Below are 53,009 nucleotides of genomic sequence, written 5' to 3'. Positions count from 1 at the left end.
GGCGGCACCCCGCGGGGTGCCGCCGTCGTCGTGCGTGCCGCGGGTGGCGGCTCAGCGCTCGCGCTCGAACGTCGCCGACTCCTTGCGGTCGACCAGCGACTCCTTGCGCAGCGGGGACTCCTTGCGGTCGACCACCGACTCCTTGCGGGTCAGCACCGACTCCTTGCGGTCGACGGTGGACTCCTTGCGCTCCACGACCTCCTTGCGGGCCGAGGACTCCGTGAGCGCGACCGCCGCGGGGGCGGCCGAGGCGGCGGCGGCCGTCAGCACTCCACCACCGGCGAGGACGGCGGACGCGGCGGCGGCGGCTGCGGCACGGCGGGCGAGCAGGCGCAGGCGGGGCTGCGCGGCGGAGTTCCGGGCGGAGTGCGTGGCGGGCATGGGTCCTCCAGGGGTTCGGCACCGTCGGTGCCAGGTGCACGGGTGGGCCTCATCGGGTGGACGGTCGACGTCCCCCGAGGACCGTCACTGTGAGCATAGCGGCAGTTGCTCTTCGTGCAGCCCGTGGTGGGCGATCCGTCAGGACGCGAGGTCCTCCGCGAGCGCGAGCAGCGTCCGCACCGCCACGCCCGTGCCCCCGCGGTGCGTGTACCCGTGCGGCTCGGAAGTCAGGAAGGCCGGCCCGGCGATGTCCAGGTGGGCCCACGGCACGGGGGAGCCGTCGGCGCGCTCACCGACGAACTCGCGCAGGAACAGCCCCGCCACCAGCATCCCGCCGGCACGGTCGCCGATGTTGGCGAGGTCGGCGACCTGCGAGTCCAGGCTCGCGCGCAGCTCCTGAGGCAGCGGCATGGGCCAGAACTGCTCCCCGGCGCGCTCGGCCGCCGCCAGGACCTCGTCCCGGAAGGTGTCGTCGTTGCCCATGACCGCGGAGACCCGGTTGCCCAGCGCGACCACCTGCGCACCCGTCAGGGTGGCCACGTCCACGACGCGGTCGGGCTGCTCGGCCGTCGCCGCCACGAGCGCGTCACCGAGCACCAGGCGCCCCTCGGCGTCGGTGTTGAGGACCTCGACGGTGGTGCCGCCGTGCATGGTCAGCACGTCCGAGGGGCGGATCGCGGTGCCCGAGGGCATGTTCTCGGCGACCGCGAGCCAGCCGGTCACGCGGACGGGCAGGTCGAGGTCGGCGACCGCCTTGACGGCCGCGAGGACCGCCGCAGCGCCCGACATGTCGCTCTTCATCGTCTCCATGCCTGCCGGCGGCTTCAGCGACAGGCCGCCGGAGTCGAACGTGATGCCCTTGCCGACGAGCGCCAGGTGCACCTTCGCGCCCTTCGGGGCGTGCTCCACGACGACCAGGCGCGGCGGGCGCGAGGAACCCTGCCCCACGCCGAGGATGCCGCCGTACCCGCCCTCGGCGAGCTCGGTCTCGGTGAGCACCCGCACCGACAGCCCGGTGCCCCGGGCCAGGTCCCGGGCGGCGTCGGCCAGGTCGGCCGGAGCGAGGTCGCCCGGGGCCGTGTTCACCAGGTCGCGCGCCACGGCCACGGCCTCGCCCACGACCCGCGCCCGCTCCAGCGCCGCGCGCAGCGCCTTGTCCCGCGGCTTGGCCACCAGCAGCACCACCTGCTCCACGGGTCCACGCGCGGCGGCCTTGTAGCGGGTGAAGGCGTAGGCGCCCAGGGCCGCCCCCTCGGCGATCGCGCCCGCCGTCGCGGTGTCGGGCGCGGGCAGAGCCAGCGCCACGCGCCGCCGCCCGGCCAGCGCCCGCACGGCCGCACCGGCGGCGCGCCGAAGGGCTTCGGGGTCGGCGGCCTGCTCACCCACGCCGACGACCGCCACGAGCGGGGCCTGCACGCCCTCGACCTGCGGCAGCAGGTGGACGCTGCCGGCCGCGCCGTCGGCGCCGAGGTCGGCCAGGGCCCGCGTCAGCGCCGAGCGCGTGGCCCGGGGCAGGTCCTCGCCGCCCAGCAGGACCGGCGCGCCCGCGCCGGAACCCCCGCCGGACCCCGCGGCCGGGGCGGCCCCCAGCACGACGGCGTCGGCGGGGACGCTCTTGACGGACTTGCTGCTCAGCTCCAGGCGGACCACCGGTCCAGCCTACCCAGCGGTGCGCTCGCCCTCCGGCTGCCCCGGCGCCGCCTGCCCGTCGGCGACCGGTACGGACTCGTGCTCCGGTTCCGGTTCCGGTTCCGGCTCGGGGACCGGGGCGGCCGCGGCGTCCGCGGACGCCAGCACCTGAGCGGCACGCAGCACGCCCAGCGCGGCCAGGGCACCCGTACCCGCGCCCCGCCCGGCGCCCAGGTCCAGCACCGGGGTCAGCTTCAGCCGCTCCAGCGCCAGGTGCTGCGCGGGCTCGGCGGTGCGCGCACCCGCCAGCCACCACTTCTCCGCCCCCGGCACGCCGCGGGCGGCGACCAGCGCCGCGGCCGCTCCCACGACCCCGTCCAGCACGACGGGGGTGCGGCGGGCGGCCGCGCGCAGCAGGAACCCGACGGCCGCGGCGGTGTCGGGGCTGCCGACCGTCTGCAGCAGCACCCCGGGGCGGGTCGCCACCGGCCGCGCGCGACGCACCGCGTCGCGCACCGCCGCCGTCTTGCGCATCCACGCGTCGTCGTCGACGCCGCTGCCGCGGCCCACCACGTCCACGGCGCTCTTGCGCAGGCACGCGGCGACCAGGGTGGCGGCGACCGTCGTGGCGCCCACGCCCACGTCCCCCAGGAGCAGCAGCTGCACGCCCTCGTCGGCCGCCTCGTCGGCGATCGCGGCGCCGGCCCGCACGGCCGCCGCCGTCTCCTCCGCGCTCATGGCGTCCTCGCGCGCCACGTCGCCGCTGCCGGCGCGCACCGCCCGGGCCGTCACCGCGGCGGGCAGGCCGCCGGCGCCCCGGTCGCCGTCGGGCCCGGCCGAGCGCACCCCCACCGCGTGCACGGCCAGCTCCACCGCGGCGGCGGCGGCCAGCGCCGCCGCCGGGTGGGTGCCCGCCACCAGGTCGCGCACCGCGTCCGCGGTGCCGTCCGGCGCCAGGACGGAGACCCCCCGCGCCGCCACGCCGTGGTCGCCGGCCAGCACGACCAGGCGCGCGCGCTCCAGCGGCCCGGCCACGTCGGTGTCGCGCGTGCCCGCCAGCCAGGTGGCCAGCTCGCGCAGCCGGCCGGGGGCCAGCAGCGCGGAACGCGCCCCGCCCGCCCCGGCGAGGGCTGCGGGAGCGGCGGGTGCGTGCGGGGACCGCAGCCCCTCGGCGACCTCGCGCAGGTTCAGCGGCCGCGGGCCGTCGGTCATCGGGAGCTCCTCGGGGACGGTGGTGCGGGCGGCGCCCGGCGGCGCGCGCGGGCCGCCCCGATGCTCCCACCCGCCCGTGCCGCCGCGGGCCGGGGACCGCCCGGACGGGCCCGGGAGGCTTGCCCGGGGGTGCGCCCCCGCCTACCGTCGAGGGCGGCGGGTCGACGGCGACCGCGGGACGGCGGGTGGTGGACGGGTGGGCGGCAGGGCTGCGGCGCACGACGGGCTCCTGGCGGCCCGGGAGGACTGGCTGGCGTCCTGCAGCGCCGGGGGCGCGGGCACCCCGCTGCCCGGGGCGCGCGGGGTGGTCTCGGCGTCGTGGTGGCGCAGCCGCAGCACCGGCCTCGACCCCGACAGCGTGCTCGCCCCCGTGGCCCTGCAGGGCTCCGAGCTGCGCGAGCGCCGCGCCGCGCACCCGCTGGCCGCCGTCCTGCCCACCGCGCGGCGGCTGCTCCTGGCCGAGCCGCTCGGCGTGCCGGTGCTCATGGCCGTCGGGGACGCCGACGGCACCCTGCTGTGGGTCGAGGGCGACCCGGTGCTGCGCCGCACGGCGGAGGCGATGAGCTTCCTGCCGGGCGCCCGCTGGAGCGAGGACGCCGCGGGCACCAATGCCCCCGGCACCGCCCTGGCGCTGGAGCGAGCGGTGCGGGTGCGTTCGGGGGAGCACTACGCGACCGCCGCGACCCGGTGGAGCTGCTCGGCCGCGCCGGTGCACGACCCGGTCACCGGGCGGGTGCTGGGGGTGCTGGACCTCACCGGTGGTGACGACCTGGGCCGTGAGCGGGCGCTGGTGCTGGTGCGCGCCGCCGTGGGCGCCGTGGAGGCGGAGCTGCGGGTGGCGGCCCTGCGGCGCGGCCTGGGCGGGGCGGGCGGTGCCCCGGTGCCCGCGCACCTGAGGCTGCTGGGGGCCGGGGAGGCCGTGCTGCGCGTGGACGGGCGCGAGCGGAGCCTGTCGCTGCGGCACGCCGAGCTGCTCCTGCTGCTGCTGACCGGGCCGCCGGACGGCTGGAGCGCCGGCAGCCTGGCCGGCGCCCTCGACTCCCGGACCCTGGCGACGGTCTCCGTGCGCGCCGAGGTGCACCGGCTGCGCGCCGTGCTCGCCGGGTGCGGCCGGGGTGCGCTGGGCCTGTCGCCCTCGCCGTACCGGCTGACCGGCGAGCTCTCCTGCGACGTCCTGCAGGTGCGGGCCGCGCTGCGCGAGGGCCGCACCTGCGACGCGGTGGACGCCTGGGCCGGCGACCTGCTGCCCGGCTCCGACGCGCCCGGCGTGCGGGAGCTGCGCGAGGAACTGCTGGTGGCGCTGCGCACGGCCGTGCTCGAGGGCGAGGACGACGAGGCGCTGCTGCGCTTCTCGCGCGGCGCCGGCCGCGACGACGCCCAGGTCGCCGCCGAGCTGCTGCGCCGCCTGGCGCCGGGCGACCCCGCCCGCGGGGAGGTGGTCGCACGCGCCGGTCGCCTCGCCGGCTGAACCCGGCGCTGAACCCGGCCTCCAGCGGGCCTCCAGCGGGCCTCCAGCGGGCCTCCAGCGGGCCTCCAGCGGGTCTGCCGACGGGTCCGCGGCGGGTCCGCGGCGGGTCCGCGGCGGGTCCGCACGAGCCTGCAACGGGTCTGCAACGCCCCGGTCCCTACCGTTCCCGCACCGGGCGACGAGGTGGTCGCCCGCGTCCACCACCGCGGAGGTCCTCCCATGACCGTGTACGAAGCCCCGGGCCGCACCGGCAGCGTGGTCAGCTACGCCGGGCGCTACGACCACTTCATCGGCGGCGAGCACGTGCCCCCCGCCTCGGGGGAGTACTTCGAGAACCCCACGCCCGTCACGGGCGAGGTGTTCACCGAGGTCGCCCGCGGCACCGCCGACGACGTCGAACGCGCACTGGACGCCGCGCACGCCGCCGCCCCCGCGTGGGGCCGCACGTCCGTGGCCGAGCGGGCGCTGGTGCTCAACCGCATCGCCGACCGCGTCGAGCAGAACCTCGAGAAGCTCGCCGTGGCCGAGACGTGGGACAACGGCAAGCCGGTGCGCGAGTGCCTGGCCGCCGACCTGCCGCTGGTGGTGGACCACCTGCGGTACTTCGCCGGAGCGGTGCGCGCCCAGGAGGGCGGCATCTCCCAGATCGACGACGACACCGTCGCGTACCACTTCCACGAGCCGCTGGGCGTGGTCGGGCAGATCATCCCGTGGAACTTCCCGCTGCTCATGGCGGTCTGGAAGCTCGCCCCGGCGCTCGCGGCGGGCAACGCCGTCGTCCTGAAGCCCGCGGAGCAGACGCCCGCGTCGATCATGCTGCTGATGGACCTCATCGGCGACCTGCTGCCGCCGGGTGTGGTGAACGTCGTCAACGGGTTCGGCGCCGAGGCCGGCAAGCCGCTGGCGAGCTCCCCGCGCATCCGCAAGATCGCCTTCACCGGCGAGACGACGACCGGCCGGCTGATCATGCAGTACGCCAGCCAGAACCTCATCCCGGTGACGTTGGAGCTGGGCGGCAAGAGCCCGAACATCTTCTTCGAGGACGTCGCCCGCGCGGAGGACGACTTCTACGACAAGGCCCTCGAGGGGTTCACGATGTTCGCCCTGAACCAGGGCGAGGTGTGCACGTGCCCCTCGCGCGCGCTCATCCAGTCGAGCATCTACGACGAGTTCCTGCCCGCTGCCGTCGAGCGCACGAGGGCCGTCAGGCAGGGCAACCCGCTGGACACCGAGACGATGATCGGCGCTCAGGCGAGCAACGACCAGCTCGAGAAGATCCTTTCCTACATCGACATCGGGCAGAAGGAGGGCGCGCGGCTGGTCACCGGCGGGGAGCGCGCCGACCTGGGCGGTGAGCTGTCGGGCGGGTACTACGTCACCCCGACGATCTTCGAGGGCGACAACTCCATGCGGATCTTCCAGGAGGAGATCTTCGGGCCCGTCGTGTCGGTGGCTCGCTTCGACGGCCCCGACGACGCGCTGAAGATCGCCAACGACACCCTCTACGGCCTCGGTGCCGGGGTGTGGTCGCGCGACATCCACCTCGCGTACCGGATGGGTCGCGGCATCCAGGCCGGCCGGGTGTGGACGAACAACTACCACGCCTACCCCGCGCACGCCGCCTTCGGCGGCTACAAGAGCTCCGGCATCGGCCGGGAGAACCACCGCATGATGCTCGACCACTACCAGCAGACCAAGAACCTCCTGGTCAGCTACGCCACGTCCAAGCTCGGCTTCTTCTGACGGGCGGCGACGACGTGAGCGGTGCGCCGGCCCGCGAGCCGGTGGGCCTGACCCCGGAGGCGGCGCAGCAGCTGCGGCGCCTCCGGGCACGGCACGGGGAGCTCATGTTCCACCAGTCGGGCGGCTGCTGCGACGGGAGCGCCCCGATGTGCTTCGCGGCCGGGGACTTCACCACCTCCGACGCCGACGAGCACCTGGGGGACGTGGTGGTCCCCGCGCAGGGGGAGTCGGAGGGGTTCTCCGTGCCGGTGTGGATGTCGAAGGAGCAGCACGCCCGGTGGGCGCACACGCACCTGACGATCGACCTCGTGCCCGGTCGGGGGGCGGGGTTCTCGCTGGAGGCCCCCGACGGGGTGCGGTTCCTGGTGCGCTCGCGGCTGGCGGACGGCGCCACCCCGGGCTCGTCCGGCCCGGTGCCGCCGGCCGCGCCGTGAGCCACCGGTAGCGTCCGCGGCGTGACCGCAGCTCCGGACGCCCACCTCGCCGTCCCCGCTCCCCAGCCGGTGCGCTTCGCGCTGGTCGGCTACGGCGGTGGCGGGCGGTTCTTCCACGCGCCCGTCGTCGCGGGCGCGGCCGGGTGCGAACTGGTGGCCGTGGTCACCTCGAACCCCGAGCGCGCCGCGCTGGCCCGCGCCGAGCACGGGGTGCGCACCGTCGCCGCCCTGGAGGAGCTGGTGGACCTCGGGGTGGAGGCGGTGGCGATCTCCACCCCCGCCGCCACGCACACCGACCTCACCGAGCGGGCGCTGCGGCTCGGGCTGGCCACCGTGTGCGACAAGCCCTTCGCGCTGGACGCGGCTGCGGCCGCGCGCACGGTCGACCTCGCGCAGGAGCTGGGGGTGCTGCTCAGCCCCTACCAGAACCGCCGCTGGGACTCGGACCTGCTGACGTTGCGCCGGGTCCTCGCCGACGGCGAACTTGGGCGGGTCCTGCGCTTCGAGTCGGCGTTCGAGCGCTGGACGGCGGGCGACCCGCCGGCGGCCGGCGGCGGACTGCTGCGCGACTTCGGTGCGCACCTGGTCGACCAGGCCCTGCTCCTGTTCGGTCCGGTGGAGACCGTGGCCGCGCAGACGCGCGGCGGCGAGGGGGCCGAGGACGACTGGCGGGTGCAGCTGGCCCACGCCGGCGGGGTGCGCAGCGAGCTGTCCGGGTCGTGGCACCAGGCGCTGCCGGCGCCGCGCTTCCGTGTGACCGGCACCCGCGGCAGCTTCGTCGTCGAGGAGCCCGTGGACGGGCAGGAGGCCGCGCTGCTCGCCGGGCGCACCCCGGCCGGGGAGGGGGCTGCGTGGGGTGCCGAGCCGCCCTCGCGCTGGGGGCACCTGGCGATCGGTGGCGGCCCGGTGCGGCGGGTGCCCGCCGAGCACGGCCGCTGGCCGGACTTCTACGCCTCCTTCGCCCGGGCGGTGCGGGGCCTGGGGCCGGTGCCGGTGGACCCTCGCGACGCGGTGGCCACCACGGCCGTCGTGGACGCGGCCCGCCGCGCGGCCGCGCTCGGCCGCACCGTCGACGTGGGCTGACGAGGACCACCCGCGCGGCAGGAATTCTCACCATGTGAGACGAGAATCTCGTCAGCTGGATGCTGATGGTGCGGTGAGGCATGGTTCCGGAGCACCCGGAGAGGCGACGGCGACCCCGGTTCCCACCCGGGTGCCCGCGCCGGGCGCAGGAGGACCCCTGACCGTGGCGCGACCGCGACCAGCCCCCGTCCCGAAGGTGCCCCATGGGTCCGTCCGACCTGAACCCCACGATGCAGCGATCCCCGTCCGCCCCGCAGGGTGCGCCCGTCAACCCGGTCCGCCGGGTCGCCGCCGCCAGCCTCATCGGCACGACGATCGAGTTCTACGACTTCTACGTCTACGCGACCGCTGCCGTCCTCGTCTTCGGGCCGCTGTTCTTCCCCTCCGAGAACGAGACCGCGCAGACGCTCGCCTCCCTGGCCACCTTCGCCATCGCCTTCGTCGCCCGGCCCATCGGCTCGATCGTCTTCGGGCACTTCGGCGACCGCATCGGCCGCAAGACGACCCTCGTGGCCGCGCTGCTCGTCATGGGCATCTCCACGGTCCTCATCGGCGTGCTGCCCACCCACGCGAGCGTCGGCAACCTCGCCCCGGCGCTGCTGTGCCTGCTGCGCTTCGGCCAGGGCTTCGGCCTCGGCGGGGAGTGGGGCGGCGCGGCGCTGCTCGCCACCGAGAACGCGCCCCCGAACCGCCGCGCGCTGTACGGCATGTTCCCGCAGCTGGGCGCCCCGCTGGGCTTCATCGTCGCCAACACCCTCTTCATCGTGCTGGCCACGACGATGAGCGACGAGACGTTCATGTCCTGGGGCTGGCGCGTGCCGTTCCTGCTCTCGGCCGCCCTGGTGCTGCTCGGCCTGTGGATCCGCCTCAGCCTGGCCGAGACCCCCGTCTTCGCCAAGGCGCTCGCCGAGAACCGGCAGGTGCGGGTGCCCGTGGCCGAGACCTTCCGCACCAGCTGGAAGCTGCTCGTGCTGGGCGCCTTCTCGGTCATGCTGACCTACACGCTCTTCTACCTGACCACGACCTGGTCGCTGGCCTACGGCACCTCCCCGGCGCTGGGCTACGAGCGGCAGGACTTCCTGCTCATGCTGTGCGTCGCCGTCCTGTTCATGGCCGCGGCGACCCCGCTGTCCGGGGTGCTCTCGGACCGCTTCGGGCGCCGCCCAGTGCTGGCCACCGCGATGGTCGGCGGCGCCGTCGTCGGCCTGCTCACCGGCCCGCTGCTGGGCTCCGGCAGCACCGCCCTGGTCATGGTGTGGCTGTGCGCCGGGCTGTTCTTCATGGGCCTGGTCTTCGGGCCCATCGGCGCCTACCTGCCCGAGCTGTTCCCCACGAACGTGCGCTACACGGGCGCCTCGCTCGCCTTCAACGCCGGCAGCATCCTCGGCGCCTCGCTCGCCCCGTACACCGCGGTGCGTCTCGCCGAGGCGCACGGCGTCGGCTGGGTGGGCGCCTACCTCGCCGGCACCGCCGTCGTGAGCCTGGTCGCGCTCGCCCTGCTGCGCGAGACCCGCACCGCCGACATCGACGACTGAGCCCCACCCGCCGCGCCGCCCGGCCCGGTCCCCGCGACGGGGGCCGGGCCGGTCCGCGTTACCCTGCCCGTGGTCGCGGCCGGGGGGCGGCGGACGGAGAACCGAGGGGGAACGTGGTGGCTGGCGGCTCGGGAGCTGCGTACCGGGCGCTGTACCGGACCGTCCTGACGAGGATCGACCCCGAGGTGGCCCACCACTGGGCGTTCACGGGCATGCGCACGGCCAGCCGGTTGCCCCCCGCGGTGCCGCTGCTGCGCCGGGCGTTCGTCGAGACCGACCCGCGGCTGCGCACCCGCGTCCTGGGCATGGACCTGGCCGGACCGCTGGGCCTGGCCGCCGGGTTCGACAAGGACGGCACCGGCGTCGAGGCGCTGGCCCACTTCGGCTTCTCCTTCGTCGAGGTCGGCACCGTCACGGCCCTGCCCCAGCCGGGCAACCCCAAGCCCCGCCTGCACCGCCTCGTCGAGGACCGCGCCGTCGTCAACCGGATGGGGTTCAACAACTCCGGTGCGGAGGTCGTCGCCCGCCGCCTGCGCCGGCTGCGCGCGGTGCCCCCGCGCCACCCCGTCGGCATCGGGGTCAACATCGGCAAGAGCAAGGTGGTGGCCGAGGAGGACGCCCCGGCCGACTACGCCGCCTCGGCCCGGCTGCTGGCCCCCTACGCGGACTACCTCGTCGTCAACGTCAGCTCCCCGAACACCCCGGGGCTGCGGAACCTGCAGGCGGTGGAGAAGCTGCGCCCCGTCCTGGCCGCCACCCGTGCCGCCGCCGACGAGGCGTCCCACCGGCACGTGCCCCTGCTGGTGAAGATCGCCCCCGACCTCTCCGACGAGGACGTGGACGCCGTCGCTGACCTGGCGCTGGAACAGGGCCTGGACGGCGTCGTCGCCACCAACACCACGATCGGCCGGGAGGGCCTGCGCTCGAGCCCCGAGGCCGTCGCCGCGGCCGGTGCCGGCGGGCTGTCCGGCGCTCCGCTGCGCGAGCGGTCGGTGCAGGTGCTGCGCCGGCTCGCCGACCGCGCCGGCGACCGCCTCACCCTGGTCAGCGTCGGCGGCGTCGAGACCGCCGACGACGTGCGCGAGCGCCTGGACGCCGGCGCCTCCCTGGTGCAGGCCTACACCGCCTTCATCTACGAGGGGCCCGGCTGGGCGCGGCGGGTGCTGTCCGACCTCGCGGCCTCCCGCTCCCGCCGCCAGTCCGACCGCGTCTGACCGCCGGCAGCCGCCGGCAGCCGCCGGCGGCCACGGGGGCCGCGGGGGCGGGGAGCCGTCGAGTTGTGGCCGGCGGCGGCAGCGGCGACGGTCGGGGGAGCGTCCTGCGAGCGCGTCCGCTCGCACCCCCGAGCCGAGGAGCCCAGTGACCGACGTCGCCCAGCACCGCCCCGGTGCCGCAGACGGCCCCGAGCCCGCCCCCTCCGGCACCGACCCCGCGCGCTGGCGCGCCCTCGGCGTGTGCCTGGCCGTCGGGTTCATGACCCTGCTGGACGTCTCGATCGTCAACGTCGCCCTGCCCTCGATCGAGCAGTCCCTGGGCGCCGGGCCCGCGCAGGTGCAGTGGATCGTCGCCGGGTACGCCCTGGCCTTCGGCCTGGTGCTCGTCCCCGCCGGGCGCTTCGGCGACCTCTTCTCGCGGCGCGCCGTGTTCCTCACCGGCCTGGCCGGGTTCGTCCTGACCAGCGCCGCGGCCGGGCTGGTGCAGTCCGCGACCGCCCTGGCGCTCGTGCGCCTGCTCCAGGGCATCACCGCCGGTCTGGTCAACCCGCAGGTCCTCGCCCTCATCCAGCAGCTGTTCACCGGGGCCGAGCGGGGGCGGGCCTTCGCCGCCTTCGGCACCACCGTGGGGCTGTCCACCGCGGTCGGGCCGCTCCTGGGGGGCGTGATCCTGGCCGTCTTCGGGGAGGCCGAGGGCTGGCGGGGGGTGTTCCTCGTCAACGTGCCGCTGGGGCTGGTGCTGCTGCCCCTGGCGTGGCGGTGGCTGCCCCGTGACGAGGGGGCGCGGCACCGCACCCGCCCGCGCTTCGACGCCGCGGGGCTGGTGCTGCTGGCCGGCGCCGTCGTCCTGGTGATGCTGCCGTTCGTGCTCACCACCGGTACGGGCGGGTCCTCGGCCCGGTGGTGGCTGCTGGCGCCCGGCCTGGCCCTGCTGGGCGGCTTCGCCCTGTGGGAGCGGCGCGAGAACCGCCTCGAGCGCCAGCCCGTGGTGGCCACGGACCTGGTCCGCACCCCGTCCTTCACCGTCGGCGCGCTCATCGGCGTGGCCTACTTCGCCGGCTTCACCGGCATCTTCCTGGTCGTGACCCTCTACCTGCAGTCCGGGCTGGGCTTCTCCCCGCTGCAGGCCGGGCTCGTGCAGACGCCCTTCGCCCTGGCCTCCGCGGTGCTGGCCCAGGTGGGCGGTCGCCAGGTCGAGCACCGCGGCCGCCGCGTCGTCGTCCTCGGCCTGGTGGTCGTCGCCGTCGGGCTCAGCGCTGCGGACGTGGTCTCCGCCGCCGTGCAGAGCACCGGTGGCGCGATCGCGCTCGCGGCGTGCCTGGCCGTCACCGGTGCCGGCAGCGGCCTGGTCATCTCGCCCAACCAGACCCTCACCCTCGCCGACGTGCCGCGCAGCGTCGCGGGGACCGCCGGCGGGGTCCTGCAGACCGGCCAGCGCATCGGCTCCGCGATGGGGGTGGCCGCCGTCACGGCCGTCTTCTTCTCCACCCTCGCCGGTGAGGGCCTGAGCGGCGCGGCCGGCGGACGCGCCGGCGACGTGCCCGCGCCGGTGCGTGCCGCGTTCGGCGAGGCCCTCTCCACCGGCCTGCGGGTCTCGATCGCCCTGGTGGTGGTGGCCCTGGTGCTCGCGCTGCTGGACCTGCGCCGCCGCCGGGTCCGCTAGCGTCGCCCGGGTGAGGGCGACGCGCTGGACCTGGACCTTCGAGGACGCCGAAGGGCGCCCCCTCGCCGGCGGCGAGGAGGTGTTCCCGACCCGGGCGGACGCCGAGGTCTGGATCGGCCAGAACTGGCGAGCCCTGCGCGACCAGGGCGCCGAGACCGCGCACCTGTCCGCCGACGGCCGCGGCGTGGACGGCCCGCTCAGCCTGCGCCCCGCCGACTGAGCGGGGAGCCGCGCCGGGCGGGCCGTCCGCCGCCGCCCCGCCCGGTCAGGACGGTCGCGGCGAGGTGCGCCTCAGGAGGGGCGCCCGGTGGGGGCGTTGCGCGCCGTGAGCGCCGGGTCGCGCTCGACGACGTCACCCAGCACCTCGTCCACGCGGGTCATCAGCTCCGGCGGGATGACGACCCCGGAGGCCTTGACGTTCTCGGTCACCTGCTCCGGGCGCGAGGCGCCGATGATGGCGGCGGCCACGTTGTCGTTCTGCAGGACCCACGCCACGGCCAACTGGGACATGGACAGGTCCAGCTCGGCGGCCACGCCGCGCAGCTTCTGCACCCGGCTGAGCACGTCGTCGCGCATCCAGCGGCTGATCATCTGCCGGCCGCCCTTCTCGTCCGTGGCGCGGCTGCCGGCCGGCGGCTCGGCGCCGGGGCGGTACTTGCCGGTCAGGACCCCCTGGGCGATGGGGGAGAACACGACCTGGGAGACGCCCAGCTCGCGGCTGGCCGGTACGACCTCGCCCTCGATGACGCGGTACAGGGCGGAGTACTGCGGCTGGTTGGAGATCAGCTGGAAGCCCAGCTCGCGGGCCAGGGCGTGCCCGGCGCGCAGCTGCTCGGCGGTCCACTCGCTGACGCCGATGTAGAGCGCCTTGCCCGAACGGACGACGTCGGCGAACGCCTGCATCGTCTCCTCGAGCGGGGTGGAGACGTCGTAGCGGTGGGCCTGGTACACGTCGACGTGGTCGGTGCCCAGCCGCCGCAGCGAGCCCTCGATGGACTCGGTGATGTGTTTGCGGGACAGGCCCGAGTCGTTGTGGCCCTTCGGGCCGGTGGGGAAGTAGACCTTGGTGAGGATCTCGAGGCTCTCGCGGCGCTCACCCTTCAGCGCCTGGCCCAGGACCGTCTCGGCGGCCGTGTTCGCGTAGACGTCGGCGGTGTCGAACGTCGAGATCCCGGCGTCGAGCGCGGCGCGCACGCAGGCGATCGCGGCGTCGTTCTCGACCTGCGACCCGTGGGTGAGCCAGTTGCCGTACGTGATCTCGGAGATCTTCAGACCGCTGCGACCGAGGTGTCGGAACTCCATGGTCGCGACGGTAGGGCCTGCGGCGCCGCGGCGCGCCCCAGCGCGCCGGAACGCGAGCTGTCAGCGGGGCCGGGCGCCCCGCTCGACCATCGGCACGGGCCGGCGCATCCGGCGGATCTGCAGCGCCCGGGTGACGCCGTACGAGACCAGGCCCCGCTCGGGCGTGTCGAAGCGCGCGGCCAGGGCCTTCTTGAGGCGGCGGCCCAGCAGCACGCTGTCGATCACCACGACCGCCAGCATCCCGTAGATGAGCAGCGTCGTGCCCAGCAGCAGCGCCGCCGAGCCCATGGGCTGGGCGATCATCGACAGCACCAGGGAAGCGCCGGCGATGATGAGGAAGTACTCGCCCACGTTGCGGCGGGCGTCGACGACGTCGCGCACGAACCGGCGCTGCGGGCCGCGGTCGCGCGCGGGCAGGTAGCGCTCGTCGCCGGTGACCAGGGCCTGCTGGACCTTCAGGCGCTCCTCGCGCTGCGCGGCGCGCGCCGCCTTCGCCGCGGCCTTGCGGTCGGCGGGCACGAGGGGGCGGGCGTTGCGGGCCTGCGCCTCGCTGCGGCGGGGCGTGGGACGGCCCTTGCCGCCCGGCTTCGTCAGCTCGACGACCGGGGCGGCCGGCGCCTCGGGGGCCTGCTTCTCCTTCGAGCGTCCGAACACCCCGCAAGGGTACGGCACCACCCGGCCCGGCCCGGCCCGGCGAGCGGGCCCGGGAGTAGCGTCGGGCCCCGTGAGCCAGCACACCCCGCCCCTGCCCGCCACCGGCGCCGAGCGCACCGCGGCGCTGCGCGCGGCGTGCGCCGCCGGCACCGCCGCGGCCCGCGCGGACCTGGAGGCGCTGGTGCGCATCCCCAGCGTCTCCGCCCGCGCCTTCGACCAGGCGCACGTCACCGCCAGCGCCGAGGCGGTCGCGCAGCTGCTGCGCGAGGCGGGGCTGCCGCAGGTCGCCGTCCGCACGGCCACCGCCGTGGTCGACGAGGCCGAGGTGCGCAGCGCACCCGCGGTCGTCGCCCGCCGCCCCGCGCCCGCGGGCCGCCCCACCGTCCTGCTGTACGCCCACCACGACGTGCAGCCGCCGGGGCGGCCCGAGCTGTGGACCACCCCGGCCTTCGAACCCGTGGAGCGCGACGGGCGCCTGTACGGCCGCGGCACCGCCGACGACAAGGCGGGGGTCGTGGTGCACGTCAACGCGCTGCGCACGCTGCTGCCGCTGTGGGGCCCGGAGGACGGCGTGGGCGTCACCGTGTTCGTGGAGGGGGAGGAGGAGGTGGGCTCGCCCACCTTCGCGGCCTTCCTCGCCGAGCACCGCGCCGAGCTGGCCGCCGACGTCATCGTCGTGGCCGACTCCGGCAACTGGCGGGTCGGCGTGCCCGCGATCACCACGACGCTGCGGGGGCTGGTGGACTGCGTGGTGACCGTCTCGGTCCTGTCGCACCCGGTGCACTCCGGCGTCAACGGCGGGCCGGTCCTGGACGCGCTCACCTGCCTGGCGCGCCTGCTCGCCACGCTGCACGACGAGGCCGGCGACGTGGCCGTGCGCGGGCTGCTGAGCTCCGCGGCCGGTGACGTGGACCTCACCGAGGAGCAGTACCGCGCCGACGCCGGCGTCCTGGACGGCGTCCGGCTGGCCGGGACGGGCTCGGTCGCGGACCGGCTGTGGACCAAGCCCGCGCTGTCCGTCATCGGCGTCGACGCCACGCCGGTGGACACCGCCAGCAACACCCTCGTGCCCTCCGCGCGCGCCAAGCTGAGCCTGCGGCTGGCCCCCGGGCAGGACCCGGCCGAGGCGATGACGGCGCTGCGCCGCCACCTGCTGGCGCAGGCCCCCTTCGGCGCGCGGGTCGAGGTCGCCGACGGGGAGGCGGGCAGCTCCTTCTCCGCGGACACCTCCTCGGCGGCGCACGAGGTGGCCCGCAGGGCCTTCGAGGAGGCCTACGGCGCGCCCGTCGTGGAGATGGGCATGGGCGGGTCCATCCCCTTCATCGCCGACCTCGTCGCCGAGCACCCCGGCGCCTCGATCCTGGTCACCGGCGTGGAGGACCCCGACTCGCGCGCCCACGGCCCGGACGAGTCGCTGCACCTGGCCGACTTCGAGCGCGCCTGCCTCGGGGAGGTCCTGCTGCTGGACGGGCTGGCCGGCGTGCCCGCCCCGGTGACCGGGGCGCGGTGACCGCTGCGCGCCCCGCGGACGTAGCCTGGTGCCGGGAACAACCGTGCCGCCCCGGCGGTTGGCCCGGACAGCGTCCCTAGTCGACGAGTGGAACCGGAGACGAGCATCATGACCACGACGACCGCTGTCGAGGAGACCCGCGCCCACGGCGTGGAGCTCACCGACGTCGCCGCCACCAAGGTCCGCACCCTGCTGGAGCAGGAGGGCCGCGACGACCTGCGCCTGCGCATCGCCGTCCAGCCCGGCGGCTGCTCGGGCCTGATCTACCAGCTCTACTTCGACGAGCGCGAGCTCGACGGTGACGCCGTGCGCGAGTTCTCCGGCGTGGGGGTCGTCGTGGACAAGATGAGCGCCCCCTACCTGGACGGCGCCACCATCGACTTCGCCGACACGATCGAGAAGCAGGGCTTCACGATCGACAACCCCAACGCGGGCAGCAGCTGCGCCTGCGGCGACTCGTTCTCCTGACGGGCCCGGGCCCACGGGTCACGACGCTCCGCTGACCGGCCAGGACGCCGGCACGGCCCCCGCACCCGCCGGTGCGGGGGCCGCTCGCGTCTGGGGCGCTGCGCTGCCGTCGGGGCCCGCCGGCCGGCCGCGACGGCACCCCGGTCCGGCCCCCTTCGCCTTCGACCGGCTCTCCCCGCGCCCGGGGGAGGACCTCGTGGCCACCGGCGGCGACCTGTCGCCGGCCACGCTCGTGGCGGCGTACGCGCACGGGCTGTTCCCCATGGGCCTGGGCGGCGGTGGGCGCGGCCCCCTGGGGTGGTGGTCGCCGGACCCGCGCGGGGTGCTGCTGCCCGAGCGGGTCCACGTCTCGCGGTCCCTGCGGCGCGCCCTGCGCACCTTCGAGGTGCGGGTGGACACCGCCTTCGACGAGGTGGTGGCCGGCTGCGCGGAGCCCTCGCGCCCCGGGGCGTGGATCACCCCCGAGGTGGCCGCGGCCTACGGCGAGCTGCACCGCCTGGGGTGGGCGCACTCGGTGGAGGTCTGGCGCGGCGGGGAGCTGGCCGGGGGCCTGTACGGCGTCGCGCTGGGCGGCCTGTTCGCCGCCGAGTCCAAGTTCCACCGCGTCCGTGACGCCTCCAAGGCGGCCGTCGTGGCCCTGGCCGACCTCCTGCTCGCCGACGGCGTCGCGGGCCGGCTGGTGGACGTGCAGTGGCGCACGCAGCACCTGGCCACCCTGGGCGTGGAGGAGGTCGGCCGCCCCCGCTACCACCACCTGCTGAGGTCGGCACTGGCCTCGCCCGGACCCGAGGTGTTCGCGGCGCGCCCCGACCCGGTCCACAGCTACGACGGGGGGTAGTCTCATCCTCCGTAGGGACGCTCCTGCCCACGACCCTCACGCCGCGGGCACGGCACGTCCCCGTCTCTGCACGAACCGTGGGAAGGCCGACGTTGGGCACGCGAGACTCGGACGCGACGCGTCGTCGCCGTCCCCCCAAGGCGCTGGGCGCCGGTGTCGTCGCCGCGGCAGCGCTGCTGCTGACGGGGTGCGCCGCCTCCGACTGGCCGGACGCGAGCCTCCGTCAGGGGTTCCTGCCCGACGCCAGCGAAGGTGCGACGAACCACACGGACAGGATCTCCGAGCTGTGGAACGGCTCGTGGATCGCCGCCCTGGCCGTCGGGCTGCTGGTGTGGGCCCTGACGATCTGGTGCGTGGTGGCCTACCGGCGCCGCAAGGGCGACCCGGAGCTGCCGCCCCAGACGCGCTACAACATGCCGATCGAGATCCTCTACACCATCGTCCCCGTGATGATGGTCGGGGTCCTCTTCTACTACACCGCCCGCGACCAGGCGGCCATCCTGGACGACTCCGCCCCGGTCGACGTCGAGGTCGACGTCATCGGCAAGAAGTGGGGATGGGACTTCAACTACCTCGACGAGTCGGGGAACCCGATCGCCTACGAGGCGGGCCGCCAGGCCGAGCTGGACGGTGAGGAGCTCGTGGAGGGCCAGGTGCCCACCCTGTACCTGCCCGTGAACCAGAACGTGCAGTTCAACCTGTACGCCCGGGACGTCGCGCACTCCTTCTGGGTCCCGGCCTTCCTGTTCAAGATGGACCTCTACCCCGGCAGCCCGAACGAGTTCCAGCTCACCCCCACCAAGGAGGGGCTGTACAAGGGCAAGTGCGCCGAGCTCTGCGGCGACTACCACTCCGAGATGCTCTTCGACGTCCGGGTGGTCTCCGAGGCCGAGTACGCGGAGCACCTGGAGGACCTGGTGGCCGCGGGTCAGGCCGGAGGGCTCACCACCGAGCTCGGCGGTGAGCTCGAGCGCGATGCCGGGGGCCCGGAGCCCGCCGGCGACGAGACCAGCGGGGGGAACAACAGCTGATGGCCACTGAGAGCTTCAACGCGCCGGGTGTGGCCGCCCGGGTCACCACTCGTCAGCCGCTCGGGGCCGTCGTGCCCCGGCGGCACGGATCGGTCATCGCCGGCTGGCTGTCCAGCACCGACCACAAGGTGATCGGCAACCTCTACTTCATCACCGCCTTCCTCTGGTTCATGGTGGGCGGCGTCCTGGCCCTGCTGATCCGCGCCGAGCTCTTCGCGCCGGGCATGCAGGTGTTCAACACCAAGAACGAGTACAACCAGGCGTTCACGATGCACGGCACGATCATGCTGCTGCTGTTCGCGACGCCCCTGTTCTCCGCCTTCGCCAACGCGATCATGCCGCTGCAGATCGGAGCGCCCGACGTGGCGTTCCCGCGGCTCAACATGCTCTCGTACTGGCTGTTCCTGTTCGGCGGGCTGATTGCCGCGGCCGGCTTCCTGACCCCCGGCGGTGCCGCCTCGTTCGGCTGGTTCGCCTACACACCCCTGTCGGACGTGACCCACTCACCCGGCCTGGGCGGGGACCTGTGGGTCATGGGCCTGGCCTTCTCCGGCTTCGGCACCATCCTGGGCGCGGTCAACTTCATCACCACGATCCTGTGCATGCGCATGCCCGGCATGACCATGTTCCGGATGCCGCTGTTCACCTGGAACACGCTGATCACCAGCGTCCTGGTGCTCATGGCCTTCCCGGTCCTGGCCGCGGCGCTGCTGGCGCTGGCCGCCGACCGCCTGCTCAACGCACACGTGTTCGCCCCCGAGGCGGGCGGCTCGATCCTGTGGCAGCACCTGTTCTGGTTCTTCGGGCACCCCGAGGTCTACATCATCGCGCTGCCGTTCTTCGGGATCATCACCGAGATCCTGCCGGTGTTCAGCCGCAAGCCCGTCTTCGGCTACAAGGGCCTGGTCTTCGCGACCATCTCCATCGCCGGCCTCTCCGTGACGGTGTGGGCGCACCACATGTACGTCACCGGCAAGGTCCTCCTGCCGTTCTTCGCCTTCATGACCATGCTCATCGCGGTGCCGACGGGGCTGAAGTTCTTCACCTGGATCGGCACCATGTGGCGCGGCTCCATCAGCATGGACACCCCGATGCTGTGGAGCGTCGGCTTCCTGGTGACCTTCCTGTTCGGCGGTCTGACCGGCGTCATCCTGTCCTCGCCGCCGCTGGACTTCCAGCTGTCGGACTCCTACTTCGTCGTGGCGCACTTCCACTACGTCGTCTTCGGCACCGTGGTGTTCGCGATGTTCGCCGGGTTCCACTTCTGGTGGCCGAAGTTCACGGGCAGGATGCTCGACGAGCGCCTGGGCAAGATCCACTTCTGGATGCTGTTCGTGGGCTTCCACACCACCTTCCTCATCCAGCACTGGCTGGGAGCGGCGGGCATGCCGCGCCGCTACGCGGACTACCTGCCCGGTGAGGGCTTCCAGACCATGAACGAGATCTCCACGATCGGCTCGTTCATCCTGGGCGCCTCGTTCATCCCGTTCCTGTGGAACGTCTACCGCACGGCGCGCTTCGGCGAGCGGGTGACCGTGGACGACCCGTGGGGCTACGGCATGTCGCTGGAGTGGGCGACCTCGTGCCCGCCGCCGCGGCACAACTTCACCTCGCTGCCGCGGGTGCGGTCCGAGCGTCCGGCGTTCGACCTGCACCACCCGGAGGTCTCCGCCTACGACACGCCCACGGACGGCAGCAGCAAGAACCTCCTCGACCACGTGTACGGCGAGCCCGACCTGTCGGGTCGCAAGGAAGACCTGGGAGGTCGCTGACCGATGAAGCCTGAAACCTGGCTGTTCTCCGGCGGGATCCTCTTCTTCATCCCGGTGGCCTTCGTGTACGGCCTGTTCACGCAGTGGGACGAGTGGGTGGGCTTCATCGCCCTCCTGCTCACCGGTGGCCTGGCGATGCTCGTGGGGACGTACCTGTTCATCACGGCCCGCCGCATCGACGCCCGGCCGGAGGACAACCTGCGCGCCGACCCCAGCGAGGGGGCGGGGGAGCAGGGCTTCTTCCCCCCGTTCAGCTGGTGGCCCCTGTACCTGGCGCTCGCCGGTGCCATCGTGTTCGCCGGTGCTGCTCTCGGCTGGTGGCTCTGGCTCATCGGGATGGTCTTCACCGTCCCGATGATCATCGGGTGGGTCTACGAGCACTACGTGGGCGAGCACGCCCACTGAGTCCGGAGTGACGCAGGGCCCCGCACCCTCCCGGTGCGGGGCCCTGCGTCGTTCCCGGGGTCCCCGGGAGAGTCGTCCCCTCCCACCCGAGCGCAAGTCCCGTCAACCGCCGTGGGACTCCTCGTGCTCGGTGCCGTGCGTGTGCGGCACGGTCGTGATGGGCCGGCCGTCGGCGGGCACGTCCCCCACGGGGATCCAGCCGGTCGCAGCCCCCCTCGTGCCGTCGGCGGCGACGGCGCTGACCGACACCAGCAGTTGCGAGGACGTGAACAGCAGGCCGGCGCTGCGCTCGGTGCCGTAGCGCTCGGGGGAGGACGTGCCGGCGGCCGCGGTGACGCGCACAGCGGTCTCCTCGGTGGTGCTGTCGCCGGTCGAGCCGGAGGGGACCCCCTCGGCGCTGGCGTAGCGGACCGCGTAGGAGGCCGCTCCGGGGACCGCGGCCCAGCGCAGCTCCCAGTCCACGCTCCACGTCAAGCGCGGAGCGCCGTCCGGGCCCACCGCCTCCTCGCGGGAGTCCACGGTCGCCACGCGCAGGTCACCGGGGACCGCCGGCGGTCCGTTCGGTGCCGGCTCCGCCGCGGCGCACCCGGTCGTCAGCGTCCCGGCCAGCAGCGCCCCACCCAGCAGCCCCCGGGCGCAGCAGCCGGTGCTCCTCACCACTCGACCGCGCCGAAGACCTCGTCGTTGGCGTAGACGGTGCGGTCCGGCACGACCTGGCCCACCTCGAGCTCAGTGGCCACCACGGCGCTGCGTTCTCCGACGACGGCGCCGTTGCGCAGCAGCGACCGGAAGACCACCGAGCCGTCACCCAGCACGACGTCGTTGCCGATCGTGGTCGGTGCCGCCGTACCGGTCGTCGGATCCACCGTCGGGCGTCCACCACCGTGCACGACGACGCCCTCCCCGTAGGTGACCCGGTTGCCGACCGACAGGTCCGAGCCCTCCAGGGCGTGGAACACCGTCTCGTTGCCCATGCTGCGCACGGTGCCCACCGAGAAGGGCCCGCCTTCGTCGGCCCGCAGGGAGATGCGTGAGCCCATCCGCGCGTCCAGGGTCGCCAGGTCGTCCTCGAAGCAGACGTCGCCGATGACGCGGTTGCGGAAGCCCGGCTCGCGGACCTCCGGGCCGGTGCACAGCGCGGACTCCACGGTGGGTGCGTCGCGCGAGGCGTCGAAGACGTTGCCCCCCGGGTCCACGTTGATCCCGTGCACCGCCTGCGGGTCCTCCGCCGCCAGGCGTGAGTACTCGCGGGCCAGGCCGGTGTTCACCTCCACCACGGCGGCGTTGAACAGGCGGTCGGCCTCCACGAGGGGCCGCACCTTGCCGAGAGCGGGATCGTCCGCCTCCGCCTGGGTGCGCACGTCCTTGCCGGGCAGCACCATGGTGCCGCTGCGCAGCACCACGCCCGGGCCGACGCGGCTCAGCGCCGACAGGCCGGTGTCGCGCTCCAGGACGGCGCCGTCGACGAGGGCGCCGAAGCTGATGAAGACGCCGGAGTCCCGCGGGTCGGCGTGGTCCGCCCCGATGCGTGCCGGGCCCCGCACCGCTGAGCCGTGGGCCAGGATGACCCGCTCGCCGACCTCCACCCCGTCGAACGTGTGCAGTCCCGCCGCGGCCAGGGCCCTGGCCTCCGCGGGCCAGCGGGGGACGAGGGCGTCCACGCGCACGGAGTCCTGGACGTTGGACTCCGCGCCGATCTCGATGCCCACCCGGCCGGCGGCGAGCAGCTGGGCGAACGGGCCCACGTACACCCGGTGCCCCAGCTCGACCGACCGCGCTGAGCGCACCTGCGCGGTCGGGTCGACGAAGGAGGCCTCCTCCAGGCCCGTGGCCGGCGCTTCCTCAGCGGCTCGAGCCGGTGCCACCAGCACCGCCCCGCTCAGGCACAGCGTGAGCAGTGAGCCGCCCAGCAGTGCGCGTCGCCGCGGTCGTTCCCGTCGCTCCACCACGTCGCGCCCCCGTCCGGGAAGAGTGCTGGCCGTGCAGCCCTCACCACTCTGTGTCAGTTCTGTGTAGCAGGGGAGGAGCAGGAGCGGAAGTCCGGGAACCGGCGGTCCTGGTGCAACGCGAAGGGGTACCTGCAGCGTCAGAGGAGTGGAGCCGCCGGGGGAACGCACGGCGGGACGGATCGACCGGGGCCGCGCACGCGGCCAGGGGGAGAAGCAGCAGTGAGCACGCCGCACCGGCACGTCCGTGCCTGGGCACCCGCAGCCGTCGTCCTGGCGATGGCGACCGCCGTCTCGGCCTGCGGGCCGCAGAGCACCGCCGGCAACGGGCAGGGGGTGACGGCGAGCGCGAGCGCCACCCCGTCCACGCCTCCGGTGACCTTCACCGTGACCCCGGCCGACTCCGGCACCGGCGTGCGGCTCGACGCCCCCGTCACCGTCACCGTCGCTCGCGGTCAGCTCGATCAGGTGCAGGTCAGCGCACCCGACGGGTCCGTGGTCGAAGGCAGCCTCGACGCCGCGGGCACCACCTGGACCAGCACGGGGGAGCTGACCGCAGCCACCCGCTACACCGTCCGCGCCGTGGCCACCGACACGGCTGGTGAGCGGGCCGTGCACGCCACCACCGTCACCACCCTCACACCTGCCGCGACCGCCTTCCCGGCGGTCGCGCCCCTGGACGGCTCGACGGTGGGGGTGGGGATGCCCGTCATCGTCACCTTCGACGAGCCGGTCGCCGACGACCGGCGCGCCGAGGTGGAGCGCAACCTGCACGTGACGACCCGGCCCACCGCCGTCGAAGGCTCCTGGAGCTGGCAGTCGGACACGAAGGTCGAGTTCCGCCCGAAGGAGTACTGGCCCGCGCAGACCGACGTGCACCTCGACATCGACCTCGGCGACGTGGAGGTCGCGCCCGGGGTGTGGGGGACCACTCGGGACATCGGCTTCAGCGTCGGCAGCGCCATGGTCAGCACCGTCGACCTCGACGCCCACACCATGACCGTCACCCGCGACGGGGAGGTGCTGCGCACCATCCCGATCACCGCCGGCCAGGACGGCCACGGCGGCCGGTACGTCACGCGCAGCGGCACCAAGGTCATCATGAGCCGGGAGGAGTCGCGCCAGATGGACGCCGAGACCACGGGCGTCAGCCCCGACGACCCCGAGTACTACAACGTGGCGGTGAAGTACGCGATGCGCCTGACCAACTCGGGGGAGTTCCTGCACGCCGCCCCGTGGTCGGTGGCCTCCCAAGGCAGCGCCAACGTCAGCCACGGCTGCACCGGCATGAGCACCGAGGACGCCCGCTGGATGTTCGAGCACTCCAAGGTCGGGGACGTCGTCGACTTCGTGGGCAGCGAGCGCGGCATCGAGGACGGCAACGGGTTCAGCGTGTGGAACGAGAGCTGGGACCAGTGGGCGGCGGGGTCCGCCCTCGCCTGAGCTCTCAGCGGGTCGAGGGGTCCGGGGTCCGTGGTCGGGCAGGTCCGCCCCACCTCTCCGGCTCCACGGTTCGCCGGCAGCGTGCGGGCCCTCGGACCGCGGCGGGGCGACCCCGGACGACGGCGAGAGGGGCACCGATGACCCGGCGCCGCCGCCATCGGCGACGGCACCCGTGAGGTGGGTGCGGAGTTCCACCACGCTTCGGGATCGGCCGCTGGTCCGGTGCAGTTCGCCCCACCCGTCGAGCCAGGTGTGGGTCCGCTCCACCGGTGACCGCTTGCCGACCTGGTCCCGGGGCCTTCACGCCCTTGGCGGCGGTGCGCTCGAGTCCCGGCACCACCTCGAGCGCTGCAGCAGCAGCGCCAGGTGGTGCCCGGGACGCTGAGCTGCGCCCGTCTGCAGTCCTTCCCCAGCGGAGTGCTGGTCCCCGGAGGCGGACGTGCAGCTCCTGAACCGGGCTCTGCAAGCTGCGTCCCCGCAGCGCCTTCCCCGTTCGGCCGGTGCCGGCCAGCTGCACCGGTCGCGCTTCTCCGTCATCGATGAGCAGCTGCTGCCCGGGACAGGCCGGTCCCGCCAGCTCGGTGGCGTCGCCACCGTCGTAGGGGACGCGGATGGGCCCGCAGAGGCAGTCGTCGGTGTAGATGACGTCGCCGGAGGCGACGTCGCCGAGGTCGTCCTCGCCGAGCTGGAGCGTGACCGTCGTCGAGGCGTCGTTGGACCAGGCGATCTGCCCGCTGCCGGGGCAGCCGGCGGCGGCCAGGACGACGCCGGCGAGCAACGTCCACATCACCCGCCGGTTCCTGACTCCCACTGCGGGCCTCCTCGATGAGCGATGTCCGCGCCGTGTCCGTGAAGAGCCCCCGACCACCCGGGCGCGACCCCCGGCGAAGGTTCAGAGGAGGGGACGACGAAGGCCCCGGGCGATCCGCCCGGGGCCTTCGTCGTGGTGCGTGCCGACCGCGTCAGCCGCGGCTGGTCTGCGAGGTCTGGATCGCGGGGCTCGTCTTGCTCTCCTCGAGGGTGGCGTGCTCGCCGCCGTCGATCTCCCCGGGCTTGCCGTGGTGCGACGCCGCCAGCTCCGCGGGGGTCACCGGCTCGACGCGGTCCTCGAAGTAGAACTTCGACAGACGCCGCTGCACCTTGCCGTACAGGGAGTTGGGGTTGCCGGCGTCGACGCGGTCCTCGATCTCCATCGGGCGGTTCGCCTCGTGCTGCACCAGGACCCAGCGCTCCAGGTCGGTCAGCGGAGCGTGCACCTCGATGAACTCGCCGTGGGGCAGGCGCACGATGCGGCCCGTCTCGCGGCCGTGCAGGGCCTTCTCGCGGTCCTTGCGCTGCAGACCCAGGCAGATGCGCTTGGTGACCACGAACGCCAGGGCCGGCAGGACGAACACCAGGACGCGCAGGCTGCGGGTGATGTCGTTGATCGACAGCCCCACCATGTGGGCGATGATGTCGTTGCCGCCGGAGATGAACAGCAGCACGTAGAACGTCAGCGCCATGACGCCGAGGGCCGTGCGCGTGGGGGCGTTCCGCGGGCGGTCCAGCAGGTGGTGCTCACGACGGTCGCCCGTCGCGGCCTGCTCGATCCAGGGGTACAGCGAACCCGCCACCATCACGAACAGGATGACCACCGTCGTGGGGATGAAGATGTTCATCGAGAACGTGTAGCCGAACAGCGTGAACTCGAACCAGCCCGGCGTCAGGCGGACCGCGCCGTCGAGCCAGCCCATGTACCAGTCGGGCTGCGATCCCGCCGTCACGGGGGAGGGGTCGTACGGCCCGTACGCCCAAATCGGGTTGATCTGCACCAGGGCCGCGATCAGCGCGATGACGCCGAAGACGATGAAGAAGAATCCGCCGGCCTTGGCCATGTACACCGGGAAGAGGGGGAAGCCGACGACGTTGTCCTCGGTCCGGCCCGGCCCGGGGTACTGGGTGTGCTTGTGGATCACGACCAGCGCCAGGTGCACGACGATCAGGCCCAGCATGACCGCCGGCAGCAGCAGGACGTGGATGGTGAAGAAGCGCGGGATGAAGTCCTCGCCGGGGAACTCGCCACCGAAGAGGAAGAAGCTGACGTAGCTGCCGACCACCGGCACCGCCAGGATGATCGCCTGGGCGATGCGGATGCCCGTGCCCGAGAGCAGGTCGTCCGGCAGGGAGTAGCCGGTGAAGCCCTCGAAGACCGCCAGCAGCGCCAGGACCAGGCCGATGACCCAGTTGATCTCGCGCGGCTTGCGGAAGGCGCCGGTGAAGAAGACGCGGATCATGTGGACGACGGTCGCCGCCACGAAGATCAGCGCCGCCCAGTGGTGCACCTGGCGCATGATCAGGCCGCCGCGCACGTCGAAGGAGATGCGCAGCGACGACTCGTACGCCTGCGAGACCGCCTGCCCGGCCAGCGGGGCGTACTCACCCTGGTACACCGTCTCCGCGGCGCTGGGCTCGTAGAAGAACGTCAGGAACGTCCCCGTGAAGAGCAGGATGACGAAGCTGTAGAGGGTGATCTCACCCAGCATGAACGACCAGTGGTCGGGGAAGATCTTGCGGGCGAACCCGTTGACGATCTTGCTGGCGCCGACGGTGTCGTCGGCGAAGTTGCCGACGCCTCCCGCGGCCTTGTCGATGGTGCTCATCCGCGCTCCCAGAAGCTCGGGCCCACGGCTTCGTGGAAGCCGCTGCTCGCCTGCAGGTACCCGTCCGCGTCCACCCGGATGGGCAGCTGGGGCAGGGGACGCTTGGCGGGGCCGAAGATCACCTTGCAGTCCTGCTCCACGTCGAAGGTCGACTGGTGGCAGGGGCACAGCAGGTGGTGGGTCTGCTGCTCGTAGAGGGCCACGGGGCAGCCCATGTGCGTGCAGATCTTGGAGTAGGCGACGATGCCGTCCACGCCCCACTCCGCCGACTTGGGCGTGAGCTGGCTCTCGTCCAGCCGCATCAGCAGGACCGCGGACTTCGCCTTCTCGTTCAGGGGGTGCTCGACCTCGTCGATGCCCTCGGGCATGACGTGCACGACCGCCCCGTAGACCATGTCGGCGGCCCGGATGCGCCCACCGGTCGGGTCCTTGATGAGGTGGGTGCCCTCTTCCCACATCGTCACCGAGAGGCTGTTCCCCGGCAGGGGACCGGTGTCGCGGAAGAAGAAGACCGCCGGCAGCGGGAAGAGCGCCAGGGCGCCGACCAGCGTGTTGCGGATCAGCGGCCGCCGGCCCAGGCCGGCCTCCGCCGAGCCCTCCTTGAGGATCGCCACGGCCTCCTCGCGCTCGGCGGTGGTGCCGCGCTGGCGGTGCCGGTAGTCGATGCGCTCGTCGTCCGGCATGAGGGTCTTCGCCCAGTGCACGGCCCCGACGCCCAGGGCGAACAGGGAGACGAACATGCACAGGCCGATCGCCCGGGTCGAGGTGCTGATGCGGTCGAAACCGCCGTCGTACTTGATCCCGATGATCGAGGCGATGATGCCGATCGAGCCGAGGATCGACAGCAGCAGCAGGGACGCCACCTGGCGCTCGGCGCGCTTGGCGGCCTTCGGGTCGACGTCACCCAAGCGGTGGCGGTGCGGGGGCAGACCCGGGTTCTCGAAGCGCTCCGGCACACCGGTGCCCTCGGCCTTCGACAGGGCCGTGGACCCCTGCCCGTGCGCCTGGTCGGCGCGCTCGATGTCGCTCATGCTCCCTGCCCGTCCGTGCGGGGCCGTGCCCCGCGGTCCATGTCGCTCACCGCGCCGCTCACGAGGACTTCATCCCCAGCCAGACCGAGCAGCCCAGGAGCAGCCCGATGCCGGCGATCCAGGCGAAAAGGCCCTCGCTGACCGGGCCCAGCGACCCCAGGGGCTGGCCGCCCGGCTCGGGGCGGAACTCCTCCTCCTGGGTCAGCCAGGCGATGATCGCGGTCTTGTCCTCGACGCTGATGGTGTTGTTGTTGAAGACCGGCATCGACTGCGGCCCGGTCACCATCGCCTCGTAGATGTACTTGCCCTCCACGCCGGTCAGGTCCGGCGCGTACTTGCCGCCGGTGAGGGCCCCGCCCTTGCCGGCGAAGTTGTGGCACATCGCGCAGTTGGTGCGGAAGATGGACGCCCCTCGGGCGACCTCCTCGGCGGTGACGTCCGAGACGTCCAGGACGTCCTCGCCCGGGATCGCGGGACCGGGCGCCAGCGACGCGATGTAGGCGGCCATCTGGTCGATCTGCTCCTGGGAGAAGCGGATCTTCGGGACCTCCGGCGCCTGCGCCGAGGACTGCGCCAGCGGCATGCGACCGGTGCCGACCTGGAAGTCGACGGACGCGGCGCCCACGCCGATGAGGGAGGGGCCGGCGCCGCTGCCCTCGATGACCTCGCCGCCCTGCGCGTCCAGCCCGTGGCACGACGCGCAGTTGGCGAGGAACAGCTCCTTCCCGGCCTGGATGTCGTCGGCGGTCCCGGTCGCCGTGGACGCCTCCGCGGGGCGGGGGGCCACTGCGGCGTACAGGCCGCCGACGAGGAGGAGCGCCAACGCGATCAGCACGACGACGGCCAGCGGGTGGCGCCGTCGGGCGCTGAGTGCGGTGAGGGTCCTGGTCACGGTCGTGGTGCTCGCTTCCGTCAGTGCTGTCGCGTGCGGGAGGGGATCGGCTGCCGGGTCACTGGAGGATGTAGATGACCGTGAACAGGCCGATCCACACCACGTCCACGAAGTGCCAGTAGTAGGAGACGACGATCGCGCTGGTGGCCTCCTGGTGGCCGAAGCGCTTGGCCGCGAAGGACCGGCCGATGACCATGAGGAAGGCCACCAGGCCGCCCAGGACGTGGATGCCGTGGAAGCCGGTGGTCAGGATGAAGACCGACCCGTAGGAGTCCGTGGCGATCGTCAGCCCCTCGACGGCCAGCTCGGCGTACTCGTACACCTGGCCCGCGACGAAGATCGCGCCGAAGAGGTAGGTGAGGGTGAACCACTCCTGCATGCCCCAGCTGCCGACCTGCCACAGGCGGCCGCGCCGTCGCGGCTGGAAGCGCTCGGCGGCGAAGACGCCGAACTGGCACCAGAACGACGAGATCACCAGGATCGTCGTGTTGATGCTCGAGAAGGGCACGTTCAGCATCTCGGGGCCCGTCTCCCAGAGGGACGGCGCCACCGACCTGATCGTGAAGTACATGGCGAACAGGCCGGCGAAGAACATGAGCTCGCTCGCGAGCCACACGATCACGCCCACCGAGACCATGTTCGGCCGGTTCACCGAGCCGTGTGCGGGACTCGGGGTACTGCTCTGGACAGCCTGTGCACTCGCCACGGCAGCCATCATGCCCCACCACCCCCGCCTCGTGCCGACCGGCCCACCGACATCGTGTCGTAGATCTCCCCGTGACCCGTCCGGGTGGCGCCGCGCGGGCTTCGCGGCGGGCGTGTGCGCGGGCCGGGGAGGGGTCGTGCGGGGGCCCGTGGCGGCCCGTGGCGGCCCGTGGCGGCCCGTGCCGGTCCCGCGCCGGCGCGTGGTGGCGCGTGGTGGCGCGTGGTGGCGCGGCGCGCCGTCCGCGGTCCCTGTGCGGTCAGTAGGGTTCGGGCGCAGCCCTCGACCCGTCGCACCCACCGGGGACCCCCATGACGCTCCCGCAGACCAGCGCGCCCGCCGGCGCACCCTCCGCCACCGGGCGGGCGGACGCGCCGACCTGGCCCCGCCTGCTGGGCGAGCTCCTCGCCGGCCGGGACCTGCGCGCCGACGACACCGCCTGGGCCATGGACCGGGTGATGCGCGGGGAGGCGGGCGACGTGCCGCTCGCCGGCTTCCTCGTGGCCCTGCGCGCCAAGGGGGAGACCAGCGCCGAGCTGGCGGGCCTGGCCGACGCGATGCTCGCCCACGCCGTGCCGCTGCACGTGCCCGGCCCCACCGTCGACCTCGTGGGCACCGGTGGTGACCAGGCGCACACCGTGAACATCTCCACCATGGCCGCGCTGGTCCTGGCGGGGGCCGGGCACCGCGTCGTCAAGCACGGCAACCGCGCCGCGTCGTCGTCCTCGGGGTCCGCCGACGTGCTCGAGGCGCTCGGGGTGGACCTCGACCTGCCGCCCGCGCGCGTCGGGCGGGTCGCCGTCGAGGTCGGCATCACGTTCTGCTTCGCCAAGGTCTTCCACCCCGCGTTCCGGCACGCGGCCGGTGCGCGCACCGGTCTGGGGGTGCCGACGGCCTTCAACGTCCTGGGGCCGCTCACCAACCCCGCGCGCACCGACGCCACCGCGATCGGCGTCGCCGACGCGCGGATGGCCCCCCTCGTCGCGGGGGTGCTGGCCTCGCGGGGCACCTCGGCGCTCGTGTTCCGCAGCGAGAACGGGCTCGACGAGCTCACCACCACCGCCCCGGCCCGGGTCTGGTCGGTCGCGGCCGGCGGGGTCGGCGAGGCGGTCGTCGACGCCGTGGCGGACCTCGGCATGGCCCCGGCCACCCTCGCCGACCTGCGCGGTGCCGACGCCCGCCACAACGCGGGCGTGGCCCGCGACCTGCTCGCCGGGGCCCGCGGGCCGGTGCGCGACGCCGTCGTGCTCAACGCCGCCGCCGCCATGGTGGCCGCCGGGGTGCGCGCCCCCGCGCCCGCCCCGGACGACGTCACGCGGGGGCTGGTGGCGCACCTGGCCGAGGGGGTCCGCCGCGCCGAGGAGGCGCTGGACTCGGGGCGGGCCGCCCGGGTGCTGCAGCGCTGGGTGGCCGCGACCCGCTCCTGACGGCACGCGGTGCCCCGGGCGGCCCGGGGCGGGGCCGTCCGGGCGTAGGTCAGTCGAAGCCGAGGTCGAACGCGCTCTCCAGGTCGTGGCGGGAGTACGCCCGGAAGGCGATGTTGGTCGTGGTGGAGGTGATGCCCTCCACGCGGCTGATGCCCCCGGCGATGACGTCGGCGAGCTCCTCGTGGCGGCGGACCCGCACCATGACGACCAGGTCCACCTCGCCGGTCACGGAGTACACCTCCGAGACCCCCTCGAGCTCGGCCAGCGCCCCGGCGATCTCGGGGATGCGCCGGCCGTCGGTGCGCACGTTGACGATGGCGGTGATCACCCGCGCAGCCTAGGGCGCGGTGCCCGCGGTGCCCAGCCGGTGCCGCGCCCAGGCGGCCCCCCGCACCGGCTGCACCCACGGGGGTGCGGCCGGGTCGATCGACACCAGCCGCACCCCCGGCTGCTCCATCCAGGTCAGCAGCGCGTCGGTCTCCTCCACCAGAGCCGCCGGCCCGCCCGGCACCGGCGGCCGCACCGCCTCCCCGGTCGCCCGCAGCGCCGCCACGTGGGGCACCGGGTCGGCCCCGCGCGGCGTCAAGGTCGTGCCGGCCAGACGTCCGTACCGCACCAGGACCAGCTCCCAGCCGCCGTCCGGCCAGCCGGGTTCGGGGGTGCGCCGGCGGGCCGCCACGACCTCCGGCGCCCGCACCAGCGGGTCGCGCCGCTGGGCGCGCTCGGCCGCGCGCAGGAAGGCGTCCAGCCTGTCGCGCGCCTGCGCCGCCTCCTCGAAGCGTTCCCGTCCGGCCAGCGCGAGCATGCGCCGCCGGCCGACCTCCAGAGCGGCGCCGGCGTCCTCGCGCAGCGAGGCCCGCACCTGCGCGACCACCTGCGCGTACGAGTCGGCGTCCTGCCCGCCGCGCTCGGTGCCCAGGCACGGCGCACCGCAGCGGCCCAGCTCCGCCAGCGCGCACGCGCCCGGTCCGTCGGCCCGCGGGGACCGCGGGATGCGGCGCGTGCAGCGCCGCAGCGGGTGGGCCTCGTGCAGCGCCGCCACGGCCAGCTCCGCCGTGCGCGCCGAGCGGAACGGGCCCAGGTACTCCGCTCCCGCGGTCGCGTCCGCGCGCACCTGCCGGACCAGCGACAGCCTCGGCCACGGCTCGGCCGTCAGCTTCACCCACGTCGCCCGTTCCGGGGCCTTCGAGCGCCGGTTGTACGGCGGGGAGTGCTCGGCGATGAGCCGCAGCTCGCGCACCCGCGCCTCCAGCGGGGTCGTGCACACCACCGGGACGACCTCGGCCGCCGCGCCCACCATCTCCGTCATGCGCGCCCGGGTCTCCGAGGCCGTGAAGTAGGACGCCACCCGCCGCCGCACGTCCACCGAGGTGCCGACGTAGAGCACGCGCCCGCGCGCGTCGCGGAAGAGGTAGACCCCCGGTGCCGAGGGCAGCCCCACCGCCAGGTGCCGCTTGCCCCGCCGCCGCGCCGACGGGGCCGTGGCGGTGAGGTCGCGCAGGTCCTCCAGCGTCTGCACGCCCCGGTTGCCGAGCCGGCCCAGCAGCGCGTGCAGCACGTCCACGGTGGCCCGGGCGTCGTTGAGGGCCCGGTGGTCCGGGGAGGAGGAGGCTCCCAGCAGCCGCGCCAGGGTGCCCAGCTTGTGGTCGCGCGCCTCGTCGCGGCCCACCAGCGCCCGGGCCAGGGCGAGGGTGTCGACGACCTCGGGCCGAGGCCAGTCCAGGCCGGCGCGGCGGCAGGCCGCCTCCAGGAAGGAGGTGTCGTAGCGCGCGTTGTGCGCCACGAGGACGGCGCCGCGGGCGAACTCCAGGAAGCTGGGCAGCACCTGCGCCGCCGACGGCGCCGCCACCACCATCGACGGGGTGATGCCCGTCAGGACCTGCACCGCGGGCGGGATGGGCGAGTCCGGGCGCACCAGCGTCTGGAACTCCCCGAGGACCTCCCCGCCGCGCACCTTGACGGCGCCGACCTCGGTGATCCCGCCCTCGGCGGGGGAGCCGCCGGTGGTCTCGAGGTCGACCACCACGAACGTCACCCCGGCCAGCGGGCGGCCCAGGTCCTCGAAGCTCGCCTGCTGCGGTCCGGGTCGGGTGGGCACGCGCAGACGGTGCCACCCGTGGCCGACACCGGTGCGGTGGCGCGCCGGGCGTGTCGAACAGACGTTCCCCCGAGCACGGGGCGAGGCCGTCCCCGACGTGGTCGACGGACTCCCCGGGCCGCTCCGCGACGGAGCACTCGCGCCGTTGTCCGGCTGGTGTCGACGCAGGCGACGCCTGGGCGGGAGCACCTCGTGGCTCGGTGGCGCCGCAGCGCGAGGGCCAGCCCGACCGGTGCTGGACTGCTCTGCCGACGTCGCGGGCGTGTCGGAGAGCGAGCGTTGATCGTGAGAGCTGCGCAGGCAGCACGGGCGGACCCCGCCTCCCGCACGGCGGGGTGCGTCGAGGCGTTGTCGGACATCGGCGGTAGGACTGGCAGGAGTGGGTCAGCCCGTGAGAGGAGAGCCGCCGTGGCTCAGTACGCCGTCCTGATCTACGCCGACGACTCCGCCCACGCGCCGGACGCCACCGCAGCCGACACCGAATCGTGCGACCAGCACGCCGACGAGCTGGCGTCCGCAGACTCGAGGCTCACGGCCTACGCACTGACGCCGCGGGACATGGCGACATCACTGCGGGCGGGCTCGGTCACCAGGGGGCCGTTCATCGACTCCCGGGAGGTCGTCGCCGGCTTCTACGTCATCGAGGCGCCCGACCTGGATGCGGCACTGGCCATCGCCGGCACCAACCCCGTGCTCCGCGAGGGCGGCGGCGTCGAGGTGCGCCCGGTGCACAGCGGTGGGGTCGTGGATCGCGCAGGTGCGCAGCCGATCGCGTAGCGGTCGAGCCGACTCGCGTCGGCAGGCACCGTCGGCGGTGATCCGACCACACGCACACGGTGCGATGAGGGCCGCTCTCGCCGTCGGTGTCAGAGGGCCAGGTGCAGTCGCAAGGCGTCGTCGAGAGCGCCCAACGCCTTCGACGGCAACCGCCGCAGCGCCGGTCCCAGGCGATCCACCGAGACGGCGCGCACCTGATCGGCCTGGGCCTTGGAGTCGACGTGCAACCCGGTGTCCCGGGCATCGAGCAGCACCTGGAAGGGAAACACCCTGGCCGTGTTGCTGGTCACCGGGACCACGGTGACCACGCCCCGCCGAGGCGTTCAGCGACCGCGTTGGCCTGGTCGTTGCTGACCACGACCGCCGGCCGGCGCTTGTTCGCCTCGCTGCCGCGACCCGGGTCGAACTCCACGAGGCGGACCTCTCCGCGGCGCATCAGCGCAGTCCGTCGGCTGCGGCGCCTTCCCACAGCTCACGGTCTGCGGAGTCGTCCCAGTCCTTCCACGCCGCGACGTGGTCCTGCTCCAGCTGCTGCTGGGTCAGGGCCCGGATGGCCCGCTGCACCGCCGCCGAGCGGGAGGGCAGGCCCGCCTCGCGCACGTGCTCGTCGAGGGCGGCGACGTCGGCCTCGGAGAGGCTGATGCTGAGCTTCACGCGGCAATGCCACTCCGGTAGCAATCCACGTGCCACCGCCCGCTCGCGGCGTGTCGGGTGCGCGGTCACGCTCGCCGCCGACGGGCGAGGTCGGGGTCGTCTGCTTGGCTTCACCGGTGCACACCGTGGTCGCCGGAATCCTCATCGCGGAAGGTCGGGCGCTCCTCACCCTGCGCAGCGCGAAGCGTCGCGCCCACCCCGGCACGTGGGCTCTGCCCGGCGGCCACGTCGAGCCGGGCGAGCCGGAGGTCGAAGCCCTTCACCGAGAGCTGCGCGAGGAGCTCGCCATCGACGCCCTCGACTGCGGTGACGAGCCCGCCTCCCGCCTGCACCTCACCGACGGCCCGCCCAGCACGCAGTCGCACCTGAGCGCTTGGCGGGTCAGGACGTGGAAGGGCCAGCCCAGCAACCGGCTCGCCGGTGAGCACGAGCGCATCACGTGGTTCGGCGCCGGCGGACTGGACGGGCCGGCCTGGGCGCACCCCGAGCATCGGCAGGTGCTGCAGGACATGCTCAGCCGCCCGGGCCACTGACCCACCCCGAGGAGGGGTGACGGGCACGTCCGCACACGGCGCCCTGCGGGATCGAACGCACGGTCATTCCGCGCCCCGGGCGCGATCATGGTTGACGACTTCACACCTGTGTCGATGAGTGCGACATCACGAACACCGCCTCGACGCTCCACGTGTGGTGCGACGCGGTCTCCTGCGGCGGTCAGGACGGCATGACCTCCGGGGCGATCTCGTCCAGGCGGGCGGCCACCGCCGCCTCCAGCCGGTCGAGGGTGGCGACCTCGAAGAACGCCGAGTCGAGCTGGTCCCACAACACGGCGTCCTCGTCGGAGAGCTCCTCCCGGCCGGTGGGCCGGAACCGCAGGTGCTCGTCACGGGCGCGGGCGACGAGCGCAGCGACGTCGGCCAGACCGAGCCAGCAGTACCCCGCGATGGCGTCATCGACCGACTGCATCCTCCCGCTGAAGAAGGTGTTCTCGATGCCTCCGCCGACCAGTCCGCCGTTCTCGGCGATGCCGTGCAGGGCCAGGACCGCTCCCAGGGAACGCAGCCCGGGGAGGACCGTGGTGTCCTCGCGCTCGTAGGCGTCGATGGCGCGGACGTTCAACGCCTCGATCAGCGGGGTCATCGTCTGCGGCCTCCGGTCGCGAGCAGGTCGGGTTCAAACGCTAGTGCTCACCTCGGACGCTCCGGTGGAGGAGGGCTGGGCGGGCGGCATCTGCGACCGAGTCGCGACCCTGGGCACCGTCGTGCGCAGAGATCGCCGAGACGCGGACCCTCGCTGCACCTCCACGGTCATCCCGCGGTCAGGACGTTCCGCCGAGTGCGCCGCAGCCGGTCCATCCACCCACGACCCCCGACCGCCACGAGGACCCGTGGGACGACTGCCGTGTCGCGGCCACCCTCGTGCACACCGGTCACCCTCGACGTGCACACGATCAGGAGGTCGCACGTGAGCAAGACCCACATCGACATCGACGACGACCTGCTCGCCCAGGTGGCCGCCCTCACCGGGACGACCACCAAGCGCGAGACCGTCGAAGCCGCCCTGCGCGCGACCCTGCACCAGGAACGCCGCCGCGCCGCCGCCGAACGCCTCATCACCCGAGCCGAGAGCGGGTACTTCGCCCCCCTGCTCCAGGAGCACCCCAAGTCCAGCGACGACGACGTCGAGGCGCCTGCTCCCGACGACCAGCGACAAGGCGCTGCGTGAGCTTCCTGCTCGACGAGTCCGCCCACGCCCGCTGGCACCAACCGGTCGTGGCCGCCCGGCTGCACGAGCTCCTGCGCGCGGACCTGCTCGCCATCGCCCGCCCGAGCGTGCTGGAGATCGGGTTCTCCGCCCGATCCCCGCAGGACCACCGCGACGTCATCGCCGACATCACCGAAGCGATGACCGTCATCGAGCTCAGCGGGGGATCAGCGCCCGCGCGCAGGACCTGCAGGAGCGCCTCACCCACCGAGGCTGGCACCGGGCCCCTGGACCGGTGGACCTCCTGCTGGCCGCCACGGCCATCGAGCACGAGCTGACGCTCCTGCACCTGGACGAGGACTTCGAGCTGATCGCTCGCGCCAGCTCGTTGCAGCAAGAGCGAGTGGTTCCCCGGGACGCGCCCGCTGCGTGACCCCGGCGAGGCGACGTCCGGTCGACCGGACCGACCTCGCGGTCGTGACGTGATCCGGGTGATGCGTCGACGACACCGTCCATGACGCAGACCCCCAGCTCACAGCCCTGCGGCGCTACTGAGCTCACGGGAACGGGCGTTCGAGCGGTGCGACCTCTCGTGTCGGAGCGTGCACTTAGCGTGCATAGCGCCGGTCACCGGACCGGCCGGGCCCGAGCGGCCCGCGAGCGGGTGGAGGTTCCGGTGCTCATCGACTGCGACAGCTGCACGGTCCGCCCGGCGGCGTGCCCCGAGTGCGTCGTCTCGGTGCTGCTGGGCGAGCCGGGCGTGCGCCGGCTGGACGCCGAGGAGCGCGACGCCGTGCAGGTCCTGGCCCGTTCGGGGCTCGTGCCGCCGCTGCGGCTGCAGCCCTCCACCGGGGAGCCGGGCGCCGCGGGACGCCGCGCCGGCTAGGGGGTCGGCGGGCGGGTGCGACGATGCGCCGGTGACCGGTCGGTGGGACGCGCCGCGGGACGTGCGCCGGCGCGCGGTCCTGGCCGTCACCGGCGGTGCCCTGCTGGGCGGCTGCGGCCGGAGCTCCCCGCCGCCGTCCCCACCGGCCCCCGTCGCCCCGAGCCGCGGGGCCGCCGGGCCCGGCACCGCCGACGTCTCCCGTCTGCTCGCCGAGCGCGGGCGCGCCCTGGCCGTCGGGGACGTCTCGGCGGCCGGTGCCGTGTGCGCCCCCGGTTCCCCTTCGGGAGCCGGTGAGCTGCGCCGCGCGGACACCGCCGCGGTCCGCGCCGGCCTCGTCTCCTGGGCCGTGGACCTGCAGGAGGTGGCGGGTGGCCGGGCGCGCGGCCGGCTGCGCGTGCGGGTGGCCGGGGAGGGCCGGGAGGTCGCCGGGCGGTTCGGCGCCGCGCTGGTGCCCCGCGACGGCGGCTGGGCGCTGGCCCTGCCGGACCCGGCCTGCACCCCGCAGCCCTGGGACCTGGGCGAGGTGCGGGCCCACCGGGTCGCCGGCGGGACCGTGCTCCTCGTGCGCCCGGCGGGGTTCGCCGGTGCCACCGGCACCGGGGAGGCCGGCGGGGTGGGCGAGGCCGAGCAGGCCGAGGAGGTTGCCCGCCGGGTCGCCGCGGACCTGCCGGGGGCGGCGGCGCGCGTGGACGCGGCCTGGGGTGCCGGCCGGCCCGGCGGCACCGCCGTCGTCGTCGTGCCCACGACGTCCGAGCTGGCCCGCCTGGCCGGGCTGGGGCCCGGCCGCGCCGCCGCGCTGGACGCCGTCGCGGTGGGGGAGGACTCCGCCCTGGCCGACGGGGCACCCGCCGGCGTGCGCGTGGTGCTGGCCGCCGACCGCTGCGCCCGCCTCACCCCCGCCGGGCGCACCGCCACCCTCACGCACGAGCTGGTGCACGCAGCCACCCGCGCCACCGCCACCGCCCGGCCCGGCCCGGACGGCACCCGGCCCGTGCCGCGCTGGCTGACCGAGGGCTACGCCGACCACGTGGCGCGCCGGGACCTCGACGTGCCCGCCGCGCTGCTCGCCGCGCCGCTGCTGGAGGCCGTCGCCGGGGGCGCGAGCCCCGCCCCGCCCGAGGACGCCGACTTCGACGGCACCGGCCGGCAGCTGCAGGTCGCCTACGCGGCGGCCTGGACGCTCGTCACCTCGGCCGCCCGCGTCGCCGGCACGCCCGCCGTCACCGTGCTGCTGCGCAGCCTGAGCACCGCCCCCGAGCTCGGCGGCGCCCCCGCCGCTCCGCGCGGACAGCGCCTCGACGCCGCCTGCCGGGCCGTGCTCGGCGCCGGCTGGGCCGACGTGCAGCGGACCTGGCGCGCGGACGTCGCCGCCGGCCTGGTGGGGTGGGGCTCGTGAGCACCCTGGTCGTGACCAACGACTTCCCCCCGCGCACCGGCGGCATCGAGTCGTTCGTCCACGCCGTGGTGCGGCTGCTGCCCGCGGCCACCACCCGCCGCGGCGGGCCCGGTGCCGCCGAGGCGTCCCGGGTCGTCGTGCACACCGCCCGCCAGCGCGGCGACGCCGCCGTCGACGCCGAGCTGGCCGCCGCCGGGGTCACCGTCGTGCGCGACCCCTCGCCGTTGATGGTCCCCACCCCCGCCGTGACGCGCCGCGTGGTGCGCACCGCCCGGGAGCACGGCGCCGACCGGGTCTGGTTCGGGGCGGCCGCCCCGCTGGGCCTCGCGGCGGCGCAGCTGCGCGGCGCGGGTGCCCGGCGCAGCGTCGCCACCACCCACGGCCACGAGGTGTGGTGGTCCACCCTGCCCGGCTCGCGCGCCGCCCTGCACCGCATCGGCGAGGTCACGGACACCCTCACCTACCTGGGGCCCTGGTGCCGCTCGCGCATCGAGCGCCCGCTGAGCCCCGCCGCCCGGGGGCGGATGCGGCAGCTCACCCCCGGCGTGGACGCGGACGTCTTCCGGCCCGGCTGCGGCGGCGAGGAGGTGCGCGCCCGGCACGGCCTGGGCGACCGGCCGGTCGTGGTGTGCGTGTCGCGGCTGGTGGCCCGCAAGGGCCAGGACGTGCTCGTGCGGGCGATGCCCGAGGTGCGTCGCCGCGTGCCCGGCGCCGCGCTGCTCATCGTCGGCGACGGCCCGCACCGCCGGGCCGTGGAGCGCCTCGTGGACCGCCTGGGACTGCGCGAGCACGTCGTGCTCACCGGGGCCGTGCCGTGGACCGAGACGCCCGCGCACTACGACGCAGGGGACGTGTTCTGCATGCCCACGCGCACCCGGCTGGGCGGGCTGGAACCGGAGGCGCTGGGCATCTGCTACCTCGAGGCCGCCGCCTGCGGCCTGCCGGTGGTGGCCGGCGACTCCGGCGGCGCACCCGACGCCGTCCTGGACGGCGTCAACGGCCACGTCGTCGACGGGCGCGACGTGGCGGCCGTCGCCGACCGCGTGGCCGGGCTGCTCGTCGACGGCGCGCGGGCGGCGGCGTTCGGCCGCGCCGGGCGCGAGTGGGTCAGCCGGCGCTGGGGCTGGACGGCGCAGGCGGACCGGCTGGCCGCCCTGCTGGCCGGTGACGACGTGCCGGAGACGCCATCGGGGGCGCGCTGACGTCCGGCCGCACCCCGGTGGCCGCCGCCACCGACAGCAGCAGCAGCGCGCCGACCAGCCAGAACTGGTTGTAGAACGCCTGCTTGTTGACGAGGTTGACGACCATCAGCACCGTCGCGCACCAGGTCAGCAGCCCCGCCAGCCCCACCGGGCGGCGGTGCAGGGCCACCACGGCCGCGGCGAGGACGGCCACCACGAGCACGCCGACGACCGGCAGGGGCAGGCGCACACCCGTCTCGTTCAGCACCGCCGTGTAGAGGGTGTCGGCGAAGCGCAGCGGCGGCAGTTCCAGCATCGTGCGCACCGTGTCGTGCAGGAAGTCGCGCGGGGCGCCCAGCAACCACGGCGCCACCAGCAGCGCGGCGCCGCCCACCGCACCGGCGGTGCGGCGCACCCCGAAGCGCGGCCAGGTCGCCAGCAGCGGCAGCAGCACCACCACGTGCTGCTTGGCGGCCAGCGCCACCGCCAGGGGCACCACCGCCCACCACGCACCCGTTCCCCCGCGCGCCACGAGCAGCGCCCACGCGGCCAGCCCCACCAGGACGGTGGGCTCGGTCCAGGCCTGCTCCACCAGCGTGCTGCCGCCCGGCGCCAGCACCAGCAGCGCAGCGGCGGCCACGGCCGGCGCCCGCCAGCGCCCCAGCGCGGCCGTGCACAGGGCCGCGAACGCCACGAGCACCGCGAGCGCCCAGCGCACGTCCCCGGCCAGCCAGCGGCCCGGCGCGGTCAGCACGGCCGTCCACGGCAGGTAGGCGAAGGCGTCGGTGATGCCGGGGGAGCCGACCCACTCCGCGGTGTACATCGACTCCCCGCGCAGCAGGCCGTCGGCCGCCTGCTGCAGGATCACCCACACGTCGATGCGCGGGGCCGGGTCACCGGTCACCACCAGCGCCCAGGCGCCGGCCGCGCCGGCCAGCGCCACCGGCAGGGCCGCCGCGCGGGTGCGCGCGCCCAGCAGCAGCGCCCCCGTCAGCAGTGCCGAACCGGCCAGCACGGCCCGCACCGTCCACAGCCCGCCGGGGGGCAGGTAGCTGAAGGGCGCCAGCAGCAGGTGCGTCAGGGCCACCAGCCCCAGCACCCCGGTCACCGCGCGGCGCCCCGTGGAGGCGGCCGGTGCCGCCCCGCGGTCGTCGCGGGCCGTGACGGCCAGCGCGACCAGGGCCGCGGTCACCAGCAGGTAGCCGGCCACGATCCACCAGCGGTAGCGGACCACGCTGTGGGTGGCCAGGGCCGTCAGCGCCCACCACACCAGCAGCGTCACCAGCTCACGGCGCGTCACGCCGTCACCCCCAGCGGCCTCACGCGCCGTACAGGGCGTCGACCTCGCCGGCGAAGTCGCGCAGCACCTCGGAGCGCTTCACCTTCTGCGAGGGCGTCAGGTAGCCGTTCTCGATCGTGAAGTCGCCGGCCAGCACCCGGAAGCGGCGGATCGACTCGGCGCGGCTGACCGCCTCGTTGGCGCGGTCCACGGCCTGCTGCAGGGCCGCCAGGACCACCTCGTCGGTGCGTGCGCGCGTCGCGTCCAGCCCGGGGCGGCCGTGGTTGGCCCCCCAGGACGGCAGCGCCTCCTCGTCCAGGGTCACCAGGCAGCCCACGTAGTGCCGCCCGTCGCCGACGACGACCGCCTGGGAGACCAGGGGGTGCGCCCGCAGCCGGTCCTCCAGGGTGGCCGGCACGACGTTCTTGCCGTTGGCCGTGACGATGATCTCCTTCTTGCGGCCGGTGATGCGCACGTGGCCGGACTCGAGGACCTCACCCAGGTCGCCGGTGCGGAACCAGCCGTCCTCGAAGGCCCCGTCGGTCTCCTCCTCGCGCCCGCGGTACTCGCGGAAGACGCCCACGCCGCGGCACAGGACCTCGCCGTCCTCGGCGACGGCGACGTCGGTGCCAGGCAACGGCAGGCCCACCGTGCCCACGCGGATGCTGGAGGGCCGGTTCACGCACAGCGGCGCGGTGGTCTCGGTCAGGCCGTAGCCCTCCAGCACGACCAGCCCGGCCCCGCGGAAGAAGTGCGCCAGGTGCTCGCCCATCGGCGCGCCGCCGGAGACGGCGTGCTCGACCCGTCCGCCCAGCAGGCCGCGCAGCTTGGCGTAGACCAGCCGGTCGAACAGGGCGTGCCGCGCCCGCAGGGGCAGGGACGGCCCGCCGCCCTCCAGCGCGCGCGAGTGGGCGACGGCGGTGCGCACGGCCTGCTCGAAGACCGCCGCGCGCAGCTTCCCGCCGGCCGCGGCGCGCTGCTCGGCCCCGTTGTAGACCTTCTGGAACACCCGGGGCACGGCCAGGATGAACGTCGGCCGGAAGCCGGCGAGGTCCGGCAGCAGGTCCTTGGCGTCGGGCGTGTGACCGACCCTGATCCGGCACACCAGGCACAGGACCTCGATGAACCGGGCGAAGACGTGCGCCAGCGGGAGGAACAGCAGCGTGGCGGCGTCCGGCCGCTGCAGCACCTCCGGGATGGCCGCGCGGGCGTTGCGCGCCAGGTCCAGGAAGTTGCCGTGCGTCAGCACGCAGCCCTTGGGGCGCCCCGTCGTGCCGGAGGTGTAGATGATCGTGGCGGGGTCGCCGGGCCCAGTGCCGGTGCGCCGCTGCTCCAGTTCGTCGTCGCCGGTGTCCCGGCCCGCGGTGCGCAGCTCCTCGAGGGCGCCGGAGGCCAGCGTCCACACGTCGCGCAGCTGCGGCAGGCCCTCGCGCACCGCCGCCACCCGCGCGGCGTTGTCGGCGGTCTCCGCGAAGCACGCCACCGCCCCGGAGTCGGCGAGGATCCAGCGCACCTGCTCGGCCGACGACGTCTCGTAGACGGGCACCGTCACCGCCCCGGCGAACCAGGTCGCCACGTCGACGAGCGTCCACTCGTAGCTGGTGCGCGCCATGAGCCCGACGCGGTCGCCCGGCTGCACGCCCGCGGCCAGCAGCCCCTTGGCCACGGCGGTCACGTCCGCCAGGAACTCAGCGGCCGTGACGTCCCGCCAGGTGCCGTCGGCCTGCTTGCGGCTGGCGCTGACGCGACCGGGCACCTCGCGGGCCGCGTCCACGACGCAGTCGGTGAGGTTGCCGCTCGTCGCGGGCGGGACGAGCGGGGGCTCGCAGCGGCTCCGCACGGGGTGTCCTCCTCGATGTGCTCCGGCCGCCACGCCGTCGTCGGCCGCGCCCGGGCCGCCTGCCGGGTGCGGCGGTGCCCAGACCCTACCCGCGGGCCTTCAGGTGGCGTCCGCGACGGCCGATGGGACGGGGCGGACGGGGGCCCGGCGGCGGGCCCGGACGAGGGGGAGCGGTGGACGAGGTCCTGGACGGGGCGCCTGGCCGGGCGCGCGGTGCCGCTCGCGCCGGCACGCGCACGAGCGCTGCCTTCGGCGCGGTCGAGGTGGGCCCACCGGTGAGCCGCCTGCGGCCCGCCCCCGCCGCCCCGGCGGCCGCCGCGGTGCCGGAGCGGTGCCCGTCCTGCGCCGCGCGCGTGCGGGCGGGGCAGCAGTGGTGCTCGCTGTGCCACGCCTCGCTCGTCCCCGCGCCCGTCCCCGCGCCCGTCCCCGCGCCCGACCCCGCGCCCGACCCCGCGCCCGACCCCGCGCCCGACCCCCGGCCCGCCGCCCTCGACGAGCACGGGGTCGAGCGGATGCTGCGGGAGCTGGCGGGCTCGGGGACCGCGCCGGTGCGCGGGCTGTCCACCCCGCGCGCCAAGGTCGCCGTCGCGGCCGGCGGGGGCCTGGCGCTGACCCTCCTGCTGCTGCTCGCGATGACCGTCCTGGGGGCCCTCGCCGGCTGAGGCGGTGCACCCGCCGCCCCCTGCGGTCGGGGCTGCGCGGCGGCGATGCTCTAACCTCCTGGCGGTCGCCGATCGCGCGACCGCCCCGGCCGGGGCACGCGTCGCAGGGGGTTCCGGAACGGGCATGGCGGATCAGCGCACGACCTCGGGCAGCGTCGCCGCGACACCCTCGGGGGTCCCGGCCAACGCCATCGGCGTGGACATCGGCGGCACGAAGATCGCGGCGGGCGTGGTCGACCACCGCGGGGAGATCGTCGCCAAGACGCGCCGCGAGACCCCCGCCCTCCACCCCGGCGCCATCGCCGAGGCGGTCGCCGACGCGATCGCCGAGCTGGCCACCACGCACGAGTTCGGGCCCGTGGGCGTCGCCGCCGCCGGTTTCGTCGACGCCTCGCGCTCCTCGGTGGTCTTCGCCCCCAACCTGGCCTGGCGCGACGAGCCGCTGCGCGAGCGGCTGGAGCCGCAGCTGGGCCGGCGGGTCGTGGTGGAGAACGACGCCAACGCCGCGGCGTGGGCGGAGTACCGCTTCGGCGGCGGCCTGGACGAGCACGGCCGGCCGGTGGACGACCTGCTGATGCTCACGGTCGGCACCGGCCTGGGCGGCGGCATCGTCTCCGGCGGCGTCCTGCAGCGCGGCGCCAACGGCGCCGCGGCCGAGCTCGGGCACGTGCGGGCGGTGCCCGGCGGCCGGGCCTGCGGCTGCGGCAGCAACGGGTGCTGGGAGCAGTACGTCTCCGGCAACGCCCTGGTGCGCGAGGCCCGCGACCTGCTGCGCTCGGGCGACCCCGCCGCCGAGCACCTGCTGCGGGCCGTCGGCGGCGACCCCGAGGCAGTGGACGGGCCCACCGTGACGCGGCTGGCCCGGGAGGGCGACGTCGCCTCCGCACGGCTGCTGGCGGAGGTCGGCCGGTGGCTGGGCGAGGCCGTCGCGAGCTTCGTGGCGGTCCTGGACCCCGAGGTCGTCGTCGTCGGCGGCGGCGTCTCCAGCGCGGGGGAGCTGCTGCTGTCCCCGGCGCGCGCCAGCCTCGCCGCGAACCTCTCCGGCCGCACCCACCGCCGCCCCCCGCCGCTGCGCACCGCGCGGCGCGGCAACGACGCCGGGATCATCGGTGCCGCGGACCTCGCTCGGATCGACTGACCACCCACCCGGCCGGCCGGGCACCGACCGGGCACCGGCCGCGCAGCCCGATCACCGTCAGGACGCGACGACAGGACGCGAGATGGCCGCACCCCGCACGAGCCAGCCCCGGCGCCGCCGCCCGCCGGACCCCCGCCGGGCGGCGCTGCAGCAGCGCCTGCGGCAGCAGACGCGCCGAGCCCTCATCGGCGACGGCCCCGCGGTCGGCGTCGACATCGGCGGCACCAAGGTCCTGGCCGGCGTCGTCGACGGCGAGGGGCGCGTCGTGGCCCAGGTGCGCCGCGAGACGCCCACGCGCAGCCCCCGGGCGGTGGAGGACACCATCGCCGAGGTCGTGGAGGAGCTCGCCGGTGCGCACGACATCGTCTCCGTCGGCATCGGCGCAGCCGGTTTCGTCGACGCCGAGCGCGCCAACGTCCTGTTCGCCCCGCACCTGGCGTGGCGCAACGAGCCGCTGCGCGAGGCCGTGGAGCGCCGGGTGCGCGCCCGACTGGGCCGGCGCGTGGGCCGGCGCACCGTGGTGGAGAACGACGCCAACGCCGCCGCCTGGGCGGAGTACCGCTTCGGCGCCGGGCGCGGGGAGAGCCGTCTGCTGTGCGTGACGATGGGCACGGGCATCGGCGGCGGGATCGTCACGCAGGGCCGCGTGGTGCGCGGGCGCTACGGCCTGGCCGGCGAGTTCGGGCACATGGTGGTCGTCCCCGGCGGGCACCGCTGCGAGTGCGGCAACCGCGGCTGCTGGGAGCAGTACGCCTCCGGCAACGCGCTGGTGCGCGAGGCCCGCGAGCTGGCCCGCTCCGCCTCCCCGGTCGCGCACGTCCTGCTGGAGCTGGCCGGCGGCGACCCCGAGGCGATCACCGGCCCGCTGGTGACGCAGGCGGCGCGCGCGGGCGACCCGGCGGCGGTGGAGCTGTTCGAGGACGTCGGCCGCTGGCTCGGCGTCGGCGTCGCGAACCTCGCCGCGGCCCTGGACCCGGGCACGGTCGTCATCGGCGGGGGCGTCTCCGACGCCGACGAGCTGCTGCTGGGCCCGTGCCGGGAGGCGTACCGGCGCACCTTGACCGGCCGCGGGTTCCGGCCGGAGCTGCGCGTGGTGCGCGCCCGGCTCGGCCCGGCGGCCGGCCTGGTCGGCGCCGCGGACCTCTCGCGCGGCTGGGGCTGACGTGAGCGCCCCGGCCGGGGGTGCGGGGGCCCGGCTGCGGGTCGTCACCTGCAACGTGCGCGAGCTGCTGGACGACGGCCGCGCGCTGCGGGAGGTGCTGCGCGCGGCCGACGCGGACGTCGCGTGCCTGCAGGAGGTCCCCACGCACCCGCTGGCCGCGCACCGGCTGGGCGACCTGGCCGCCGACACGGGCCTGTGGGTGGTGGCGGCCGGGCGCGCCGGCGCCGGCACCGCCGTGCTCGCGGCCGGTCGGGTGGACGTGCGGGCCGCGGGGGTGCGGGCGCTGCCCACCCCCCGCCTGCGCGGGCGGCGCCCGGTGCGCCGGCGCGGCACGGCCGAGGCGGTCGTGCGAGTGCTCGCCGGGGCGGCCGTGCCCGGTGCGCCGGTCTGGTCGGTGCCGGTGCTGGTGCGCAGCGTGCACCTGGGCCTGGACCCCGGTGAGCGGGTGGAGCACGCGCTGCGGCTGGTGCCGCCGGCCCTGCCCGGCGCGGCTTGCGCGCCGTGGGCCGGCGCGCCCCTGGTCGTGGCCGGTGACCTCAACGAGGGGCCGCGGGGGCGGGCCGGGGCGGTGCTGCGCGCCCGGCTCCCGGACGTGGCCGAGGCGGCGGGAGCGGGTGGGGACTTCGCGACGTTCCCGGCGCGCGCGCCGCGCCGGCGCATCGACGTGGTGCTGGCCGACGCCCGCTTGGGGGCCGGCGCGGTGCGCACCCCCGCGGTGGAGCGGGCCGCGGCCGCCACCGACCACCTCGCGGTGGTGGCGGACCTCCTGGTGCCGCTGGGCTGAGGCGGGGCGGGGCCCCGACGGGGGGCGGGGTGGGCTCAGACGACCGCGCCGTCGTCGTCGTCCTCGTCGCGCGAGCGGGGCAGCCGCACGACCAGCGTGGCGAACCCCGCGACGAACACGGCGGCGATCACGACGCTGACGAGGGCGGGCACGTCCCGCCAGGCCAGGGCCACGACCAGGAGGGACAGGGGCGCGCCGACCACGGCCGCCCACGCGGTCCAGGCGAGCAGGTCGCGCGGCAGCGGTGCGGGCTCGGCGGGCACGAAGCGCTCCCCGGCGTCCAGGTCCTGCAGCTCCGCCGGCTCGGCGCCGCGGCGGGGTGCGGCCGGCGGGTCCTCGCGCGGTGCGGGCGGCAACGAGCGCGCCGGGCGGACCGTGCGGCCCTCCGGACCCGGTGCGGCGGGCGGGGCGGCCCCGGGTGCCGCACCGGCCGGGCCGCCGGGCCGCTCGGCGCCCCCGTGCGGGGCGTCCTCCGCCGCGCCGTCCGGGACGGCGTCGCCCGTGGGGGCGGCGGGGGCGCTCCCCGTTGCGGGACCCTCGTCGTCCCAGCGCGCGACGATCTCGGCGAAGGCCGCGTCGACGTCGAGGCGGCCGGCTCCGTCGTCCGGGGTGGCAGGCACAGCTCATCGTGGCACGGCCACCGCGCCCGGTCGAGGCGTGCGGGGTGCCCGGTGGCCAGCACGGCGCTCCGCCGTGGCCGTCCGCCGTGGCCGTCCGCCGTGGCCGTCCGCCGTGGCCGTCCGCGCGGCCCCGGCGCCGCGGGTGCCCTAGGGTCGCGGCAGCGGCGGGTGCCGGCCGCCACCGACGGCGGGGAGGGGCCCGGTGCTCTACTGGCTGATCAAGCGGCTTCTGGCGGAGCCGGTGCTCACGCCGGTGCTGCGGCCGTGGGTGCGCGGGGCGGAGAACGTGCCCGCCTCCGGCCCGGCGATCCTGGCGAGCAACCACCTGTCGGTGGCCGACACCGTGCTGCTGCCCACCGTGCTGCGCCGGCGGGTGACGTTCATCGCCAAGGCGGAGATGTTCACCGGTGCCGGCGTGCGCGGCCGGCTGAGCGCGGGGCTGCTGCGCGGCGTCGGCCAGCTGCCGGTGGACCGCAGCGGGGGGCGGGCCTCGGCCGCGGCGATCGACGCGGCGGTGGAGGTCCTGGGCCGGGGCGAGGTGCTGGGCATCTACCCGGAGGGCACCCGGTCCCCGGACGGCCGGCTGTACCGGGGGCGCACGGGGGTGGCGCGCATCGCGCTGCGCTCGGGGGCGCCCGTGCTGCCGGTGGCCATGGTGGGCACCGGTGAGCTCATGCCGCGCGGGCGCCTGGTGCCGCGGGTGCGGCGGGTGGGCGTCGTGATCGGCGAGCCGCTGGACCTGTCGCGCTACGCGGGCCGCGCCGACGACCAGTTCGTGGTGCGCTCGGTGACCGACGAGATCATGGCCGCCGTCCAGCGCCTGTCGCGGCAGGAGTACGTCGACGAGTACGCCCCCCGCCACGCCGCCGACGCGCCGCCGCCGACGCCGGGTCGCGGCCCGGGCGGGCGCTCGGCACCCCGGCCCCCGCACCGCTGAGGGCGAGGGGTCCCGCGCACCGCGGCGGGAGTGGGAGACTGGCCCGCGTGAGCACCGGAACGAGCACCGCGTCCGCGGCCGCCGCCTCGAGCCCCTCCTCGACCGCGTGGCCCGACCTGCCCGCCGCCCAGCAGCCGCAGTGGCCCGACGCCGCCGCGCTGGCCGAGGTCCAGGCGGAGCTCGCGTCGTATCCTCCGCTCGTGTTCGCCGGGGAGGCGGACCAGCTGCGCGCGCAACTGGCGGCCGCCGCCCGCGGCGAGGCGTTCCTGCTGCAGGGCGGCGACTGCGCCGAGACGTTCGCCGGCGCGACGGCGGCGGGCATCCGCCGCCGGCTGAAGACCATGCTCCAGATGTCCGCGGTCCTCACCTACGGCGCGAGCCTGCCGGTGGTCAAGGTCGGCCGGATGGCGGGGCAGTTCTCCAAGCCGCGCTCCAGCAACGACGAGACCCGCGACGGCGTGACGCTGCCCGCCTACCGCGGCGACGCCGTCAACGACTACGCGTTCACGCCCGCGTCCCGCACCCCGGACCCGCAGCGGCTGCTGCGGGCTTACCACACGTCCTCGGCGACGCTGAACCTCATCCGCGCCTTCACCACCGGCGGCTACGCCGACCTGCGCAAGGTCCACGAGTGGAACCGCGGGTTCGCCGCGACCGCCGCGAACGCCCGCTACGAGGCGCTGGCGCGAGACATCGACAAGGCGATGAAGTTCATGATCGCCTGCGGTGCGGACTTCGACGCGTTGAAGACGGTGCAGTTCTTCTCCAGCCACGAGGCGCTGCTGCTGGACTACGAGCGCCCGCTGACCCGCACCCTGGACGAGGAGCCCCCGCTGGCCGGGGAGTCCGCGGCGGACGACGTGCGCCGCGGCGGCCCCTACGACGTGTCCGCGCACATGGTGTGGATCGGGGAACGCACCCGCCAGCTCGACGGCGCGCACGTCGACTTCGCGTCCCGGATCCGCAACCCGATCGGCATCAAGCTGGGGCCGAAGACGTCCGTGGACGACGCGCTCGCCCTCGTCGACAAGGTCGACCCCTACCGCGAGCCGGGCCGGCTGACGTTCATCACCCGCATGGGCGCCGGCACGATCCGCGAGGCGCTGCCCGCGCTGGTGGAGGGCGTCACGAAGGCCGGTGCCCAGGTGACGTGGGTGTGCGACCCCATGCACGGCAACACGATCACCTCCGCCAGCGGTTACAAGACCCGCCGTTTCGACGACGTCGTGGACGAGGTCCGCGGCTTCTTCGAGGTGCACCGCGCGCTGGGCACCGTGCCCGGCGGGCTGCACGTCGAGCTCACCGGTGACGACGTCACCGAGTGCCTCGGCGGGGCGATGGACATCGACGACGCGGCCCTGGCCACCCGCTACGAGTCGCTGTGCGACCCGCGGCTGAACCACCAGCAGTCGCTGGAGCTGGCCTTCCTCGCCGCGGAGATGCTCGCGCAGCGCTGAGGCCGCTGCCCCGCACGACGGCCCCGCGCACGACGGCCCCGCCGCGGTTCCCCGCGGCGGGGCCGTCGTGCGGGTCCCTCAGACCACCGTCACCGTGATCGTGGAGCCCTTGGGGACCGACTGGCCCGAACCGGGCTCGACCGAGCGCACCGTTCCGAAGATGCCGCCGAGGACCTCCTCCACGCGCACCACGAACCCCAGCTCCTCCAGGGTCGCGCGGACCTCGCCGAGCTGCTTGCCCTGCAGGCCGCCGGGGACCTCCACCAGCGGCGGGCCGGTGGACACGACGAGCTCGACGGTGTCGCCGCGGAAGAGGGTGCCGTCGGCGGGGTCCTGGGAGATCACCCGCCCCGCGGGCACGGTCTCGCTGGTGCGCCGCGTCGCTTCGCCAGCCACCAGGCCCGCCCCGGCGATCCGCTCCTGCGCGTCCTCCAGCGACAGGCCCACCACGTCGGGCACGGCCAGGGGCTGGCGGCCCCGGGAGACCACGAGGGCGACGGGGGAGTCGTGCGGCACGGAGGTGCCCGCAGCGGGGTCGGTGCGGACCACCTGCCCCTGCGCGACGTCCTCGCTGAACTCCTCGGTCACCTCGCCCACGGCGAGGCCGGCCTCCCGCAGCGCCTCCTGCGCGGCGGCGGACTCCTGCCCGGCGACCTCCGGCACGTCGAAGTGCTGCACGCCGCGGCTGACCACCAGGGTGACGGTGCCGTCCTCGTGCACCCGTTCGCCGGCCGCCGGATCGGTGCCGATCACCGTCCCGGCGGGCACGGTGTCGCTGAACTCCTGGCGCCGCTCCACCTGGAAGCCGGCGGTGCGCAGCTGCTGAGCGGCCGCCTCGGGCGCGCGGCCGGCGACGTCGGGAGTGGTCGTGAAGGCGCCGGGTCCGGCCATGAACCACCAGGACACCCCCGCGGCGACGGCCAGCACCACCAGGGTGAGGACCATCGCCAGCACCCCGCGCCTGCCGCGCCGCCGTCCGGCGCGCGCGGGCCGGACGGCGGCGGCCGCCACCTCCCCGGCGCTCGCGTCGCCGGCCCGCCGGTCCTCGTCACCGGGCGCCTCGCCCGCCGCCTCCCCGGCGCTCGCGCCGGCCAGGGGCGCGCCGGCGACCGGGGCCAGGTCCAGGCGCACGGTGGGGCTGCCGGAACCGGGGGACGCTGCGCGCGGGCCGCGCACGGCCAGTTCCTGCGGCGTCAGTCCGGCGCGCACCTCGCGCACCCGCACGAGCATCTCGCCGGCGTTGTGCGGGCGCTCGTCGGGGTCCTTGGCCAGCGCCTCCAGCGCGAGCCGGTCCACGGCGGCGGGCAGGCCGGGCACCGCCGAGGACGGGGCCGGCGGGTCGTCGTAGACGTGCTGGTAGGCGACCCGGATCGGCGTGTCACCGGTGAACGGCGGGGCGCCGGTGAGCACCTCGAACAGCAGCACGCCCACGCCGTAGACGTCGCTGCGGGCGTCGGCGATGCCGCGCGAGACCTGCTCGGGAGCCAGGTACTCCGCGGTGCCCAGCAGGTCCGCACCGGTGGCTGCGGTGCTGGCGTGGGTGGGGCCGGCAGAGCGGGCCAGGCCGAAGTCGCTCACCTTCACGCGGCCGTCGTCGCCGACGAGCACGTTGGCGGTCTTGACGTCGCGGTGCAGCAGCCCCTTGCGGTGCGCCTCCGCCAGCGCGTCGAGCACCGAGGCGGTCACGTCGAGCGCTTCGCCGACCGTCAGCGACCCCTCCTCGTGCACGACGTCGCGCAGGGTGCGGCCGTTGACCAGCTCCATGACCAGGTACGCGGTCTCCTGGCCGTCGCCGCGCTCGGCGCCGTCGTCCACGCCCTGGTCCAGGACGGAGACGACGCCGGGGTGGGCCAGGCGGGCGGCCGACTTGGCCTCGCGCACGAAGCGCTGGCGCGCCACCGGGTCGTGCGCGAGGTCGGCGCGCAGGACCTTCAGCGCCACCTCGCGGTCCAGGCGGAGGTCCTCGGCGCGGTAGACGACGCCCATGCCGCCGCGGCCGATGCGGCCGAGCACCCGGTACCGCCCGTCCAGCACGCGCCCGACGAGCGGGTCGGAGAGGGTGGCGTCCACGGTCGTCGAGTCTAGGCAGACGCGGTGGCGGGCCCGGGGACCGCCGCGCGCGTTCCCCTGACCGCCGCGCCGGGGCGCGGCGGTCAGGGGTCAGCGGAAGCGGGCCTGCAGGGTCTGCACGTTGGCCACGTAGCGGCGGGTGTCGTCGTACATGCCGCGCGAGCGCACCGACGCCTGCCCCTGGTAGTAGGACGCGATGGCGATGTCCGGCGGGTTGCTCGCCACGAGCGTGCGCAGGATCACCACCCCGGCCTTGGCGTTGTCGCGCGGGTCGAACAGGTCGATCTCCTCGCCCAGCAGGTCCGAGGCCCACTCGCCGGAGGAGGGGATGACCTGCATGGCGCCGATGGCGTTGGCGTGCGAGACCACGCCCATGTTGAACCCGGACTCCTGGTAGCCGATGGCCAGGGCCAGCGAGGGGTCCACGCCCAGGCGCACGGCCGTGGAGCGGATCAGCTCGCGCATCTCGTCGCGGCCGGGCAGGTCGGCCTGCGCCAGGCGTGCGCGGTTGGCCTCCACGGCCTGGGCGAGGGAACCGGCCTGCTCCGAGGCCGGCGGCGCGGCGGGGGTGGCCCGCGGTGCCGCGGCCAGCCGCAGCTCCTGCCCCTCGACGATGAAGCCGGTGCGGTCCAGCCCGTTGAGCTCCACGAGGGTCGCCACCGTGGTGCCGGTGGTGGCGGCGATCCCCGACAGGGTGTCGCCGGCGCGCACCGTGTAGGTGCCGGACGCGGCCGCGTCGCCGGCGCCGCCCGCGGTCCCGCCCGTGCGCGCTCCCGCGGTGAGCTTGAGGACCTGCCCGGCGCGGATGAACCCGCGCGCGTCCAGGCCGTTGGCCTCGCGCAGGGCCGAGACGGTGGTGCCGTGGGCGGCGGCGATCGAGGTCAGGGTGTCCCCGCCCACCACGGTGTACTCCGCGGCCGGGGCGGGCGCGGCCGCGGGCCGCGCGGCGGGCACGCGCAGCCGCTGGCCCTCCACGATCCGCGCGGCGGGGCCCAGGTCGTTGGCCGCCACGATCGCGGCCGTGGTGCTGCCGGTGCGGGCGGCGATGCCGCTGACGGTGTCCCCGCGGCGCACGGTCACGACCTGCTCGCCGTCCCCGGCGGCCGCCGCGGCGGCGTGCGCGGCGGCCGGGACCTGCGCGCCCGTGGCCGCGGCCGCCGTGCCGGCGGGCACCACCGCGGTCGGGCCGGCGGCGCCCACGAGGGCCGCGGCGGCGAGCCAGCGGCTGCGGCGGCGGGGTTCCTCGGTGGTGCTCGTGTCGTCGCCGTGCTCGGCCATGCGGGGGTCCTCCCGAGGTCGTTGCGGTGCCGTGCTCCGGCGCAGCGCCGTGCGGCGGCCGGGCTCGCAACCTACCCGAGCACGGTGGGCGCACCCGTCACCACGGTGCACCACGGCGGGTCGCGGGCGCGTCAGGAGCGCGGGCGTGTCGCGGTGCGCCGTCCGGCGGTCCCCGCGAGCGGTGCGGGAGGAGCGCCGGGGGCGGAGGTGGCACGCTGGGGGGGTGGCTGCACCGTTGAGAGCTGAGATCGCCCGCGAACAGGGCGATGAACTGGACGCACTCGTTCCCGAGTGGCTGACCGTGCCCGACGCCGCGGAGGTCGCCGGCGTCGACCTGCGCACCGTGCGGCGCTGGCTGCAGGAGCGCGAGCTGATCGCCGTGCGGCGGGGGGAGCGCTCGATCGTCTCCATCCCGGCGGCCTTCGTCACCGCCGAGGGACCGCTGCACCACCTGCGCGGCACGCTGTCGGTGCTGATGGACTCCGGCTACACGGACGTGGAGACCGTCCGCTGGCTCTACACCCCCGACGAGACCCTGCCGGGCACGCCGATCGACGCGCTGAAGGCCAACCGCAAGACCGAGGTGCGCCGCCGGGCGCAGGCCCTGTCGTTCTGAGCCCCGGCCGCCCGGCCCGCTGAGCCCCGGCCCGCCGGTGGCGGGCC

50 protein-coding genes and 1 pseudogene are annotated in these 53,009 nt (G+C 75.5%); 30 read left to right on the top strand and 21 right to left on the bottom strand.

Going from position 1 to position 53,009, the window contains the following annotated elements:
• Positions 1-51 precede the first annotated feature (51 nt).
• From ACRYR8_RS10105 to ACRYR8_RS10095, 3 genes are all read right to left on the bottom strand, one after another.
• Positions 52-381: a hypothetical protein gene (locus ACRYR8_RS10105; protein WP_432484377.1), complete on the bottom strand. Its 330-nt coding sequence runs from the start codon at positions 379-381 to the stop codon at positions 52-54.
• Positions 382-519: 138 nt separating this feature from the next.
• Positions 520-2,031, bottom strand: a complete 1,512-nt coding sequence (locus ACRYR8_RS10100) for a leucyl aminopeptidase (RefSeq protein WP_432484375.1) — start codon at positions 2,029-2,031, stop codon at positions 520-522.
• A 9-nt stretch (positions 2,032-2,040) separates the two neighbouring features.
• Positions 2,041-3,222: a nicotinate-nucleotide--dimethylbenzimidazole phosphoribosyltransferase gene (locus ACRYR8_RS10095; RefSeq protein WP_432484373.1), complete on the bottom strand. Its 1,182-nt coding sequence runs from the start codon at positions 3,220-3,222 to the stop codon at positions 2,041-2,043.
• Between the two features lie 196 nt (positions 3,223-3,418).
• On the opposite strand from ACRYR8_RS10095, the gene ACRYR8_RS10090 reads away from it, so the two are divergent.
• The 8 genes from ACRYR8_RS10090 to ACRYR8_RS10055 all read left to right on the top strand — a co-directional run bounded on the left by ACRYR8_RS10090 (position 3,419) and on the right by ACRYR8_RS10055 (position 12,582).
• Positions 3,419-4,690, top strand: a complete 1,272-nt coding sequence (locus ACRYR8_RS10090; protein ID WP_432484371.1) for a GAF domain-containing protein — start codon at positions 3,419-3,421, stop codon at positions 4,688-4,690.
• A gap of 219 nt (positions 4,691-4,909) precedes the next feature.
• Positions 4,910-6,433, top strand: coding sequence for an aldehyde dehydrogenase (gene adh, locus ACRYR8_RS10085; RefSeq protein WP_432484369.1), 1,524 nt, complete (start codon positions 4,910-4,912; stop codon positions 6,431-6,433).
• 14 nt (positions 6,434-6,447) lie between these two features.
• Positions 6,448-6,867 (top strand): DUF779 domain-containing protein, encoded by a 420-nt coding sequence (locus tag ACRYR8_RS10080; RefSeq protein ID WP_432484367.1) that lies wholly within the window; start codon positions 6,448-6,450, stop codon positions 6,865-6,867.
• A gap of 21 nt (positions 6,868-6,888) precedes the next feature.
• Positions 6,889-7,950, top strand: coding sequence for a Gfo/Idh/MocA family protein (locus ACRYR8_RS10075; protein ID WP_432484365.1), 1,062 nt, complete (start codon positions 6,889-6,891; stop codon positions 7,948-7,950).
• 203 nt (positions 7,951-8,153) lie between these two features.
• Complete coding sequence (locus ACRYR8_RS10070; protein WP_432484363.1) at positions 8,154-9,485, top strand: MFS transporter; 1,332 nt, start codon at positions 8,154-8,156, stop codon at positions 9,483-9,485.
• Positions 9,486-9,601: 116 nt separating this feature from the next.
• On the top strand, positions 9,602-10,699 hold the full coding sequence (locus tag ACRYR8_RS10065; RefSeq protein ID WP_432484361.1) for a quinone-dependent dihydroorotate dehydrogenase: 1,098 nt from the start codon (positions 9,602-9,604) through the stop codon (positions 10,697-10,699).
• Between the two features lie 145 nt (positions 10,700-10,844).
• Positions 10,845-12,362: an MFS transporter gene (locus ACRYR8_RS10060; protein ID WP_432484359.1), complete on the top strand. Its 1,518-nt coding sequence runs from the start codon at positions 10,845-10,847 to the stop codon at positions 12,360-12,362.
• 10 nt (positions 12,363-12,372) lie between these two features.
• Entirely contained in the window at positions 12,373-12,582 is a 210-nt protein-coding gene (locus ACRYR8_RS10055) for a hypothetical protein (RefSeq protein ID WP_432484357.1), read from the top strand.
• Between the two features lie 71 nt (positions 12,583-12,653).
• On the opposite strand, the gene ACRYR8_RS10050 is transcribed toward ACRYR8_RS10055, so the two are convergent.
• Entirely contained in the window at positions 12,654-13,664 is a 1,011-nt protein-coding gene (locus tag ACRYR8_RS10050; RefSeq protein WP_432484355.1) for an aldo/keto reductase family protein, read from the bottom strand.
• Positions 13,665-13,724: 60 nt separating this feature from the next.
• Positions 13,725-14,318 carry a DUF3043 domain-containing protein gene (locus tag ACRYR8_RS10045; RefSeq protein ID WP_432484353.1) on the bottom strand — a complete coding sequence of 198 codons (594 nt, stop codon included), beginning with the start codon at positions 14,316-14,318 and terminating at the stop codon, positions 13,725-13,727.
• Positions 14,319-14,388: 70 nt separating this feature from the next.
• On the opposite strand from ACRYR8_RS10045, the gene ACRYR8_RS10040 reads away from it, so the two are divergent.
• From ACRYR8_RS10040 to ACRYR8_RS10015, 6 genes are all read left to right on the top strand, one after another.
• Positions 14,389-15,828, top strand: a complete 1,440-nt coding sequence (locus tag ACRYR8_RS10040; protein ID WP_432484351.1) for a dipeptidase — start codon at positions 14,389-14,391, stop codon at positions 15,826-15,828.
• 108 nt (positions 15,829-15,936) lie between these two features.
• The gene (locus tag ACRYR8_RS10035; protein WP_432484349.1) at positions 15,937-16,296 is read left to right on the top strand and encodes a HesB/IscA family protein; all 360 of its coding nucleotides are present in this window, start codon (positions 15,937-15,939) and stop codon (positions 16,294-16,296) included.
• A gap of 196 nt (positions 16,297-16,492) precedes the next feature.
• A complete protein-coding gene (gene aat, locus ACRYR8_RS10030; protein WP_432484347.1) occupies positions 16,493-17,134 on the top strand; it encodes a leucyl/phenylalanyl-tRNA--protein transferase in 642 nt (213 codons plus the stop codon).
• Positions 17,135-17,226: 92 nt separating this feature from the next.
• Entirely contained in the window at positions 17,227-18,165 is a 939-nt protein-coding gene (ctaC, locus tag ACRYR8_RS10025) for an aa3-type cytochrome oxidase subunit II (protein ID WP_432484345.1), read from the top strand.
• Entirely contained in the window at positions 18,165-19,937 is a 1,773-nt protein-coding gene (gene ctaD, locus ACRYR8_RS10020; RefSeq protein ID WP_432484343.1) for an aa3-type cytochrome oxidase subunit I, read from the top strand. The genes ctaC and ctaD overlap by 1 nt, the downstream gene beginning before the upstream one ends.
• A 3-nt stretch (positions 19,938-19,940) precedes the next feature.
• Positions 19,941-20,342 carry a cytochrome c oxidase subunit 4 gene (locus tag ACRYR8_RS10015; protein ID WP_432484341.1) on the top strand — a complete coding sequence of 134 codons (402 nt, stop codon included), beginning with the start codon at positions 19,941-19,943 and terminating at the stop codon, positions 20,340-20,342.
• Positions 20,343-20,444: 102 nt separating this feature from the next.
• Here the strand turns inward: ACRYR8_RS10015 and ACRYR8_RS10010 are convergent, their stop codons facing one another.
• Positions 20,445-20,999 (bottom strand): hypothetical protein, encoded by a 555-nt coding sequence (locus ACRYR8_RS10010; RefSeq protein WP_432484339.1) that lies wholly within the window; start codon positions 20,997-20,999, stop codon positions 20,445-20,447.
• Positions 20,996-22,291: an acetyltransferase gene (locus ACRYR8_RS10005; RefSeq protein ID WP_432484337.1), complete on the bottom strand. Its 1,296-nt coding sequence runs from the start codon at positions 22,289-22,291 to the stop codon at positions 20,996-20,998. Before ACRYR8_RS10005 ends, ACRYR8_RS10010 begins: the two co-directional genes overlap by 4 nt.
• A 219-nt stretch (positions 22,292-22,510) precedes the next feature.
• Here ACRYR8_RS10005 and ACRYR8_RS10000 point away from each other — a divergent pair, with 219 nt between their 5' ends.
• The gene (locus ACRYR8_RS10000) at positions 22,511-23,731 is read left to right on the top strand and encodes a L,D-transpeptidase (RefSeq protein WP_432484335.1); all 1,221 of its coding nucleotides are present in this window, start codon (positions 22,511-22,513) and stop codon (positions 23,729-23,731) included.
• Between the two features lie 962 nt (positions 23,732-24,693).
• On the opposite strand, the gene qcrB is transcribed toward ACRYR8_RS10000, so the two are convergent.
• From qcrB to ctaE, 4 genes are read right to left on the bottom strand one after another with little or no spacing between them, the layout of a single operon-like run.
• Complete coding sequence (gene qcrB, locus ACRYR8_RS09995; RefSeq protein ID WP_432484333.1) at positions 24,694-26,370, bottom strand: cytochrome bc1 complex cytochrome b subunit; 1,677 nt, start codon at positions 26,368-26,370, stop codon at positions 24,694-24,696.
• On the bottom strand, positions 26,367-27,401 hold the full coding sequence (gene qcrA, locus ACRYR8_RS09990; protein WP_432484332.1) for a cytochrome bc1 complex Rieske iron-sulfur subunit: 1,035 nt from the start codon (positions 27,399-27,401) through the stop codon (positions 26,367-26,369). Before qcrA ends, qcrB begins: the two co-directional genes overlap by 4 nt.
• Before the next feature lie 58 nt (positions 27,402-27,459).
• Positions 27,460-28,293 carry a cytochrome bc1 complex diheme cytochrome c subunit gene (qcrC, locus tag ACRYR8_RS09985; RefSeq protein WP_432484331.1) on the bottom strand — a complete coding sequence of 278 codons (834 nt, stop codon included), beginning with the start codon at positions 28,291-28,293 and terminating at the stop codon, positions 27,460-27,462.
• Between the two features lie 58 nt (positions 28,294-28,351).
• Positions 28,352-29,011, bottom strand: coding sequence for an aa3-type cytochrome oxidase subunit III (gene ctaE / locus ACRYR8_RS09980; RefSeq protein ID WP_432484329.1), 660 nt, complete (start codon positions 29,009-29,011; stop codon positions 28,352-28,354).
• Positions 29,012-29,307: 296 nt separating this feature from the next.
• Here ctaE and trpD point away from each other — a divergent pair, with 296 nt between their 5' ends.
• Positions 29,308-30,423 carry an anthranilate phosphoribosyltransferase gene (trpD, locus tag ACRYR8_RS09975; protein ID WP_432484328.1) on the top strand — a complete coding sequence of 372 codons (1,116 nt, stop codon included), beginning with the start codon at positions 29,308-29,310 and terminating at the stop codon, positions 30,421-30,423.
• 49 nt (positions 30,424-30,472) lie between these two features.
• On the opposite strand, the gene ACRYR8_RS09970 is transcribed toward trpD, so the two are convergent.
• Entirely contained in the window at positions 30,473-30,751 is a 279-nt protein-coding gene (locus ACRYR8_RS09970) for an Lrp/AsnC family transcriptional regulator (protein ID WP_432484327.1), read from the bottom strand.
• A gap of 9 nt (positions 30,752-30,760) precedes the next feature.
• Positions 30,761-32,521: a DEDD exonuclease domain-containing protein gene (locus ACRYR8_RS09965; protein ID WP_432484326.1), complete on the bottom strand. Its 1,761-nt coding sequence runs from the start codon at positions 32,519-32,521 to the stop codon at positions 30,761-30,763.
• A gap of 408 nt (positions 32,522-32,929) precedes the next feature.
• Here ACRYR8_RS09965 and ACRYR8_RS09960 point away from each other — a divergent pair, with 408 nt between their 5' ends.
• Positions 32,930-33,298 (top strand): YciI family protein, encoded by a 369-nt coding sequence (locus ACRYR8_RS09960; RefSeq protein WP_432484325.1) that lies wholly within the window; start codon positions 32,930-32,932, stop codon positions 33,296-33,298.
• Positions 33,299-33,387: 89 nt separating this feature from the next.
• Here the strand turns inward: ACRYR8_RS09960 and ACRYR8_RS09955 are convergent.
• Both ACRYR8_RS09955 and ACRYR8_RS09950 read right to left on the bottom strand, forming a co-directional pair.
• Positions 33,388-33,737: pseudogene (locus ACRYR8_RS09955) on the bottom strand (type II toxin-antitoxin system PemK/MazF family toxin).
• Positions 33,734-33,952 carry a ribbon-helix-helix domain-containing protein gene (locus ACRYR8_RS09950; RefSeq protein ID WP_432484324.1) on the bottom strand — a complete coding sequence of 73 codons (219 nt, stop codon included), beginning with the start codon at positions 33,950-33,952 and terminating at the stop codon, positions 33,734-33,736. Before ACRYR8_RS09950 ends, ACRYR8_RS09955 begins: the two are co-directional and overlap by 4 nt.
• A 116-nt stretch (positions 33,953-34,068) precedes the next feature.
• Here ACRYR8_RS09950 and ACRYR8_RS09945 point away from each other — a divergent pair, with 116 nt between their 5' ends.
• On the top strand, positions 34,069-34,485 hold the full coding sequence (locus tag ACRYR8_RS09945; RefSeq protein WP_432484323.1) for an NUDIX domain-containing protein: 417 nt from the start codon (positions 34,069-34,071) through the stop codon (positions 34,483-34,485).
• Between the two features lie 181 nt (positions 34,486-34,666).
• On the opposite strand, the gene ACRYR8_RS09940 is transcribed toward ACRYR8_RS09945, so the two are convergent.
• Positions 34,667-35,092 carry a DMP19 family protein gene (locus ACRYR8_RS09940; RefSeq protein WP_432484322.1) on the bottom strand — a complete coding sequence of 142 codons (426 nt, stop codon included), beginning with the start codon at positions 35,090-35,092 and terminating at the stop codon, positions 34,667-34,669.
• A gap of 324 nt (positions 35,093-35,416) precedes the next feature.
• On the opposite strand from ACRYR8_RS09940, the gene ACRYR8_RS09935 reads away from it, so the two are divergent.
• The 5 genes from ACRYR8_RS09935 to ACRYR8_RS09915 all read left to right on the top strand — a co-directional run bounded on the left by ACRYR8_RS09935 (position 35,417) and on the right by ACRYR8_RS09915 (position 39,140).
• Positions 35,417-35,677: a type II toxin-antitoxin system VapB family antitoxin gene (locus tag ACRYR8_RS09935; RefSeq protein ID WP_432484321.1), complete on the top strand. Its 261-nt coding sequence runs from the start codon at positions 35,417-35,419 to the stop codon at positions 35,675-35,677.
• Complete coding sequence (locus ACRYR8_RS09930) at positions 35,643-36,089, top strand: PIN domain-containing protein (protein WP_432484379.1); 447 nt, start codon at positions 35,643-35,645, stop codon at positions 36,087-36,089. Before ACRYR8_RS09935 ends, ACRYR8_RS09930 begins: the two co-directional genes overlap by 35 nt.
• Before the next feature lie 243 nt (positions 36,090-36,332).
• The gene (locus ACRYR8_RS09925) at positions 36,333-36,542 is read left to right on the top strand and encodes a hypothetical protein (RefSeq protein ID WP_432484320.1); all 210 of its coding nucleotides are present in this window, start codon (positions 36,333-36,335) and stop codon (positions 36,540-36,542) included.
• Positions 36,543-36,573: 31 nt separating this feature from the next.
• Positions 36,574-37,938 carry a hypothetical protein gene (locus ACRYR8_RS09920; RefSeq protein WP_432484319.1) on the top strand — a complete coding sequence of 455 codons (1,365 nt, stop codon included), beginning with the start codon at positions 36,574-36,576 and terminating at the stop codon, positions 37,936-37,938.
• Positions 37,935-39,140, top strand: a complete 1,206-nt coding sequence (locus ACRYR8_RS09915) for a glycosyltransferase family 4 protein (protein ID WP_432484318.1) — start codon at positions 37,935-37,937, stop codon at positions 39,138-39,140. Before ACRYR8_RS09920 ends, ACRYR8_RS09915 begins: the two co-directional genes overlap by 4 nt.
• Here ACRYR8_RS09915 and ACRYR8_RS09910 read toward each other — a convergent pair.
• Complete coding sequence (locus ACRYR8_RS09910; protein WP_432484316.1) at positions 39,046-40,419, bottom strand: hypothetical protein; 1,374 nt, start codon at positions 40,417-40,419, stop codon at positions 39,046-39,048. The two genes, ACRYR8_RS09915 and ACRYR8_RS09910, sit on opposite strands and share 95 nt — an antisense overlap.
• A gap of 19 nt (positions 40,420-40,438) precedes the next feature.
• The gene (locus ACRYR8_RS09905; protein ID WP_432484315.1) at positions 40,439-42,238 is read right to left on the bottom strand and encodes an AMP-dependent synthetase/ligase; all 1,800 of its coding nucleotides are present in this window, start codon (positions 42,236-42,238) and stop codon (positions 40,439-40,441) included.
• 173 nt (positions 42,239-42,411) lie between these two features.
• On the opposite strand from ACRYR8_RS09905, the gene ACRYR8_RS09900 reads away from it, so the two are divergent.
• The 4 genes from ACRYR8_RS09900 to ACRYR8_RS09885 all read left to right on the top strand — a co-directional run bounded on the left by ACRYR8_RS09900 (position 42,412) and on the right by ACRYR8_RS09885 (position 45,984).
• Complete coding sequence (locus tag ACRYR8_RS09900; RefSeq protein ID WP_432484314.1) at positions 42,412-42,900, top strand: hypothetical protein; 489 nt, start codon at positions 42,412-42,414, stop codon at positions 42,898-42,900.
• Between the two features lie 124 nt (positions 42,901-43,024).
• Positions 43,025-44,038 carry an ROK family glucokinase gene (locus ACRYR8_RS09895; RefSeq protein WP_432484312.1) on the top strand — a complete coding sequence of 338 codons (1,014 nt, stop codon included), beginning with the start codon at positions 43,025-43,027 and terminating at the stop codon, positions 44,036-44,038.
• 82 nt (positions 44,039-44,120) lie between these two features.
• Positions 44,121-45,200: an ROK family glucokinase gene (locus tag ACRYR8_RS09890; RefSeq protein ID WP_432484310.1), complete on the top strand. Its 1,080-nt coding sequence runs from the start codon at positions 44,121-44,123 to the stop codon at positions 45,198-45,200.
• A gap of 1 nt (position 45,201) precedes the next feature.
• Positions 45,202-45,984 carry an endonuclease/exonuclease/phosphatase family protein gene (locus ACRYR8_RS09885; protein ID WP_432484309.1) on the top strand — a complete coding sequence of 261 codons (783 nt, stop codon included), beginning with the start codon at positions 45,202-45,204 and terminating at the stop codon, positions 45,982-45,984.
• A 35-nt stretch (positions 45,985-46,019) separates the two neighbouring features.
• On the opposite strand, the gene ACRYR8_RS09880 is transcribed toward ACRYR8_RS09885, so the two are convergent.
• Positions 46,020-46,604, bottom strand: a complete 585-nt coding sequence (locus ACRYR8_RS09880) for a hypothetical protein (protein ID WP_432484308.1) — start codon at positions 46,602-46,604, stop codon at positions 46,020-46,022.
• Between the two features lie 202 nt (positions 46,605-46,806).
• Here ACRYR8_RS09880 and ACRYR8_RS09875 point away from each other — a divergent pair, with 202 nt between their 5' ends.
• Together ACRYR8_RS09875 and ACRYR8_RS09870 are read left to right on the top strand one after the other, a co-directional pair.
• Positions 46,807-47,541 (top strand): lysophospholipid acyltransferase family protein, encoded by a 735-nt coding sequence (locus tag ACRYR8_RS09875; protein ID WP_432484307.1) that lies wholly within the window; start codon positions 46,807-46,809, stop codon positions 47,539-47,541.
• A 47-nt stretch (positions 47,542-47,588) separates the two neighbouring features.
• A complete protein-coding gene (locus ACRYR8_RS09870; protein WP_432484306.1) occupies positions 47,589-48,998 on the top strand; it encodes a class II 3-deoxy-7-phosphoheptulonate synthase in 1,410 nt (469 codons plus the stop codon).
• Positions 48,999-49,076: 78 nt separating this feature from the next.
• Here the strand turns inward: ACRYR8_RS09870 and pknB are convergent, their stop codons facing one another.
• Together pknB and ACRYR8_RS09860 are read right to left on the bottom strand one after the other, a co-directional pair.
• Positions 49,077-51,068, bottom strand: coding sequence for a Stk1 family PASTA domain-containing Ser/Thr kinase (gene pknB, locus ACRYR8_RS09865; RefSeq protein ID WP_432484305.1), 1,992 nt, complete (start codon positions 51,066-51,068; stop codon positions 49,077-49,079).
• A gap of 90 nt (positions 51,069-51,158) precedes the next feature.
• A complete protein-coding gene (locus ACRYR8_RS09860; protein WP_432484304.1) occupies positions 51,159-52,346 on the bottom strand; it encodes a lytic transglycosylase in 1,188 nt (395 codons plus the stop codon).
• A gap of 223 nt (positions 52,347-52,569) precedes the next feature.
• Here ACRYR8_RS09860 and ACRYR8_RS09855 point away from each other — a divergent pair, with 223 nt between their 5' ends.
• The gene (locus ACRYR8_RS09855) at positions 52,570-52,962 is read left to right on the top strand and encodes an Rv2175c family DNA-binding protein (protein WP_432484303.1); all 393 of its coding nucleotides are present in this window, start codon (positions 52,570-52,572) and stop codon (positions 52,960-52,962) included.
• Positions 52,963-53,009 lie beyond the last annotated feature (47 nt).

The organism is Kineococcus esterisolvens, from assembly GCF_050871405.1.
GTDB lineage: Bacteria > Actinomycetota > Actinomycetes > Actinomycetales > Kineococcaceae > Kineococcus.
Note: the sequence above shows the minus strand (reverse complement) of the source record. Positions and strands in the feature narration are given on the sequence as shown.

Bases quoted from the DNA above. Each gene is read 5' to 3' on its own strand.
- ACRYR8_RS10105 (WP_432484377.1), bottom strand. From the start codon at position 381: ATGCCCGCCACGCACTCCGCCCGGAACTCCGCCGCGCAGCCCCGCCTG.
- ACRYR8_RS10095 (WP_432484373.1), bottom strand. From the start codon at position 3,222: ATGACCGACGGCCCGCGGCCGCTGAACCTGCGCGAGGTCGCCGAGGGG.
- adh (WP_432484369.1), top strand. From the start codon at position 4,910: ATGACCGTGTACGAAGCCCCGGGCCGCACCGGCAGCGTGGTCAGCTAC.
- ACRYR8_RS10070 (WP_432484363.1), top strand. From the start codon at position 8,154: ATGGGTCCGTCCGACCTGAACCCCACGATGCAGCGATCCCCGTCCGCC.
- ACRYR8_RS10050 (WP_432484355.1), bottom strand. From the start codon at position 13,664: ATGGAGTTCCGACACCTCGGTCGCAGCGGTCTGAAGATCTCCGAGATC.
- ACRYR8_RS10035 (WP_432484349.1), top strand. From the start codon at position 15,937: ATGACCACGACGACCGCTGTCGAGGAGACCCGCGCCCACGGCGTGGAG.
- ctaD (WP_432484343.1), top strand. From the start codon at position 18,165: ATGGCCACTGAGAGCTTCAACGCGCCGGGTGTGGCCGCCCGGGTCACC.
- ACRYR8_RS10015 (WP_432484341.1), top strand. From the start codon at position 19,941: ATGAAGCCTGAAACCTGGCTGTTCTCCGGCGGGATCCTCTTCTTCATC.
- qcrB (WP_432484333.1), bottom strand. From the start codon at position 26,370: ATGAGCACCATCGACAAGGCCGCGGGAGGCGTCGGCAACTTCGCCGAC.
- qcrA (WP_432484332.1), bottom strand. From the start codon at position 27,401: ATGAGCGACATCGAGCGCGCCGACCAGGCGCACGGGCAGGGGTCCACG.
- ctaE (WP_432484329.1), bottom strand. From the start codon at position 29,011: ATGATGGCTGCCGTGGCGAGTGCACAGGCTGTCCAGAGCAGTACCCCG.
- trpD (WP_432484328.1), top strand. From the start codon at position 29,308: ATGACGCTCCCGCAGACCAGCGCGCCCGCCGGCGCACCCTCCGCCACC.
- ACRYR8_RS09940 (WP_432484322.1), bottom strand. From the start codon at position 35,092: ATGACCCCGCTGATCGAGGCGTTGAACGTCCGCGCCATCGACGCCTAC.
- ACRYR8_RS09895 (WP_432484312.1), top strand. From the start codon at position 43,025: ATGGCGGATCAGCGCACGACCTCGGGCAGCGTCGCCGCGACACCCTCG.
- ACRYR8_RS09890 (WP_432484310.1), top strand. From the start codon at position 44,121: ATGGCCGCACCCCGCACGAGCCAGCCCCGGCGCCGCCGCCCGCCGGAC.
- ACRYR8_RS09860 (WP_432484304.1), bottom strand. From the start codon at position 52,346: ATGGCCGAGCACGGCGACGACACGAGCACCACCGAGGAACCCCGCCGC.